This window comes from Micromonospora parva, from assembly GCF_000718515.1.
In the GTDB taxonomy this organism is placed as follows: domain Bacteria; phylum Actinomycetota; class Actinomycetes; order Mycobacteriales; family Micromonosporaceae; genus Micromonospora; species Micromonospora parva.
This window is the reverse complement of record NZ_JNZS01000011.1, coordinates 1-57,671: the sequence shown is the minus strand read 5'-3', so window position 1 is coordinate 57,671 and position 57,671 is coordinate 1. Positions and strand designations below refer to the sequence as shown.

At 71.8% G+C, this 57,671-nt stretch carries 50 protein-coding genes and 1 tRNA gene (1 of these 51 running past the window's edge); 22 read left to right on the top strand and 29 right to left on the bottom strand.

Annotated features, from left to right (window positions below):
• The 7 genes from IF22_RS0117135 to argS all read right to left on the bottom strand — a co-directional run.
• Positions 1-620, bottom strand: the 5' portion of a protein-coding gene (locus tag IF22_RS0117135) for an MFS transporter (RefSeq protein WP_030333141.1). Its footprint begins 625 nt before the window's first position; 620 of the gene's 1,245 nt are visible here — the first part of the coding sequence; the start codon lies at positions 618-620; its stop codon lies beyond the left edge, outside the window.
• Positions 621-631: 11 nt separating this feature from the next.
• Positions 632-1,480, bottom strand: coding sequence for a polysaccharide deacetylase family protein (locus IF22_RS0117130; protein WP_245233656.1), 849 nt, complete (start codon positions 1,478-1,480; stop codon positions 632-634).
• A 126-nt stretch (positions 1,481-1,606) separates the two neighbouring features.
• Positions 1,607-4,900: an efflux RND transporter permease subunit gene (locus IF22_RS0117125; protein WP_030333137.1), complete on the bottom strand. Its 3,294-nt coding sequence runs from the start codon at positions 4,898-4,900 to the stop codon at positions 1,607-1,609.
• A gap of 129 nt (positions 4,901-5,029) precedes the next feature.
• The gene (gene thrC / locus IF22_RS0117120; protein WP_030333136.1) at positions 5,030-6,079 is read right to left on the bottom strand and encodes a threonine synthase; all 1,050 of its coding nucleotides are present in this window, start codon (positions 6,077-6,079) and stop codon (positions 5,030-5,032) included.
• A gap of 140 nt (positions 6,080-6,219) precedes the next feature.
• Positions 6,220-7,530 (bottom strand): homoserine dehydrogenase, encoded by a 1,311-nt coding sequence (locus IF22_RS0117115; RefSeq protein ID WP_030333133.1) that lies wholly within the window; start codon positions 7,528-7,530, stop codon positions 6,220-6,222.
• An 8-nt stretch (positions 7,531-7,538) separates the two neighbouring features.
• The gene (gene lysA / locus IF22_RS0117110; protein WP_030333131.1) at positions 7,539-8,924 is read right to left on the bottom strand and encodes a diaminopimelate decarboxylase; all 1,386 of its coding nucleotides are present in this window, start codon (positions 8,922-8,924) and stop codon (positions 7,539-7,541) included.
• 1 nt (position 8,925) lies between these two features.
• The gene (gene argS, locus IF22_RS0117105) at positions 8,926-10,593 is read right to left on the bottom strand and encodes an arginine--tRNA ligase (protein WP_030333129.1); all 1,668 of its coding nucleotides are present in this window, start codon (positions 10,591-10,593) and stop codon (positions 8,926-8,928) included.
• A gap of 97 nt (positions 10,594-10,690) precedes the next feature.
• On the opposite strand from argS, the gene IF22_RS0117100 reads away from it, so the two are divergent.
• From IF22_RS0117100 to IF22_RS0117085, 4 genes are all read left to right on the top strand, one after another.
• Entirely contained in the window at positions 10,691-11,500 is an 810-nt protein-coding gene (locus IF22_RS0117100; protein ID WP_030333127.1) for a thioredoxin-like domain-containing protein, read from the top strand.
• Positions 11,501-11,508: 8 nt separating this feature from the next.
• Positions 11,509-12,183 (top strand): DUF305 domain-containing protein, encoded by a 675-nt coding sequence (locus IF22_RS0117095; protein ID WP_030333126.1) that lies wholly within the window; start codon positions 11,509-11,511, stop codon positions 12,181-12,183.
• Between the two features lie 363 nt (positions 12,184-12,546).
• On the top strand, positions 12,547-13,242 hold the full coding sequence (locus IF22_RS0117090; RefSeq protein ID WP_030333124.1) for a winged helix-turn-helix domain-containing protein: 696 nt from the start codon (positions 12,547-12,549) through the stop codon (positions 13,240-13,242).
• Between the two features lie 92 nt (positions 13,243-13,334).
• A tRNA-Arg gene (locus IF22_RS0117085) sits at positions 13,335-13,409 on the top strand.
• Between the two features lie 340 nt (positions 13,410-13,749).
• Here IF22_RS0117085 and IF22_RS0117080 read toward each other — a convergent pair.
• Complete coding sequence (locus IF22_RS0117080; protein WP_030333122.1) at positions 13,750-14,724, bottom strand: helix-turn-helix transcriptional regulator; 975 nt, start codon at positions 14,722-14,724, stop codon at positions 13,750-13,752.
• A gap of 107 nt (positions 14,725-14,831) precedes the next feature.
• Here IF22_RS0117080 and IF22_RS0117075 point away from each other — a divergent pair, with 107 nt between their 5' ends.
• Complete coding sequence (locus IF22_RS0117075; RefSeq protein ID WP_030333119.1) at positions 14,832-15,257, top strand: VOC family protein; 426 nt, start codon at positions 14,832-14,834, stop codon at positions 15,255-15,257.
• Positions 15,258-15,314: 57 nt separating this feature from the next.
• Here the strand turns inward: IF22_RS0117075 and IF22_RS0117070 are convergent, their stop codons facing one another.
• Complete coding sequence (locus IF22_RS0117070; protein WP_051708570.1) at positions 15,315-17,441, bottom strand: ABC transporter permease; 2,127 nt, start codon at positions 17,439-17,441, stop codon at positions 15,315-15,317.
• A 122-nt stretch (positions 17,442-17,563) separates the two neighbouring features.
• On the opposite strand from IF22_RS0117070, the gene IF22_RS0117065 reads away from it, so the two are divergent.
• Entirely contained in the window at positions 17,564-18,190 is a 627-nt protein-coding gene (locus IF22_RS0117065; protein ID WP_030333116.1) for a TetR/AcrR family transcriptional regulator, read from the top strand.
• A gap of 63 nt (positions 18,191-18,253) precedes the next feature.
• Here the strand turns inward: IF22_RS0117065 and IF22_RS0117060 are convergent, their stop codons facing one another.
• The 5 genes from IF22_RS0117060 to IF22_RS0117040 form a co-directional block, all read right to left on the bottom strand.
• Positions 18,254-20,635, bottom strand: a complete 2,382-nt coding sequence (locus IF22_RS0117060; protein ID WP_030333114.1) for an ATP-binding cassette domain-containing protein — start codon at positions 20,633-20,635, stop codon at positions 18,254-18,256.
• A 29-nt stretch (positions 20,636-20,664) separates the two neighbouring features.
• The gene (locus tag IF22_RS0117055; RefSeq protein ID WP_030333113.1) at positions 20,665-21,075 is read right to left on the bottom strand and encodes a VOC family protein; all 411 of its coding nucleotides are present in this window, start codon (positions 21,073-21,075) and stop codon (positions 20,665-20,667) included.
• 5 nt (positions 21,076-21,080) lie between these two features.
• The gene (locus IF22_RS0117050; RefSeq protein WP_030333111.1) at positions 21,081-21,530 is read right to left on the bottom strand and encodes a helix-turn-helix transcriptional regulator; all 450 of its coding nucleotides are present in this window, start codon (positions 21,528-21,530) and stop codon (positions 21,081-21,083) included.
• Between the two features lie 68 nt (positions 21,531-21,598).
• A complete protein-coding gene (ligD, locus tag IF22_RS0117045; protein WP_030333109.1) occupies positions 21,599-22,558 on the bottom strand; it encodes a non-homologous end-joining DNA ligase in 960 nt (319 codons plus the stop codon).
• Between the two features lie 31 nt (positions 22,559-22,589).
• Entirely contained in the window at positions 22,590-24,074 is a 1,485-nt protein-coding gene (locus tag IF22_RS0117040) for an MFS transporter (RefSeq protein WP_245233655.1), read from the bottom strand.
• A 122-nt stretch (positions 24,075-24,196) separates the two neighbouring features.
• Here IF22_RS0117040 and IF22_RS0117035 point away from each other — a divergent pair, with 122 nt between their 5' ends.
• The 3 genes from IF22_RS0117035 to IF22_RS0117025 all read left to right on the top strand — a co-directional run bounded on the left by IF22_RS0117035 (position 24,197) and on the right by IF22_RS0117025 (position 27,509).
• Entirely contained in the window at positions 24,197-24,583 is a 387-nt protein-coding gene (locus tag IF22_RS0117035) for a winged helix-turn-helix transcriptional regulator (RefSeq protein WP_051708596.1), read from the top strand.
• A gap of 101 nt (positions 24,584-24,684) precedes the next feature.
• Positions 24,685-25,272: a TetR/AcrR family transcriptional regulator gene (locus IF22_RS0117030; protein ID WP_051708568.1), complete on the top strand. Its 588-nt coding sequence runs from the start codon at positions 24,685-24,687 to the stop codon at positions 25,270-25,272.
• Positions 25,272-27,509, top strand: coding sequence for an MMPL family transporter (locus IF22_RS0117025; RefSeq protein WP_030333101.1), 2,238 nt, complete (start codon positions 25,272-25,274; stop codon positions 27,507-27,509). The genes IF22_RS0117030 and IF22_RS0117025 overlap by 1 nt, the downstream gene beginning before the upstream one ends.
• A 63-nt stretch (positions 27,510-27,572) precedes the next feature.
• Here IF22_RS0117025 and IF22_RS0117020 read toward each other — a convergent pair whose 3' ends face one another.
• The gene (locus tag IF22_RS0117020; protein ID WP_030333099.1) at positions 27,573-28,829 is read right to left on the bottom strand and encodes an erythromycin esterase family protein; all 1,257 of its coding nucleotides are present in this window, start codon (positions 28,827-28,829) and stop codon (positions 27,573-27,575) included.
• Between the two features lie 128 nt (positions 28,830-28,957).
• On the opposite strand from IF22_RS0117020, the gene IF22_RS0117015 reads away from it, so the two are divergent.
• The gene (locus IF22_RS0117015; RefSeq protein WP_030333097.1) at positions 28,958-29,149 is read left to right on the top strand and encodes a DUF2795 domain-containing protein; all 192 of its coding nucleotides are present in this window, start codon (positions 28,958-28,960) and stop codon (positions 29,147-29,149) included.
• Positions 29,150-29,226: 77 nt separating this feature from the next.
• On the opposite strand, the gene IF22_RS0117010 is transcribed toward IF22_RS0117015, so the two are convergent.
• Positions 29,227-30,126, bottom strand: a complete 900-nt coding sequence (locus IF22_RS0117010; protein ID WP_030333096.1) for a Gfo/Idh/MocA family protein — start codon at positions 30,124-30,126, stop codon at positions 29,227-29,229.
• A gap of 337 nt (positions 30,127-30,463) precedes the next feature.
• Here IF22_RS0117010 and IF22_RS0117005 point away from each other — a divergent pair, with 337 nt between their 5' ends.
• The 3 genes from IF22_RS0117005 (at position 30,464) to IF22_RS0116995 (ending at position 31,752) form a co-directional block, all read left to right on the top strand.
• Complete coding sequence (locus IF22_RS0117005) at positions 30,464-30,826, top strand: cupin domain-containing protein (RefSeq protein WP_081883871.1); 363 nt, start codon at positions 30,464-30,466, stop codon at positions 30,824-30,826.
• Between the two features lie 139 nt (positions 30,827-30,965).
• Positions 30,966-31,343 carry a hypothetical protein gene (locus IF22_RS0117000; protein WP_374224321.1) on the top strand — a complete coding sequence of 126 codons (378 nt, stop codon included), beginning with the start codon at positions 30,966-30,968 and terminating at the stop codon, positions 31,341-31,343.
• On the top strand, positions 31,336-31,752 hold the full coding sequence (locus tag IF22_RS0116995; protein WP_030333091.1) for a hypothetical protein: 417 nt from the start codon (positions 31,336-31,338) through the stop codon (positions 31,750-31,752). Before IF22_RS0117000 ends, IF22_RS0116995 begins: the two co-directional genes overlap by 8 nt.
• 52 nt (positions 31,753-31,804) lie before the next feature.
• On the opposite strand, the gene fabG is transcribed toward IF22_RS0116995, so the two are convergent.
• Entirely contained in the window at positions 31,805-32,563 is a 759-nt protein-coding gene (fabG, locus tag IF22_RS0116990) for a 3-oxoacyl-ACP reductase FabG (protein WP_030333089.1), read from the bottom strand.
• A gap of 105 nt (positions 32,564-32,668) precedes the next feature.
• Positions 32,669-34,321 carry an alpha-amylase family protein gene (locus IF22_RS0116985; RefSeq protein WP_030333087.1) on the bottom strand — a complete coding sequence of 551 codons (1,653 nt, stop codon included), beginning with the start codon at positions 34,319-34,321 and terminating at the stop codon, positions 32,669-32,671.
• Between the two features lie 57 nt (positions 34,322-34,378).
• On the opposite strand from IF22_RS0116985, the gene IF22_RS0116980 reads away from it, so the two are divergent.
• Entirely contained in the window at positions 34,379-34,993 is a 615-nt protein-coding gene (locus tag IF22_RS0116980; RefSeq protein WP_030333085.1) for a DUF1349 domain-containing protein, read from the top strand.
• A gap of 57 nt (positions 34,994-35,050) precedes the next feature.
• Positions 35,051-35,722, top strand: coding sequence for a DedA family protein (locus IF22_RS0116975; RefSeq protein WP_030333084.1), 672 nt, complete (start codon positions 35,051-35,053; stop codon positions 35,720-35,722).
• Between the two features lie 50 nt (positions 35,723-35,772).
• On the opposite strand, the gene IF22_RS0116970 is transcribed toward IF22_RS0116975, so the two are convergent.
• From IF22_RS0116970 to IF22_RS0116955, 4 genes are all read right to left on the bottom strand, one after another.
• Positions 35,773-37,158, bottom strand: a complete 1,386-nt coding sequence (locus IF22_RS0116970) for a chitinase (RefSeq protein ID WP_030333082.1) — start codon at positions 37,156-37,158, stop codon at positions 35,773-35,775.
• A 148-nt stretch (positions 37,159-37,306) separates the two neighbouring features.
• The gene (locus IF22_RS0116965; RefSeq protein WP_030333081.1) at positions 37,307-38,716 is read right to left on the bottom strand and encodes a carbohydrate-binding protein; all 1,410 of its coding nucleotides are present in this window, start codon (positions 38,714-38,716) and stop codon (positions 37,307-37,309) included.
• A gap of 71 nt (positions 38,717-38,787) precedes the next feature.
• A complete protein-coding gene (locus tag IF22_RS0116960; protein ID WP_030333079.1) occupies positions 38,788-39,540 on the bottom strand; it encodes a YidC/Oxa1 family membrane protein insertase in 753 nt (250 codons plus the stop codon).
• 100 nt (positions 39,541-39,640) lie between these two features.
• Positions 39,641-39,934 (bottom strand): DUF6412 domain-containing protein, encoded by a 294-nt coding sequence (locus tag IF22_RS0116955; protein ID WP_245233654.1) that lies wholly within the window; start codon positions 39,932-39,934, stop codon positions 39,641-39,643.
• 161 nt (positions 39,935-40,095) lie between these two features.
• On the opposite strand from IF22_RS0116955, the gene IF22_RS0116950 reads away from it, so the two are divergent.
• The 3 genes from IF22_RS0116950 to IF22_RS0116940 are packed head-to-tail and all read left to right on the top strand — an operon-like array spanning position 40,096 to position 43,676.
• Complete coding sequence (locus IF22_RS0116950) at positions 40,096-41,232, top strand: carboxylate-amine ligase (RefSeq protein ID WP_209444569.1); 1,137 nt, start codon at positions 40,096-40,098, stop codon at positions 41,230-41,232.
• A 23-nt stretch (positions 41,233-41,255) separates the two neighbouring features.
• Complete coding sequence (locus IF22_RS0116945) at positions 41,256-42,635, top strand: FAD-dependent oxidoreductase (protein ID WP_030333073.1); 1,380 nt, start codon at positions 41,256-41,258, stop codon at positions 42,633-42,635.
• A gap of 27 nt (positions 42,636-42,662) precedes the next feature.
• Positions 42,663-43,676, top strand: a complete 1,014-nt coding sequence (locus tag IF22_RS0116940; protein WP_030333071.1) for a LacI family DNA-binding transcriptional regulator — start codon at positions 42,663-42,665, stop codon at positions 43,674-43,676.
• A 150-nt stretch (positions 43,677-43,826) separates the two neighbouring features.
• Here the strand turns inward: IF22_RS0116940 and IF22_RS0116935 are convergent, their stop codons facing one another.
• The 3 genes from IF22_RS0116935 to IF22_RS0116925 form a co-directional block, all read right to left on the bottom strand.
• Positions 43,827-44,783 (bottom strand): carbohydrate kinase family protein, encoded by a 957-nt coding sequence (locus tag IF22_RS0116935; RefSeq protein ID WP_030333069.1) that lies wholly within the window; start codon positions 44,781-44,783, stop codon positions 43,827-43,829.
• Entirely contained in the window at positions 44,780-46,045 is a 1,266-nt protein-coding gene (locus tag IF22_RS0116930; RefSeq protein WP_030333068.1) for an AGE family epimerase/isomerase, read from the bottom strand. The genes IF22_RS0116935 and IF22_RS0116930 overlap by 4 nt, the downstream gene beginning before the upstream one ends.
• Positions 46,046-46,280: 235 nt before the next feature.
• A complete protein-coding gene (locus IF22_RS0116925) occupies positions 46,281-46,706 on the bottom strand; it encodes a nucleoside deaminase (protein WP_030333066.1) in 426 nt (141 codons plus the stop codon).
• Positions 46,707-46,789: 83 nt separating this feature from the next.
• On the opposite strand from IF22_RS0116925, the gene IF22_RS0116920 reads away from it, so the two are divergent.
• Positions 46,790-47,671: an aminoglycoside phosphotransferase family protein gene (locus IF22_RS0116920; RefSeq protein WP_030333064.1), complete on the top strand. Its 882-nt coding sequence runs from the start codon at positions 46,790-46,792 to the stop codon at positions 47,669-47,671.
• A gap of 26 nt (positions 47,672-47,697) precedes the next feature.
• Here the strand turns inward: IF22_RS0116920 and IF22_RS0116915 are convergent, their stop codons facing one another.
• Positions 47,698-48,507 (bottom strand): Fpg/Nei family DNA glycosylase, encoded by an 810-nt coding sequence (locus IF22_RS0116915; RefSeq protein ID WP_030333062.1) that lies wholly within the window; start codon positions 48,505-48,507, stop codon positions 47,698-47,700.
• A 184-nt stretch (positions 48,508-48,691) separates the two neighbouring features.
• Between IF22_RS0116915 and IF22_RS0116910 the strand changes: the two genes are divergently transcribed.
• From IF22_RS0116910 to rocD, 3 genes are all read left to right on the top strand, one after another.
• Positions 48,692-49,588 (top strand): DMT family transporter, encoded by an 897-nt coding sequence (locus IF22_RS0116910; RefSeq protein ID WP_245233653.1) that lies wholly within the window; start codon positions 48,692-48,694, stop codon positions 49,586-49,588.
• A 421-nt stretch (positions 49,589-50,009) separates the two neighbouring features.
• Positions 50,010-50,825, top strand: coding sequence for a dimethylargininase (gene ddaH / locus IF22_RS0116905; RefSeq protein ID WP_030333058.1), 816 nt, complete (start codon positions 50,010-50,012; stop codon positions 50,823-50,825).
• On the top strand, positions 50,825-52,039 hold the full coding sequence (gene rocD, locus IF22_RS0116900) for an ornithine--oxo-acid transaminase (RefSeq protein ID WP_030333056.1): 1,215 nt from the start codon (positions 50,825-50,827) through the stop codon (positions 52,037-52,039). Before ddaH ends, rocD begins: the two co-directional genes overlap by 1 nt.
• Positions 52,040-52,091: 52 nt before the next feature.
• Here the strand turns inward: rocD and IF22_RS0116895 are convergent, their stop codons facing one another.
• The 3 genes from IF22_RS0116895 to IF22_RS35425 form a co-directional block, all read right to left on the bottom strand.
• Positions 52,092-53,246 carry an FHA domain-containing protein gene (locus tag IF22_RS0116895; RefSeq protein WP_030333055.1) on the bottom strand — a complete coding sequence of 385 codons (1,155 nt, stop codon included), beginning with the start codon at positions 53,244-53,246 and terminating at the stop codon, positions 52,092-52,094.
• Between the two features lie 221 nt (positions 53,247-53,467).
• Positions 53,468-54,520 (bottom strand): fatty acid desaturase family protein, encoded by a 1,053-nt coding sequence (locus IF22_RS0116885; protein WP_030333053.1) that lies wholly within the window; start codon positions 54,518-54,520, stop codon positions 53,468-53,470.
• Between the two features lie 137 nt (positions 54,521-54,657).
• On the bottom strand, positions 54,658-57,671 hold a 3,014-nt coding region (locus IF22_RS35425), incomplete at its 5' end, for an SCO7613 C-terminal domain-containing membrane protein (protein ID WP_030333051.1).

The following is a 57,671-nucleotide window of genomic DNA, read 5'->3' as shown; positions in this document are numbered from 1 at the left end:
CAGGTCCGCTGGGGCGGTTGGTCGGCGTCCCGGGGCACCTGCAGCGGCCGGCGGATCCGGGTGGCGAGGGCCGCGGCGACCGCCAGGCCCGCCGCCGCCACCCAGAAGCAGACGTACGGGCCGGCAGCGGTGCTCAGCACGCCGCCGAGCGAGGCACCGACCACGGTCATGGTGCCCCAGGCCGAGCCGGCGACGGCGTTGCCGGCGGCGAGTTCGTGCGGCTCCAGCACGTTGGGCAGCGCGGCCTGGGCCGCCGGCGAGTAGAACGCCTTGGCCACCGCCACCGCGCCGATCGCCACCAGCGCCAGCCACGCCGTTGCCGCGGTGCGCACGCCGAGCAGCAGCAGCACGCCCGCCAGCGCCGCCACGTTCGCGGCGATCATGATCTTCCGGCGGTCGAAGCGGTCGGCGATCGTGCCGGTGTACGGCAGCAGCAGCGCCACGATGCCGGTGTCCACCGCCAACACCAGCGCGCCCCAGACACCGCTGCCGGTCAGATGCGGCAGCAGCACCAACAGCGGCACCATGACGAACCAGTCGGCGCCGAAGACCACCAACTCGGCGAGGAAGAGGTTGCGGAAGCTCCGATTGCCGGTCAGAACCGAGAGGGTGGACGCCACGGAGCGCGACCCTACCTGGTCTGTGGCGGCGCGACACCCGCTCCCAGCAGCGCCGAGACCGTGACGAAGGTGTAGCCGCGCGACCGTAACCCGTTGATCATGTCGGTCAGGCCCCGCAGTGCGACAAGCCGCCGCCGCGCCCCCACGTCGTGGCCGAGCACGATCGTTCCCGGCCGGACGCCCGCCACGATCCGCCGGGCGTGGCCGGCCGGATCGTCGGGGAACTCACGCTCCACCATCTGCAGCGACCAGAGCACCAGTCGGTAGTCCAGTCGGGCCGCCGCGTGCAGCACCGCACCGCCCAGGTGGCCGTACGGCGGACGGAGCAGCACCGGCGGCGACCCGGTCAGCTCGGCGATCACGTCGTGGCTGCGGCGCAGGTCGTCGTACGCCTCGTCGGCGTCCAGTTCGGCCAGGTCCCGGTGCTGCCAGCTGTGGTTGCCCACCTCGTGCCCGTCGAGCCGGTCGCGGACGACGTCGGCGTGCCGATGGACCTGCGCCCCGACCATGAAGAAGGTGGCCGGAACCCGGTGCTCGGCCAGGGTGTCGAGCACCATCGGAGTCCACTGTGGTGCGGGGCCGTCGTCGAAGGTGAGCGCCACCAGGCGCTGGTTGGTCGGTGCCGACCAGATGACCTCCAGCGCGCCGGAGCCGACATCCTGCTGACCGTTGCCGAGGGTGGCGCTGGCGGGGCCACCGGCGATCGGCAGTTTGCGATGGCCGCTCCACCACGCCTCGGACGTCCCCGCGCCGACGGCCACACCGCTCACCACCAGCAGGCCACGGCGCAGCAGGTCGCGTCGCCCCCACCCGCGCGCGTCCTCGGCCATCCGCCCGCCCCGCTCCACCCACACCCCCATCCATCTACGAGGAGTATGCAAGAAGTTACACAAAGTGCGGAGCGGTCGGGTCGGAGTGTTTCGGCTCATACAACTGGAACGCCCCCGGCAGAAATCCACCGGGGGCGTTCCGAACCTCGCTGCGACCTACTCGGTCGGCTCCGCCGGGGGCAGCGGCGAGGTGCGGCTACGGGGCAGCCGCAGCACCTCGAACTGGTCCGTGCCCTCCACCAGCGCGGCCGACGGCGCCGGTCGCCCGGCCAGCTGCGCACCTTCGGCGGTGGCCGTGGCCGTGGCCGGGGCCGGCGCGGGCGCGCCGCTCGGCACCGCGACCTGGTTCGGGGCTGGCGACTCGTCCGCCTCCACGGTGGTCACCGCCGACCCCCCGGAGCGCCGCCGTGCGCGCCGAGCGCGCAGCGACTCCTTGGTGTGCTCCACCATCGTGTACAGCGTCGGCACCAGGATCAGCGTGAGCAACGTCGAGCTGAGCAGACCACCGATCACCACGACCGCCAGCGGCTGGGAGATGAAGCCGCCCTCACCGGTCAACCCGAGCGCCATCGGCAGCAGCGCGAAGATGGTCGCCACCGCCGTCATCAGGATCGGGCGCAGCCGGCGACGGCCACCTTCGACCACCGCCTCCTGAACCCCCATGCCCTGCGCCCGGTACTGGTTGATCAGGTCGAGCAACACGATCGCGTTGGTCACCACGATGCCGACCAGCATCAGCACACCGATCAGCGCCGGCACGCCGAGCGGCGTTCCGGTGACCAACAGCAGGCCGATCGCACCGGTCGCCGCGAACGGGATGGAGATCAGCAGGATCAGCGACTGGGTCAGGCTGCGGAACGTCGCCACCATGATCAGGAAGACGATCGCGATCGCGGCCAGCACCGCCAGGCCCAGGTCCGCGAAGGCGTCCGCCTGATCCGCGCTGACACCACCGATGGTGAAGCTCGCACCCGGCACGTTGATGCCGTCCAACCGCTTCTGCAACTCAGTGCTGGTCGCGCCCAGGTTCGAGCCGGTCGCCGAGCCGGTCACCGACACGCTGCGCTCACCGTCGATCCGACTGACCTGCTGCGGCCCCTCGCCCTGGGTGACCTTCGCGATGTCGCCCAAGGTGACCGGACCCACCGGCAGCGCCCGCAGCGCCTCCACCGTCGTCGGCGGCTGCGTGCCCAGCCGCAGCACCACGTTCTGCTGCCGGCCGTCGAGCGTGACCTGCCCCAGCGGCGCTCCCCGGAACGCCTGCGACACCAACTGCCCCACGGCGGCCTCGGTGAGCCCGACCCGACCGGCGGCGACCCGGTCGACCGTCACGTCGACTCGCGGCACCTGCGCGGCCAGGCTGGTGGTGACGTCCTCGACGTCCGGCACCCCGGCCATCGCCGTGCGGGCCTCCTCGGCGGCCCGGGCCAGCACCTCCGGGTCGCTGGCCTGGACGATCACCTCCAGCTGGCTGGTCGACGCCTCCTGCCCGCCACCGAAGCTGATCTCGCCCAGCCCGCTGCCGAGCTTGTCGAACTCCTCGCGCAGCACCTCACGCATCTTCTTCGCGTCGGTGTCACCGTCGAGCGCCAACGACCAGTTGGCGACGTTGTTGCCGCCACCCCCGAACGGGTTGTCCCCGCCGCCGGCGGTCACCTGGTACGTCTTGACGCCCTTGGTGCGGGACAGCACCGACTCGATCTGCTTGGCCGCCGCGTCGGTGGCCGCCAGACCACTGCCGGCCGGCAGCTCCTGGCTCATGTTGAGGGTGTCCTGGCCGGAGTCGTCCAGGAAGTTGGTCTCCAACTTCTGCGACAGGCCGAAGGTGCCGAAGAGCACCAGCAGGCCGAGCCCGATGGTGATCCAGCGGGTGGACCGCTTGCGGGTGGCGAAGCCGATCACCGGCAGGTAGCCCCGCTGCAACGGGTTGCGCAGCTCCTTCTCCTCCGCGCCGCGCCGTACCGCCTCGTCGTCGGCGGTGCCGCTGGGCGGCTTGAGGAACCAGTACGCGAGGACCGGGATCACGGTCAGCGACACCAGCAGCGAGGCGAGCAGGGCCACCGTCACGGTGATCGCGAACGGCGCGAAGAGCTGGCCCACGAACCCGCCGACCAGCGCGATGGGCGCGAACACCGCCACCGTGGTGAGGGTGGACGCGGTCACCGCACCGGCCACCTCCCGGACCCCGGTGATGATGGCGTGCCGCTTCTCCTCGCCGTACTCCAGGTGTCGTTTGATGTTCTCCAACACCACGATCGAGTCGTCGACCACCCGACCGACAGCGATTGTCAACGCGCCGAGGGTGAGCAGGTTGAGCGAGTAGTCACCGATCCACAGGGCGATCAGCGCCACCAGCACGGAGAGCGGGATGGAGACCGCGGTGACCACCGTCGAGCGCACCGACAGCAGGAAGACCAGGATGACGATGACCGCCATCACCAGGCCCAGCAGGCCCTCGGTGGTCAGCGACTCGATCGACTTCTCGACGAACGGCGCCTGGTCGAAGACCACCGTCAGCTCCGCGCCGGAGGCGTCCTTCAGGTCGTCGAGCCGGTCACGGATCTCGTGCGAGATCTGCACGGCGTTGCCGTCCGGGGCCGCGGTGACCGCGACACCGAGGCTGTCCTTGCCGTTGGTACGGGTGATCGCGGTGGCCGGAGCGAGCTGCTGCTCGACGGTCGCGACGTCACCGAGTCGGACCGGTGCCGCAGCCGGGGCGACCACGATGCCGCGCAGCTCCTCCAGGGTGGCGATCGGCGTACCGACCTGCACCGGGAGGGCCAGCGTGCCGTCGGTCACCGCGCCGGCTGGCACCGCCACGCCGTTGGTCTTCAACGCCGCGCCGATCGCCGTCGGTTGGATCTTCGCGGCGGCCAGCTTCGCCGGGTCCGGGGTGACCACCACCACGTCGTCCCGGTCGCCGGTCACCTCGACGGTGCGTACCCCCTCGATGCCCTCCAGCTCCGGCACCACTGTGGCGCGCAGCTTCTCGGCGAGCGCCCGCTCGTCCCCGGTGCCGGCCGCGGCCAGCACCACCGCCGGGAGGTCGTCGGTGCTACCCGCGATGACCTGCGGGTCCACGCCCTCCGGCAGCTGGGCGTCGATACGGCTCAACGCGGTCTGCATCTTGTTGACCACGTCGTCCAGGTCGGTGCCGAACTCGTACATCACCTGGACGGTGGCCGCCCCCTCGCGGGACGTGGAAGTGATCTTGTCCAGCCCGGGGATGCCCTGCAGGGCGTTCTCGATCGGCTCGGTCACCTGGGACTCGACGATCTCGGGGCCGGCGCCGGGGTAGGGGGCCACGATGAACGCGGCCGGGAACTCGAGCGACGGCAGCAGTTGCTGCTTCAGCGACGGCACGGCGAACGCTCCGAACACCGTGGTCACCACCGCGATGAGGGCAATCAGCCCTCGGTTGGCGAGGCTGAATCTGGCGAGCAGCGACATCGGCCTGGCTCACTCCTGAACGAGAATGCGGGCGGGGATACCCGAAAGTGTGCCGGACTCGCCTACCTCGGCCCCCGCCGCCCCCGGGCCGCCCGCCCGCCGTCGATCACCACCAGGACGGTGGCGCGCTCAGGCGAGGTCGAGGGCGCGGGCCGCCGCCAGCGGGTCGTTCCCGATGGTCACCGGCGCCGGTGCGGTGGAAATCGCCCATTCCGGGTCCTTCAACCCGTGACCGGTCACCGTGCACACGACAGTGGAACCGGGCGGCACCGCGCCCGCCGCACCCTGCTGGAGCAGACCGGCCACGCTGGCCGCGCTGCCCAGCTCGACGAAGACCCCCACCTCGCGGGCGAGCAGGCGGTACGCGGACAGGATCTCGCGGTCGGTCACCGACGCGATCAGGCCACCGGAGGCGTCCCGGGCATCCAACGCCTTGGTCCAGCTCGCCGGGTTGCCGATCCGGATCGCGGTGGCGATCGTCGACGGCTCCGGCACCACCTGGCCGGTCACGATCGGGGCCGCCCCGGCGGCCTGGAAGCCGTACATCTTCGGCGTCCGGGTGGTGGCACCGGCCGCCGTCTCCTCCGAATATCCCATCCAGTACGCGGAGATGTTGCCGGCGTTGCCGACCGGCAGGCAGTGGATGTCGGGCGCGTCACCGAGCGCCTCGACGATCTCGAAGGCGGCGGTCTTCTGCCCGTGCAGACGGTCGATGTTGACCGAGTTGACCAACGCGACCGGATAGTCCTGGGCGAGCTTGGCGGCCGTCGCGAGGCAGTCGTCGAAGTTGCCGTTGACCTGCAACAGCTTCGCGCCGTGCACCAGCGCCTGGGCCAACTTGCCCAACGCGATCTTGCCCTGCGGCACCAGCACGGCACAGGTCAACCCGGCCCGAGCCGCGTACGCCGCGGCGGAGGCGCTGGTGTTGCCGGTGGAGGCGCAGATGATGGCCTTGTTGCCGGCCTCGACCGCCTTGGACACCGCGAGGGTCATCCCCCGGTCCTTGAAGGAGCCGGTCGGGTTGGCACCCTCCACCTTCAGGTACACGTCGCAACCGAGCCGGGCGGACAGCACCGGCGCCGGCAACAACGGGGTGTTCCCCTCGTGCAGCGTGACGACCGGCGTGGCCGCGGTGACCGGCAGCCGATCCCGGTACGCCTCGATCAGACCCCGCCACATGTCGTTTCTCCTCGCCTCTACCGCCGCGCCCACCCGAGCGTCACGGCCACCTTGGACCAGCCTGCCGGAGCGGTCGATGGCACACCCCGGCGTACCCACCTGACGGGACGCGCGAGCCGTGCCGTCGATGATGCAACGACTCAGGCGTCGCCCTCGACCCGCAGCACACTGGTCACCGACCGGACGATGTCCAGCCCGCGCAGCTCGCCGACGGTCGCCGCGAGCGCGGCGTCCGGGGCCACATGCGTGACGATGACCAGCTCGGCGTCGCCGTCGCGGCCCGCCGGTCCGCCGGCCGAGCCCTGCCGCACCGTCGCGATCGACACGTCGTGCCGGGCGAACACGCTCGCCACCGACGCCAGCACACCCGGGCGGTCGGCCACGTCGAGGCTCACGTGGTAGCGGGTCAACGCCTCACCCATCGGCCGGACCGCCAGGTCCGCGTACGCGCTCTCGCTGGCCGCGCGCACCCCGGCGAGCCGGTTACGGGACACCGCGACCACGTCGCCGAGCACCGCGCTGGCGGTGGGCGCCCCGCCGGCGCCCCGACCGTAGAACATCAGCTGCCCGGCGGCGTCCGCCTCCACGAAGACCGCGTTGAACGCGTCACCGACGCTGGCCAGCGGGTGGCTGCGGGGGATCATCGCCGGGTGCACCCGGACGCTGACCGTCTCCCGGCCGGTGGGGTCCACGCCCCGGGCCGCGATGCAGAGCAGCTTGATCGTGCAGCCCATCGCCTGGGCGCTGGCCATGTCCGCGGCGGTCACCTCGGTGATGCCCTCGCGATGCACGTCGGCGGCGCCGACCCGGGTGTGGAACGCCAACGAGGCGAGGATCGCTGCCTTCGCCGCCGCGTCGAAGCCCTCGACGTCGGCGGTCGGGTCGGCCTCCGCGTACCCCAGGGCGGTGGCCTCGTCGAGGGCCTCGGCGAAGCCGGCGCCGGTCGCGTCCATCGCGGAGAGGATGAAGTTGGTGGTGCCGTTGACGATGCCGGTGACCCGGTTGATCCGGTCGCCGTGCAGCGACTCGCGCAGCGGGCGCAGCAGCGGGATGGCCCCGGCCACCGACGCCTCGTAGTAGAGGTCGCCGCCGCCCTCGGCGGCCGCCTCGTGCAGGGCCACCCCGTCCTCGGCGAGCAGCGCCTTGTTGGCGGTGACCACGCTCTTGCCGGCGCGCAGCGCCTCGACCAGCCAGCTGCGGGCCGGCTCGATGCCACCGACCACCTCGACCACCACGTCGACGTCGTCGCGCTTGATCAGGCCGAGCGCGTCGGTGGTGAACAGGTCCTCGGCGACCGGCAGGTCACCCCGGTCGCGGCCGAGCCGGCGGACGGCGATGCCGGCGATCTCCAGCGGAGCGCCGATCCGCGCGGCCAGGTCGGCCGACTGCTCGTGCAGCAGCCGGACCACCTCCTGGCCGACAGTGCCACAGCCGAGCAGCGCCAAGCGCACAGGTGACGTCATCCAACATCCAATGCGAGCAGGTCCTCTTCGGTTTCCCGCCGGACGATCAGGCGCGCCTGGCCGTCGCACACCGCGACCACCGGTGGCCGGGGCACATGGTTGTAGTTGCTGGCCATGCTTCGGCAGTACGCACCGGTGCCGGGCACTGCGACAAGATCTCCGGGCTGCACGTCGGCGGGCAGGAATTCATCCTTCACCACGATGTCCCCGGACTCACAGTGCTTTCCCACCACGCGGGCGAGCAACGGCTGCGCGGTCGAGGCGCGCGAGGCCAGCGTCGCCGAGTAGGACGCGTCGTACAGGGCGGTGCGGATGTTGTCGCTCATCCCCCCGTCGACGCTGACGTACGTCCGGAGGCCGTCGAGATCCTTGACCGTGCCGACCTCGTAGAGGGTGAACACGGCCGGCCCGACGATGGCCCGGCCCGGCTCGATCGACAGGTGCGGCACTGCCAGGTTCTCCACCGCGCACTCCGAATCGACGATCTTGCGAAGTCGCTTGGCCAGATCCTGCGGTGTCGCCGGGTCGTCCTGGGTGGTGTACGCGATGCCGAACCCGCCGCCGAGGTCCAGCTCGGGAAGCTCCACCCCGCGCGCGTCGCGGATCTGGGCCTGCAGGGCGAGCACCCGACGGGCCGAGACCTCGAAGCCGCTGGCGTCGAAGATCTGCGAGCCGATGTGCGAGTGCAGACCGCGCAGCTCCAGCACACCCTCGTCGAGGATCTTGAACGCGGCGTTGGCGGCGGCCCCGCCAGCCAGCGAGAAGCCGAACTTCTGGTCCTCGTGGGCGGTGGCGATGAACTCGTGGGTGTGCGCCTCGACACCCACGGTGACACGGACCAGCACCCGGGGCCGGACCCCGCGCTCGCGGGCCAGCGCGGTGAGCCGGTCGATCTCGGTGAACGAGTCGACGATGATGCGGCCCACCCCGGCGTCCAGCGCCCGGCCCAGCTCGGCGACCGACTTGTTGTTGCCGTGGAAGCCGATCCGCTCCGGCGGCATCCCGGCCGACAGCGCGGTGGCCAGCTCGCCGCCGGTGCAGACGTCCAGGTGCAGACCCTCCTCGGCGATCATCCGGACCACCGCCCGGCAGAGGAACGCCTTGCCGGCGTAGTAGACGTCCTCGGTCGGGAAGGCCGCCCGGAAGTCGCGGCAGCGCGAGCGCAGGTCGGCCTCGTCCAGGACGTACACCGGGGTGCCGAACTCGGCAGCGATGTCGCGGACGCTCAGGCCCGCGACGGCGACAGCGCCGTCCGCGCCACGCGTCACCGACCTCGGCCACAGCGCCGGCACGAGGGCGTTGACGTCGGCAGGGGTACGCAGCCAGGCCGGCCCCTGGTTGCTGATGTCCGCGTGCAGCGCACCAGCCTCATGAGCGCGCATGTCACATCCTCTCGGGGGCGGAGACGCCGAGCAGGTGTAGACCGTTGGCGATCACCGTGCGGGTGGCGTTGTTGAGCCAGAGCCGGGCGCGGTGCAGGTCGGTGACCTCCTCGTCGCCCAGCGGCAGCACCCGGCAGTTGTCGTAGAACCGGTGGTAGGAGGCAGCGACGTTCTCCTCCAGGTAGCGGGCCACCCGGTGCGGCTCGCGCAGCTCGGCGGCGGTGGCCACCACCGCCGGGAACTCGGCGAGCGCCTTGAGCAGCTCGTTCTCCTTCTCGTGGTCGAGCAGCTCGGGGCGGAACGCCTCGGCGTCACCCGGAACCAGCCCCACCTCGGCGGCGTTGCGGGCCACGCCCGCCGTCCGGGCGGCCACGTACTGCACGTAGTAGACCGGGTTGTCGCGGGTCGCCCGGGTCCACAGCTCGATGTCGATGTCGATCGGCGAGTCGCTGGAGTAACGGGCCAACGCGTACCGGGCGGCGTCCACGCCGATCGCCTCGACCAGGTCCTCCAGGGTGATCACCGTGCCGGCCCGCTTGCTCATCCGCATCGGGGCGCCGTCGCGCAGCAGGTTGACCAGCTGCCCGATGAGGATCTCCAGGTTGCGCTCCGGGTCGTCGCCGAAGCAGGCGGACATCGCCTTCATCCGGCCGATGTAGCCGTGGTGGTCGGCACCCAGCATGATCACGACCCGCTCGAAGCCGCGCTCGCGCTTGTCCAGGTAGTAGGCGCAGTCCGCGGCGAAGTACGTCCACTCGCCGTTGGACTTGCGCAGTACCCGGTCCTTGTCGTCGCCGAATTCGGTGGTGCGGAGCCAGGTGGCGCCCTCGGACTCGTACAGGTGCCCCTGCTGGCGCAGCCGGGCCAGGGCGAGGTCCAACTCACCCCGGTCGTGCAGGTCCTTCTCGTTGAAGTAGGTGTCGAACTCCACCCCGAAGTCGCGCAGCGAGCTGCGGATCTCGTCGAACATCAGCGCGACGCCCTCGACCCGGAAGATCTCCTGGGCGGCGTCGTCGTCGAGCGAGCGCGCCTCCGGCCGGCGGGCCTGCACCTCGCTGGCGATCTCGGCGATGTACGCCCCGCCGTAACCGTCCTCCGGAGCAGGCTCGCCCTTGGCCGCGGCGAGCAGCGACCGGGCGAACCGGTCGATCTGCGAACCGGCGTCGTTGAAGTAGTACTCCGTGCCGACCTGCGCGCCGGTGGCCCGCAGCAGCCGGCTCAGCGCGTCACCGACGGCCGCCCAACGGACCCCGCCGATGTGCACCGGCCCGGTCGGGTTGGCCGAGACGAACTCCAGGTTGATCTTCTCGCCGGCGAGCCGGTCGCTGTGGCCGTACTCCGAGCCGGCCTCGACGATCATCCGCGCGAGTTGACCGGCGGCAGCGGCGTCGAGCCGGATGTTCAGGAAGCCCGGCCCGGCGATTTCCACCGATTTCACACCCGCCGCCCGACCCAGCTCGTCGGCCAGGGCCGTCGCCAACTCCCGGGGCGGGACGCCCACCTTCTTGCTCAACTGCAGCGCGAGCGTCGAGGCGTAGTCGCCGTGCTCGGGGTTGCGCGGTCGCTCCACCACCGTGCTCGCCGGCAACGCGGCGCGGTCGAGGCCACGCTGGTCGAAGACGGCGTGGGCGGCGGCAAGGACGACCGAGGCTAGTTCTGCAGGAGTCACCCATCCATGTTATCGGGGGTAGACTCGGGCACTCGGCGGCTCCCCTGCGCGTCATCCGGCCCGCCACTCCCCTGACCGACCGACTTGACGAGGCACGATGAGCATCAGCACCCCGGGTGGCCCTGAGCGCCGCCCGACCGTGGTCAGCACCGGCAAGAAGCCGGCCGCAGGCCGGCCGGCGTCCGGCGCCAAGGCCGGCTCCGGCAAGCCGACGGGCAAGCCGGCAGGCTCTCCCCGGGCCGGCGGCAAGGGCCCGCGCAAGCCGGTCACCCCGGTCAAGGTGAGCCAGGGCCGCGCCTGGGGTCCGATCGCGCTCTTCGTCGCCGTGGGTGTGCTCTTCGTGGCGATCGTCGGGTACGGCGCCTGGGCGACCTTCCAGGGCTCCAAGCCGTGGGACAAGCGGGCCAACGCCATCGACGGCATCGTCAACATCCGCAAGTCCGACCCGGACAGCCTGAAGTACGAGTCGCACAAGTCGGGTCCGCTGACCTGGAACTACTCGCCTCCGGTGGGTGGGGTGCACAACGCCGCCTGGCAGAACTGCATGGGCGACGTGTACGACGCCCCGATCGCCAACGAGCACGCGGTGCACAGCCTGGAGCACGGCGCGGTGTGGATCACCTACCGCCCCGACCTGCCGAAGGACCAGGTCGACAAGCTCGCCGGCAAGGTGCGCGGCGTCGAGAAGACCTTCATGAGCCCGTACGAGGGCCTGGACAAGCCGATCTCGCTGCAGGCCTGGGGCTACCAGCTCAAGGTCGACAACGCCGACGACTCGCGGATCGACGAGTTCATCAAGGACCTGCGGGTGAACGCCTCCGTCGAGGGCCCGACGGCGCTCTGCAACACCGGCATCACCGCCACCGGCACCACGCCGCGTGAGCTTCAGCAGCAGCCCACCCAGTAAGGACCGCAATGACCGCTCCGGCGACCACCGACAGCGAGCACGACGACGACATCCCGGCCACCCCGGACGAGGGTGGCCGGGCCCCGGCGTCGCGCTACGGCGTGCTGGCGCTCGCCGTCATGCTGGTGGTGGGGCTCCTCCTCGGGTACGCGGGCGGCCTGCTCACCCCGCGACTCACCCAACCCGGTGACGCCTCGGTCGAGGCGGGCTTCGCCCGGGACATGACCACCCACCACGCGCAGGCGGTGGAGATGAGCCTGATCGCGTACCGGTCGGCGACCCTCCCCGAGGTGCGGCAGATCGCTGTCGACATCGCCACCGGGCAGCAGGGCGAGATCGGCGCCATGCAGACCTGGCTGCGCGAGTGGGGTCTCAGCCCGACCGGGTCGAAGCCACCGATGTCGTGGATGTCCGACGGTGCCACCGTCACTGACGGTCTGATGCCCGGCATGGCCACGCCGCAACAGATGACCGCCCTGCGCGAGGCTCAGGGCATCGATGTCGACCGGCAGTTCCTGGCCCTGATGTACGACCACCACCTGGGCGGCATCCACATGATCGACGCGGCGCTCGACGCTACCGACAACGACGAGGTGCTGCGGGTGGCGAACACCATGAAGGCCACCCAGCAGACCGAACTGAACAACCTCCGGCAACTCCAGGCGCAGGCAGCCAAGGGCTGACCGACCCACGGGCACACACCGGGCCCGCGTCTCCGCCGCACGATGGCGGGACGCGGGCCCGACCCGTACCACCCATACCTGCCCATGCTCGGCCCACGCACCCGGCCCATTGCCCACGCCCAACCCATGCCCAGCCCCGCCCATGATCGACTCGGGTTTCAGGAAACTGGGGTGTCGTCGTGAGCGGGACACCACGACTTCTTGAAACCCGAGTCGATCAAGGCGCACACTCGGCGGCTTGCGCCCCGAAAGATACTCTTTGTCCCTTGTGGGGCTATCGCGAGGCACGGGCGATTACGTTGCTTAGAGAGTTTTCTCCCCACATATCGTGACCAGTTGCGATTCGGGCTCGTTGCCCAAGACGTGGGGGTTGCACTCAGAGACGCACGGCGTTCGGTCACCAGTTGGTGCCGACGCCACACCATCGGTGGTGACGGGGCGGTGGCAGCCGTCCGTCGCGGACAGCGGCAGGGCGAGCCGGGAATGCTCAGCCGCGAACAGGAACTCGAGTTGATCGACACGCTGCGGGGCGTCCACCCCGACGAGTTCGGCCTGGACGAGGAGCTGTGGACGCGGCAGAGCCTCACCACGCTCATCCAGCGGCGCTTCGACCTGCCGTTGGACCCTGGTGCGGTCGGGGCGTACCTGCGGGCCTGGGGGTTGGGTCCGCGCGAGCCGCGCGAGCGCGCCTGCGGGCTCTGCGTCAGCGCGGTCGAGCGGTGGGTCCGCAGTGACTACCCGGCGATCACCCGGGCCGCGCAGGAGCACCTCGCGGAGGTGTACTGGATCGGGCGGGTCCGACTGCGTGGCACCATGCCGGCAGCGGACGTGATCTCCGCGGTCTCGTCCCGTGGCCGGGTGCGCTTCATGATCACCACGCCGACGGTGGACCCGCCGCTTCCCCGCGACTTCGTGCTGCGGCTCAGCGGCGAGGAGCAGCGCACCGTGCACCTGATCGTGGACGGCTCCTGGCCGCGCAACGAGTGGCCACGTCGGCTTCCCCGGCGGATCGTCCTGCACCCGCTGCCCAGTTGCGGGCGGGCGATCGCGGCGGCCTGAGCACCGGGTGAGCCGGTTGCCGACACGATCGGCTCACCCGATACCGATTCGGCGTACGCGGAAGAGGTTTGCTAGTCTTCTCCAGTCGCTGAGCCCCCGTAGCTCAGGGGATAGAGCACCGCCCTCCGGAGGCGGGGGCGCAGGTTCGAATCCTGCCGGGGGCACCAGGAAACAGTTTTACCCGACACTGCCGGGCGCAGGGGCACACAGCCTCCACGCGCCCGGTTTTGCGTTTCCGCTCGCCGAAGCCCGGAACGGGTCGCCTGGGTGGACCTGAGCCCGTGCGTCGGTGCAGCTGCCACGCCTGACCAGGGGAAGCACCGCATCGGCCAGCTCCACGCTTCCGGTTCGCCGCTCCGCCCTCCCGTACCGCTCCGCTTCGAGTGTCACCTCAGCGGTGGCGGCGCGTCCGTCACCTCATCCGTGCCCGGGTACGTCAGGGCTGATCACCGCCAGCTGTGGGGTCGTCGCCGCCGCGACGACCCCACGCGCACGGCCGCCGAGCGTCTAGCTCGGACGGGCCGCGTCGGCGTAGCGGCGGGCGAGTCCCCCGAAGGCGGCCTTGAGCTCTGCGGGCCCGATCACCTCGATGTCCGCGTCGAACCTGCCGAGCGCGGCGGCGAGGCCGACCCAGGACCAGGAGCCCTGTACGAGCTTGCAGCGGTCGGGGCCGAGTTCTTCGACAAGCCCGTCGCGGGTGTACGCGGCGACGGCGGCGGCGGGAAGGCCGAGGATGACCTCCCCCACGCAGGGCCACGCCGAGGTGTCGGTGGAACCTCGGAAGCGGCCCGTGACGTACGTGGCCACGTCTCCCCTGGGCAGTCGTCGTGGGGTGAAGCGTGGCCCGGTCGGGGTACGCGGGCTGACCCGGTCACAGCGGAAGGTTCGCCAGTCGTCTCGGTCGAGGTCCCAGGCGACGAGATACCAGCGCCCCTTCCAGGTGACGAGGTGGTGGGGCTCCACGCGGCGGGGCGGCGCGTCGGTGGTGGCGCTCGTCGGGCCGTAGTCGAAGCGCAGAACCTCGTGGGCGTGGACGGCCGCGCCGAGGGCTGTCAGCACGGTGCGGTCGACCGGGGAGTCCGACCCGGTGGCGGGTTGTCCGACGGCGGTGACCTGGAGGGCGTCGATGCGGTGCCGCAGTCGGCTGGGCATGACCTGCCGCATGGTGTTCAGCGCTCGCGTCGCGCCCTCCTGGATGTCCGCGCCGGAGAGGGCTGCCACCTGGAGTGCGACAGCGATCGCGACGGCCTGCTCGTCGTCGAACAGCAGCGGTGGCAGTCGGGCGCCGGCGTCGAGCCGGTACCCGCCGTCCGGCCCCTTGAAGGCTCTGATCGGGTAGCCGAGCTCGCGCAGCCGGTCGACATCGCGTCGCACCGTTCGCGGGCTCACGTCCAGCCTCTCGGCCAGGAGGCCGCCCGGCCAGTCACGTCGGGCCTGGAGGAGCGAGAGCAGCGACAGCAGTCTCGCGGAGGTCGTGGCCATGCATCCGAGTCTGCTCCAGGTAGCGGCCACAACCTGACCGCTACCCCTGCCATCGTCGGCGTCACGCCCGGGCAACAGCCACGGGCGACGTCACACGAGGAGCAGCAATGAGCATCAACACCGTCGCGCACATCAACCTTCGGGGCAACGCGCGGGCCGCCCTCGGTTTCTACCGGTCCGTCTTCGGCGGGGACCTCGCAGCGGTGACCTACGCCGACGCCCACAACGTGCAGAACCCGGCCGAGGCCGACCAGATCATGTGGGGTCAGGTCACGTCCGCCGAGGGCTTCCAGATCATGGCGTACGACGTGCCGTCGGCGCGGCCGTGGAGCCAGGGCGAGAGCCCGTTCTTCGTCTCGGTCCGGGGCAGCGACGCCGACGAGATCACCGGCTACTGGAAGAAGCTGAGTGAGGGCTCGACTGTCCTGGTCGACCTCGCACCCGCTGGCTGGGCTCCCCTCTACGGCATGCTCACCGATCCGTTCGGCGTCACCTGGGTGCTCGATGTCGCCGTCGAGTACGACCCCGCCTGACCAGAAGGAGCAGCCCACCGCCGATCGCGAGGGATCGGCGGTGGGCCTCGGTGCCGCTCAGTGTGCCTCGGCCGGCACCAACCTCGGGTGCGCCTCGGGTGTCGTACCCGCGTCCGGGCCGCCGGAGTCCGAGCGGCGCTTGAGCCAGCGGTCGATCACGAGGTTCAGGACCAGCCCGACAGCGCCCCAGATGGCGATGACCAGCAGGTTCTGTCCGACGCCGACGCCGTCGAAGTACCGCAGCGAGCGGGCGATGTCGACCGCCGCGGGCAGCGGCAGCACGTCCTGGAGAGGGCGGAACACCTCGGGCACCAGGTACACCGACATGCCACCGCCGGAGGCGGGTACGCCGGCCATCATCAGCACCACCATCATCGGGATGATGCCCGCCAGGCCGACGGTGCGGGTGAGCACTCCGGTGGCCAGGGAGACCGAGAAGATGGTCAGGGCTCCGTAGGCGATCATCTCCAGGGCGTTGCCGGTGATCGCGCCGATGAGGACGTCGAAGAGGAACCACAGCCAGACGGACATGCCGATCGCCCAGCCGCCCAGCAGCGGCAGGAACTGGGGCAGGCGCCGCACGTGCGGGGCACCGCCGCGCAGGACGGCCAGGAACAGGAAGCCGGCCATGATCCAGGACATGCCGACGTACATGCTGTTGCTGCCGCCGGTGTCGGTCTCGCTCAGGGGTTGCACGTCGGTCAGCGTGAGCGAAAGGCCCTGGGCTGCGGTGATCGGCTGGAAGATCGCGCGGATCGCGGACTGCTGGCTGGCGTTGGCGGCGGACGCCGAGTACAGCGTCGCGGGAGTGTCGGGTGCCGACGGGAGGACGAAGGCGGCGACCACGTCGCGGGAGCGGATCTGCTCGGTGGCTTCGTCCACGGTGTCGGCGACTGTGACGTCGAGGATGCCGTCAAGCTGTGCGTTAAGACCGGCGGCGGTCTGCTGAGCCTGCCCGGGGGCGGCGGCGACCACGACGACCGGGATGTCGTGCGGTTGCGGTTTGTGCATGGAGAACCCCATGGCGCCCACGACGACCACGAGGATGGCAAGCGGGAAGCCGGCCGCGGCCACGTACCGGAATCGCTTGGAGCGCGCAGGCCCGCCGGCCAGAGCGGGGGCCTTCGAGTCGGGGTCGGTGATCGGGGGGACGCCGGGGATCATGTTGCCGCTCGCGCTGCGCTCCTTGAGCAGGCAGAGCGCGAGGGCGGCCACGATCCACACGGCCAGGACGATCAGGTGGGTGCCCAGGCCGTTGCCGTCGAAGTACAGGACCGAGCGCAGCGCCTCACCGGCCGCCGGGAGCGGCAGCACGCCATGCAGGAACTGGAAGAACCCGGGCATGTTGTGAACGGAGAGGGCCAGGTTCGACGCGGGCATGCCGAACACGACCCAGAGCAGCATGCCGGGCAGCACCGCGAGGGGCCCGATCAGTTTGGAGAGCAGCAGCTGGGCCAGGCCGACGGCTGCGGTGGCGAGCGTGCCGACGCCGAGGAAGGTGAGGTAGTGGCCCTCGACGGCACCCACGACCGGCCCGAGGATGAGCCAGATGATCGAGCTGGTGAGCGCGGACCAGCCGGCCAGCACGGGCAGGAACCGTCGCAGCCGCAGCAGGTGGGGGACGCCCATCACCATGATGCTCAGTGGCACGTAACCGGCCAGCATCATGCCCATCGCGGCGAACAGGACCGCGATGCCGGCCGAGTCACCGGAGGGTAGCGGCGCGACGTCCTCGGTGGCGGTCTGCCAGCTGTTCTGGACGGCCACGGGCGCGAGCAACTGCTGGACGGTGGCGTTCTGTGAGGCCCCGGCCGCCGAGGCGGTGAGGATGGTCGCGCTGGCACCGCCGTCGGTGGGCAGGACGAGCGCTCCGGCGGCGTCCTGGTCGTGCAGCAGGTCGACGGCGTCGTCGCGGGTGGCCACCAGGGTGGCTTCGGTGCTGTCACCGGCGTTGAGCCCGTCGACGACTGCCTGCGCCGTGGCGCCGCTGCCGACGATCGCGACCGGCATGTCCCGGGGGTGCGGTGAGTGCATGGTCGACATGTAGGTCGCGAACATCATCGTGACCATGAGGAACGGCATCACGAACAGGGCGACCATACGGATGATCTGTTCCTTGCGGTCCGCGCCGGGCGGGCGGCCGTCCACCACGTCGGCAGCCTCGATCACGGCTTCGGTATCCATGCACGCTCCAGATCAGTTTGTACGCCAGTTGACTTACAAACTGTAGGCGGCGGATGTCGGGACCGGGAATCCGGCTAGGTTGACCTGAGTCACATCCGGGCGAGGACACGAGGGGGCCGGTCATGAGGCGGTCCGACGCGGCACGCACCGCGCTGCTGGACGCGGCGGAGCGGCTGTTCGCCGAGTCGGGTGTCGCCGAGGTCTCCGACCGCAGGGTGGCCGAGGCGGCTGGCAACACCAATCACTCGGCGGTGCGCTACTACTTCGGCGGGCGCGAGGGCCTGCTGAAGGCGCTCATGGCCCGCCACGTGCACGACGTGGCGGAACAACGCGAGGGGATGCCCCCACCCGAGGACTCCGTCCTCGGCGACATCCGCGGCCTCGTGGAGCCGAGCATGCGGGTTCTCGACCGGCTGCCGCGCCCGAGCTGGCGGGCCCGGTTCCTGGAACACATGCTGCACAACCCCACCACTTTGCCGATCATGCAGGAAGTCCAGGACACCACGCCACAGGCACTGGAGCTGCGCGAGTCACTGGCCGCGCGGCTACGGCACCTCGACCCGGAGGTGGTCGCCGGCCGGGCGCTCCTGATCACCCGCATCGTCAGCACCACGACGGCCGAGGTCGAGGCACGCGCCGAACGCAACGGCGAAGACCCGCGATGGCCCGAGGTCGGCGACTTCCTCGTCGACGCCATCACCGGAATGCTCAGCGCCCCGATCAGCCGGCCACGCCGAGCGGAGCGCTGATCACCGGTCCCGGTCGCCGGTAGCCCGGAGAGGCCGACCGTTGCCGCGTCGCCCCCCGCAGGCTCACCTGCCGACGTACGCCGCCAGGTGCTCGCCGGTGAGGGTGGAGCGGGCGGCGACCAGGTCGGCCGGTGTGCCCTCGAAGACGACCCGGCCGCCGTCGTGGCCGGCGCCGGGGCCGAGATCGATGATCCAGTCGGCGTGCGCCATGACCGCCTGGTGATGCTCGATGACGATCACCGACTTGCCGGCGTCGACGAGGCGGTCGAGCAGGCCGAGCAGGTGCTCGACGTCGGCCAGGTGCAGGCCGGTGGTCGGTTCGTCGAGGACGTAGACGCCGCCCTTCTCGGCCATGTGGGTGGCCAGCTTGAGCCGTTGCCGCTCGCCGCCGGAGAGGGTGGTGAGCGGCTGGCCCAGGCTCAGGTAGCCGAGCCCGACGTCGGCGAGCCGGTCGAGGATGGCGTGCGCGGCCGGCGTACGGGCGTCGCCGGCGCCGAAGAACTTCTCGGCTTCCGTCACCGACATCGCGAGCACCTCGCTGATGTCGCGCCCGCCGAGCCGGTATTCCAGCACCGACGCCTGGAACCGCTTGCCCTCGCAGTCCTCGCAGGGCGCGGCGACGCCGGCCATCATCCCCAGGTCGGTGTAGATGACGCCGGCGCCGTTGCAGCTCGGGCAGGCGCCCTCGGAGTTGGCGCTGAACAGCGCCGGCTTCACCCCGTTGGCCTTCGCGAACGCCTTGCGGATCGGGTCGAGCAACCCGGTGTACGTGGCCGGGTTGCTGCGCCGTGAGCCGCGGATGGCCCCCTGGTCGATCGACACCACGCCGGCGCCGGCCGGGATCGACCCGTGCACGAGCGAACTCTTGCCGGAGCCGGCGACGCCGGTCACGACGACGAGCACCCCGAGGGGCACGTCGACGCTGACGTCCTGGAGGTTGTTGGCGGTGGCGCCCCGGATCTCCAGCTTGCCGGTGGGCGTGCGCACCGTCTCCTTGAGCGTCGCCCGGTCGTCGAAGTGGCGGCCGGTGATGGTGCCGCTGGTCCGCAGGCCCGCCACGGTGCCCTCGTAGCAGACCGTGCCGCCGTCGGTGCCGGCTCCGGGCCCGAGATCGACGACGTGGTCGGCGATGGCGATGGCCTCCGGCTTGTGCTCCACGACCAGCACGGTGTTGCCCTTGTCGCGCAGTTGGAGCAGCAGCTCGTTCATCCGTTGGATGTCGTGCGGGTGCAGCCCGATGGTCGGCTCGTCGAAGACGTAGGTGACGTCGGTGAGGGAGGAGCCGAGGTGGCGGATCATCTTGGTGCGTTGCGCCTCGCCGCCGGAGAGGGTGCCCGACGGCCGGTCGAGCGACAGGTAGCCCAGCCCGATCTCCTCGAACGAGTCGAGGAGATGTTGCAGGCCCGCCAGCAGCGGGGCCACCGACGGTTCCTCGATCTCGCGTACCCAGGCGGCCAGGTCGCTGATCTGCATGGCGCACGCGTCGGCGATGTTCCTACCGTTGATCTTCGACGACCGGGCCTCCGCGCTGAGCCGGGTGCCGGCGCACTCGGGACAGGTCGTGAAGGTCACCGCGCGTTCCACGAAGGCGCGGATGTGCGGCTGCAACGCGTCGATGTCCTTGGCGAGGAAGGACTTCTGGATCGACGGGATCAGGCCCGCGTACGTCAGGTTGATCCCGTCGATTTTGATCTTGGTTGGCTCCCGGTGGAGCAGGTCGTGCAGCTCCCGCTTGCTGAACTTGGCGATCGGCTTGTCCGGGTCGAAGTAGCCGCAGCCCCGGAAGATCCGGCCGTACCAGCCCTCCATGCTGTAGCCCGGGATGGTGATCGCGCCCTCGTTGAGCGACAGGTTGTCGTCGTAGAGCGCCGACAGGTCGATGTCGGTCACCGCGCCCATGCCCTCGCACCGCGGGCACATGCCGCCGAGACGGTTGAAGGTCGCCTTCTCGGTCTTCGTCTTGCCGGCACCGCGTTCGACGGTGATCGCACCGGTCGCCTTCACCGACGGGACGTTGAAGGAGTATGCGTTGGGCGGGCCGATGTGCGGCTGCCCGAGCCGGCTGAACAGGATGCGCAGCATCGCGTTGGCATCGGTGGCCGTGCCGACGGTGGAGCGGGAGTTGGCGCCCATCCGCTCCTGGTCCACGATGATCGCGGTGGTCAGGCCGTCCAGCAGGTCGACCTCGGGCCGGGCCAGCGTCGGCATGAAGCCCTGCACGAAGGCGCTGTAGGTCTCGTTGATCATCCGCTGCGACTCGGCCGCGATGGTGCCGAACACCAGCGAGCTCTTGCCGGAGCCGGAGACCCCGGTGAACACGGTCAGCCGGCGCTTCGGGATCTCGACGCTGACGTCCTTGAGGTTGTTCACCCGCGCGCCCTGCACGCGAATCAGGTCGTGACTGTCGGCGACGTGCGGCGCGGACGGCTGGCTGGCCGTGCTCATCGTGTCTCCATCTGTCGAGGGCGCGGGACTCAGCGCGCTTCCTGGATGCGGATCATATTGCCCGCCGGGTCGCGGAAGGCACAGTCGCGCACGCCGTACGGCTGCTCGGTCGGCTCCTGGACCACTTCGGCGTCGCTGGCCTCCAGCTTGGCGAAGGTGGCGTCGAGGTCGGTGGTGGCCAGGTTGACGCCGAAGTAGCTGCCCTTGGCCATCAGTTCGAGGATGGTCTGCCGCTCGTCGTCGGTGATGCCCGGGTTGGCGGTGGGCGGGTGCAGGACGATGGCGGTGCTGGGCTGACCGACCGGCCCGACCGTGATCCACCGCATCCCCTCGTACCCGACGTCGAGGCGGACCTCGAAGCCGAGGACGTCGCGGTAGAAGGCCAGGGAGGCCTCCGGGTCGGTGTGCGGAAGGAAGCTGGAGTGAATGGTGATGTCCATGCTGGTCACGCTAGTTGCGGCTCGGTGGCGCGCGCTTCTCGATTCCTGACCGGTCGGGTCACCTGCTTGGCCACGCACGACGGCATCCCGGCCGTCGCCTGTGCCGCCCGCCGCCGGTAGACGCTCGGCGGCACGCCGACCAGCTCGGTGAAACGGGTGCTGAAGGTGCCCAGCGAGGAGCAACCGACAGCGAAACAGACGTCGGTGACGCTCAGGTCGCCACGGCGCAACAGGGCCATCGCCCGCTCGATGCGTCGGGTCATGAGGTAGCTGTACGGGGATTCGCCATAGGCGAGGCGGAACTCGCGGCTCAGGTGGCCGGCCGACATGTGCGCGCCACGAGCGAGCGCCTCCACGTTCAGCGGCTGCGCGTACTCCCGGTCGATCCGGTCGCGGACCTTGCGCAGCCGCGCGAGGTCGTCGAGTCGCTGCGTCGCGTCGGATTTGCTGCTCACCAGGAAAATCGTGCCACAGCCCACCGACAAGCGGCCGCCGCCGCCACGCGGCCGGGCCGACCAGCCGGTCAGCCGGCCTCGCGGCGGGCGCGCGCCCGGCGCTTCCCCTCGTGCATGGCCTGCACCCGGGCCACCGGGATGGTCCGACCCTCGGTGACCAGGTCGGCGGGGAGCGCTTGCGGGGCGGGCATCAGCGCGGCCCACGGGTCGCCGTCGGCGAGCAGTGCGGGCGCGCTGCGGATGGTGAAGTCGGCGGGCGTCACGTCGGGCAGGTCGGCCCAGTCGACCGGGAACGAGACCGGCATCCCGGGGCGCAGCCGGGGGCTGTACGCGGCGGCCACTGTCGCCCCGCCCGCCCGGGTGGCGTCCACGAAGACCCGGCCACCCCGGTCCTCCCTGATGTACGCCGTGGTGGCCAGCGCCGGATCGAGCCGTTCGGCGCGGACGGCGAGCGCCCTGGTGGCGGCTGCCAACTCCTCGGCCGTTGGCTCGTCGGTCACCGGCACGAAGACGTGCACCCCCTTGGCGCCGCTGGTCTTGACGGCACCGGTCAGACCGGCGTCGGCGAGCGCCTGGCGCACCAGCAGGGCCGCGTCGACAGCCGCGCGGAACCCGTCGCCGTCCGGCGGGTCGAGGTCGAGGACCAGGTGGGTCGGGCGGTGCAGATCCGCCGTGGTGGCCAGCGTCGGGTGGAACTCCACCGCCCGCTGGTTGGCGAACCAGAGCAGGGTGCGGCGGTCGTCGCAGAGGGCGTACGAGATCTCCCGGTGCGACGCCTCCGCCCAGACCGCTGCCCGGCGGACCCAGTCCGGGGTGTACCGGGGCAGGTTCTTCTGCATGAACGGCGGCTGGCCGGGGCGGACCCTGATCACCGACAGCGGCCGGCCCCGCAGGTGCGGGAGGATCCGGTCCGCGACCGCGTCGAGGTAGTCGACAAGGTCACGCTTTGTCGCGTCGTCGCGGTCGGACAGCGGCTGGTCCAGGTTGGTCAGGGCCACGCCGTCCCGGGTCTCGTCAGCCTCGCTCACCCGACCACCCTCCCGGCCGGACCGCCGCCGGTCAACCGGACGCGGCGCTTCGGTACGGATCGGTTCCGGTACCCGCCGCGGCCCGGTCGGCCGGATCGGCGGCCGACGACGGTCCGGCCGACGGTCGGGGCACCGCGGTCAGCGCCACCAGCCACGCGGCGAGAACCAGACCGGCGGCCACGGTGAACGCGGTCCGGTAGCCGCCGGCGAGCGCGGCGGCCTCGGCCCAGCCGGCCGCCCGCAGCCCGTCGCTGCGGGCGGCGGCCAGTGTGGCCAGCGCGGCCAGGCCGACCGCGCCGCCGACCTGTTGGGTGGTGTTGGCCAGGCCGGAGGCGAGCCCGGCGTCCGTGTCGGTGGCGCCGGCCATGGCCAGTGTGGTGACCGCCGGCAGGGTCAGGCCGCCGGCCACGCCGAAGAACAGCATCGCGGGGAGTACGTCGGCGACGTAGCCGCCGTCGGCGGGCAGCCGGGCGAGCAGGAGGAAGCCGACGGTCGCCAGGACGAGCCCGACCAGCAGGACCCTGCGGGCACCCCAGTGCGCGATCAGCCGACCGGCCAGACCGAGCGAGACCACGGCGATCACGACCGGGGTGGGCAGGAAGGCCCAGCCGGTCGCGGCGGCGTCCAGCCCCAGCACCAGTTGCAGTTCCACGGCGAGCAGGAACTGGAATCCGAAGTACGCGCAGACCATCAGGAACTGCACGGCGTTCGCCGCCACCAGACCCCTGACGCGCAGCACCCGGGGCGGCACCAGCGGGGTCGGCGCCACCCGTTGGCGCAGCGTGAAGCCGCCGAGCAGCAGCGCCGCGAGGGCCACCGCACCGAGCGTCCGAGGGCTGGTCCAGCCGTGCTCGCCCGTCCCCACGATGCCCAGCACGGCGGCCATCAGACCGGCGGTGGCGAGCAGCGCGCCGGGCACGTCCAGGCCGGCCCGCAGGCCGATCCCCCGCTCGGCCGGGAGCCGGCGGAGGGCAGCGATGAGGATGACCGCCCCGATCGGCACGTTGACCAGGAAGATCGTCCGCCACCCGGCGGCCTGGGTGAGCACCCCTCCAGCGACGGTGCCGACCGACGCGCCGGCAGCGCCGGTGAAGCTGAAGATGGCGATGGCCCGGGCCCGTTCGGCCGGTTCGGGGTAGAGCCGGACGATCATGCCGAGGCTGACCGCCATGGCCAGGGCGCCGCCGACGCCCTGCCCGAACCGCGCACCGACCAGCAGGGCCGGCCCGGTGGCGACGGCGCAGGCCAGCGAGGCCGCTGTGAACAGCGCGACGCCGGCCAGGAAGACCCGCCGTCGGCCCAGCAGGTCGCCGAGCCGACCGGCGAGCAGCAGCAGTCCGCCGAACGCGACCAGGTAGGCGTTGACCACCCAGGCCAGGCCGGCGGCGGTGAAGCCGAGGTCGCGTTGCACGGCGGGCAGCGCCACCGCGACGACTGTGCCATCCAGGATGATCATCAGGCTGCCGGCGCAGAGCACCAGCAGCGCCGGCCAACGGGGTGGGACGACACGTTCCACGAGAACCTCCTTGGTGCACGGTTTGTTACCGAGGCCATCGTCTGTGACCATGAACCGGAGCGGAAGGAGGCACTGTTGTGTCCCAGAGGAACAGCGATGTGTCCGCGCAGGTCGAGGCCGAGTTGACCTGCGCACCCCAGAACGTGCCGTTCACCGAGGGGCAGGCCCGCGCCTGCACCGTCCGCGAGGTGCTCGACCGGGTCGGCGGCAAATGGAGCATCAGCATCCTGGTGTCCGCCTCGCACGGCCCGGTGCGTTTCACCGAACTGGAGCGGCACATCGAGGGCATCAGCCGCCGGATGCTCACGCTCACACTGCGTAACCTCGAACGAGACGGCCTGCTGCACCGCACCGTCCACCCGACCGTCCCGCCCAAGGTCGAATACGTCGCCACCCCGATGGCGCTGGAGCTCTACGAGTCACTGGTCGCGCTGACCAACTGGGCCGAGCGGCACCGCCGGGCCATCGCCGAGGCGCGGACCAGGTACGACGCCCAGCACACCGGATAAACCCGCAGGGGGTGTGGTGAACGCCACCGCCTCAGTCTGACCGATCGGTCAGGGTCTGACCGATCGGTCAGGCATGCTGGGTTGCGGGAGGTGGACCGGGCATGGCCAGAGCGGTACCCGACACGCACGGTGAGATTCTCGCCGCGGCGGCGCGGCAGTTCACGGTGACCGGCTACCGGGGCACCTCCCTGCAGGACATCGCCCGTGAGGTCGGCTGCTCCAAGGCCACCGTGCTCTACCACTTCGCCAACAAGGAAGCCCTTCTCGCCGAGCTGATGGCTCCGGCGATCGGCGTGCTGCGGGACCTCGACGACCGGCTCACCGGCCTGACCGGAACGGCCGCCCAGGAGGTCGCCGCAGAGGGCTTCGTCGACCTCGCGGTCCGGTTCCGGCGGGAGATCGCGGTACTCCGCGGCGAGTTCCCGGAGTTGCTGTGCCAGCCGGCCTTCGCGCACATCCAGCAGATCTCCGACCGGTTGCGCGACGCGTTGGCCGGTCACTCCGACCGGCCGGGCGCGCGGATCGCCGCGCTGGTGCTGCTCGCCGGGATCTCCGAGGCGTGCGGCGAGTTCGCCGACATCACCGACGACGACCTGCGCTCCGCCCTGCTCACCCTCGTCCGACGGGCCGTCGAACCCGTCGACGCGGCCCTGCCCCAACAACCCACGACCGAGGACAAGGACTCCTGATGGCCACCCTGCTCTACCGGCTCGGCCGGGGCGCGTTGCGCCGGCGACGGCTCGTCGTCGCGCTCTGGCTCGTCGTACTCGTCGTCGCCGGCCTGGCCGCGGCGACCCTGCGCGGCCCGACGGCGAGCAACTTCACCATGCCCGGCACCGAGAGCCAGCGCGCGCTCGACCTGCTCAGCGAGCAGTTCCCCGCGGCCAGCGGCGCCACCGGCACCATCGCGGTCAAGGCCCCGGCCGACGGTCAACTGGGCACCCCCGAGGGCCAGGCCGTGGTGCAGGAACTGGTCCAGGAGGCCTCGGCGCTGCCCGGCGTGGTCGGCGCGGTCAACCCGCTCCAGGTCGGCGCGGTCTCACCCAACGGCCGGTACGCGCTGGTCCAGGTCCAGTTCGCCACCGGCGGCGACGAGGTGACCGACGAGCAGCGCACCGCGTACGAGGAGGTCGGTGCCGCCGTCGAGGCGAAGGGTTGGCAGGTCGCCCCGGGTGGCGAGGTGCTCGGCGGCGAGCCGGAGATCGGCTCCACCGAGGCGATCGGCGTACTGGTCGCCGCGATCGTCCTGATCATCACGTTCGGCTCCCTGGTGGCCGCCGGGATGACCATGCTCAACGCGCTGATCGGCGTGGGCGTCGGCATGGCCGGGCTGTTCGCGCTGAGCGGTGTCATCGAGTTGACCAGCACCGCGCCGATCCTGGCGCTGATGCTCGGCCTCGCCGTCGGCATCGACTACTCGTTGTTCATCACCTCCCGGCACCGACAGAACCTGCTCGAAGGGATGTCCCCCGAGGAGGCGGTCGGCCGGGCCGTGGGCACCGCCGGCTCCGCGGTGGTCTTCGCCGGCGCCACTGTTGTCATCGCCCTCGCCGGCCTGGCCGTGGTGAACATTCCGTTCCTGACCGTGATGGGTCTCGCCGCCGCCGCGACGGTCACCATCGCCGTGCTCGTGGCGATCACCCTCCAGCCCGCGCTGCTCGGCTTCGCCGGCCACCGGGTGCTCCCGCGCCGGCTGCGTGCCGTGCCCACCGCAAGCGTGTCCGACGGCGTCGGCACCGACGAGGACGACACGGACGTCACCGACCGGCCGGCCGCGACCACGACCCCGATCGAGGACCGCAACGGGTTCGGCTTCCGCTGGGCGCGACTGGTCACCCGGTTCCGGGTGCCGGTCATCCTGGTCTCGCTGCTCGGCCTGGGCCTGCTCGCACTGCCCACGCCGGACATGCGGCTGGCCCTGCCCGACGCCAGTACGGCGACGGAGGGCTCACCGGCCCGGGTGGCGAGTGACCTGACCACCGAGGGCTTCGGTCCGGGCTTCACCGGCCGGCTCGCGGTGGTCGTGGCGGGCGACGACGCGCAGGCGACCGCCGCCGCCGTGCCGCAGGTGACCGCGATGATCCAGCGCACCGAGAACGTCCTCGCGGTGGCGCCGCCGCAGCTGAGCCCGGACGGTCGGACCGCCCTGCTCGGCGTGGTACCGAAGACCGGCCCGACCGACGAGGCCACCGAGACCCTGGTGCACGACGTCCGCGACGCGGTCGGCGGGGTGCAGGGCGCCGACGTGCTGCTCACCGGCGCGACCGCCATCGGTATCGACGTCTCGGAGAAGCTCTCCGACGCGCTGCCGATCTACCTGCTGCTGGTCGTCGGGCTCTCGGTGCTGCTGCTGATGCTGGTGTTCCGCTCGCTGCTGGTGCCACTGAAGGCGGCGCTGGGCTTCCTGCTCACCGTGGCCGCCACGTTCGGCATCACGGTGGCGATCTTCCAGCAGGGTCACCTAGCGAGCCTGGTTGGCCTGGACACCCCGGCCCCGCTGGTCAGCTTCCTGCCCATCCTGCTGATCGGCATCCTGTTCGGGCTGGCGATGGACTACGAGGTGTTCCTGGTCTCCCGGATGCGGGAGGACTTCGTGCACGGCGACACCGCGCGTGAGGCCACGATCAGCGGCATGGGCCACGGCGCCCGGGTGGTCACCGCCGCCGCGCTGATCATGATCTCCGTCTTCGGCGGTTTCGTGTTCCTCGACGACCCGATCATCAAGTCGATGGGCTTCGCGCTCGCCATCGGTGTCGCCATCGACGCGTTCGTGGTCCGGATGACCATCGTCCCGGCGGTGATGTCGCTCCTCGGCGACCGCGCCTGGTGGCTGCCCCGCTGGCTCAACCGCGCCCTGCCGAACGTGGACATCGAGGGCGAAGGCCTGCGCACCCACCTCGGGGACCGCACGCCGACGCACGTCTGACCCACCGATGGTGGAGGTGTGGTGCCCGTCGGGCACCACACCTCCACTGCGTTGACCGCCTGCTCACACGCCCGCCGGATAGGTCTCCATCTCACCGGGGACCGCCGGCACCGGTAGCGGGTGCAGGGCGCTGGTGTCGTCGCACCAGATGAACGCGTCGTAGCGTTCGCCGATCCGGGTCGGCACGTAGTTGCCCCAGGACTCGAACGACGGGTCGTAGACGACACCGATCGCCCGGTGGTCCACGGTGTCGGTGACCCAGCCCGGCTGGTCGTCGCCGCCGAAGATCAACACGGCCCGCTCCGGCATCAGCTCGTGCAGCCGCCGCTCGATCGACCCCTCCCGGGCCGGCGGCACCACCATCGCCTCGGCCGGCGAACCCCAGCGGGGTGCGGCGATCGCCGTGCCCCGGTACGTGCCGAAGCCGATCAGGACGACCGCGTCCTCGCCGTGCCGCTCCCGAGCCAACTGACCGATGTTGACCATCCCGTCGGCGGTCATGTCGGTGGCCCGCGCGTCCCCGACGTGCGTGTTGTGCGCCCAGACGATGCCCCGGGAGTCCGGACCGTACCGGTCCAGCAGCCGGTCCAGGGTGCCCTGCATGTGGGTGTCGCGGATGTTCCACGAGTCCGGCCCGCCGGCCACCATTGCCCGGTAGTAGCGCTCCGCGCCGGCCACCACCTCCGCGTTCTGCCAGGCCGAGAAGCGGTCCGGGCCGTCGGAGAGGGCGTGTTCGCGGGTCCGGGCGAGCAACCGGACGACCTCCTCCTCGCAGCGGGCCGAGACGAACCGGCTGGCCGCGCCGTACTCCTCGACCCTCTTGCCGTACGGCTCGAAGCACCGGTACGCGTCCTGCGCCGCCTCCAGCGACTTCGGGTCCTCCTCCCCCAGGTAGTCAAAGATTGCCTGCATCGACTCCCAGAGGCTGTACACGTCGAGCCCGTGGAACCCGGCCCGTTGCTCCTCCGGCCGCTCCACGTTCCAGGCCCGCAGCCAGCTGGCGAACCGGGCCACCTCGGCATTGGCCCACATCCAGGTCGGCCATCGCTCGAACTCGGCGAGCGCGAGCTGCGGTTCGAGCGCGCCGCCCGGCGCGGCAGTCACCGACCGGTGCACCCGATCACAGTCGGGCCAGTCACCCTCCACGGCGACGAAGGAGAACCCGCACTCCGCGATCAGTCGGCGGGTGAGCTGCTCACGCAACCGGTAGTAGTCGTAACTGCCGTGGGTGGACTCACCGATCATCACCACCCGGGCGTTGCGAACGCGCTCCAGCAACGGGTCGAAATCGCTCGGCGCGCCGAGCCGCTGAACCAGCATGCCAGCGGCTACCCGGCCGCCGCTGCGGCAAACCGTGGGCGCGTCGCGGGCCGACACGCCGGCCGCCGGGCCGTGGTGGGTGCCAACCACACCGGTGTACGACCACCGCGATCGGGTAGCCGGCCGACATGACCGTCACCGGCGTGCAGTTGCAGGAGTACCTGGCCGGGCTCGACTACCCGGTCTCGCGGGAGGACCTGATCCGCTGGGGTCAGGAGAACGGCGCCAGCACGGCCCTGCTGCAGATGCTGCAGGCGCTGCCCCCAGAGCAGTTCAACTCCCCCGACGAACTGAACGCCGCCCTACCCACCCCCACCTAACCCGCCCCACCCACCGACCTCCCACCCCACCGACCTCGGTGGGGCAAGGGCAGGGCAAGGGCGGGGTTCGGGTTCGGTTAGGGGAGGGGGATGGTGCGGGATTCGGTGCGGGCGGTTTCGGCGGCGGCGAGGATGGTCACGACCTCGCGGCCGAAGCGGACGTCGCAGCGGTGGTCCCGGGTGCCGGCGCGCACCTGTTCAATCAGTTGGTCGATGGCGACGCCGAACGCGGTGGCGGGGTCGTTCTCCCCGGACGGGACATTCTCGATGCCGTTCTCGCCGTAGAACACGAACTCCCGGGCCATCGACTCGGTCGGGGCATCCAGCGAGAGCGAGGCGCTGCTGGTGGCACCGCCCTCGTGGGTGAGCAGCAGGTGCACCATCCCGCTCGGTCCGTTCATCGCCGCCACCTGCGTCACCCGACCCAGCACCGGCAGGAGGATCGACAGGGCGTGCGGGGCGATGTCCCAGAGCGCTCCGTGCTCCCGACGCCACAACGAGCCGCCGTACGGGCTGCCGTCCTGGAAGATCGAGGCGAATGCGGTGGTCCGACCGTGCTGCCAGCCCCCGGCGGCGGCGGTGGCGGCGAGGAACGCTGTCACGTTCGGCTGGAACCGCTGGGTGAAGAAGACGACCGAGGCGACCCCGGACTCCTCGGCGGCGGCCACGACACGGTCGGCGTCGGCCACGCTGAGCGCCAGCGGCTTGTCCAGCAGCAGGTGCCGGCCGGCGCGGGCCGCCCGGACCGCGATGTCGGCCTGGATGTCGGGCGGCAGGGCGACGGCGATCGCCTCGCACTGCTCGATCAGCGCGTCGACGTCGGCGTAGGCGGGCACCCCGTACCGTTCGGCCAGCGCGGAGGCCCGCTCCGGGTTGCGACCCCACACCCCGACCAACTCCGCGTCGGGATGGGCGTGCAGTGCCTTCCCGTGCGTCTCGATCGCCCAGTGACCGGTGCCGAACAAACCGAACCGCACGTGTACCTCCGCTGTTTCCCCGCACCGCGGCAACGCCACGGACGTGATCCACGCTAGTCGCCCCGGCGCCCATGCTGGCGGCGGGTTCGACCAATCGAAGCAGCCCACCTTCGTTTCGGGGACGCCGTCGCGCCAACCGCCGGCTGACGGCAGACGCCGGTGCACCGACAACGCCGGTGGCCTGACGGCACCGTCCGCGCGATCCCGGACGCCCCCCGCCCGCGCTCCCGGACGCCCCCGCCCGCGCGCTCCCGGACGACACCGTCCGCGCGCTCTCGCCGACGTCAGGTCCGATTGCCGCCAGACACCCCGGGGGTGGCGCGGCAGTGTCGACGACATGCCAACGACGAATCCAGCGACGGCCAGCGGCGCCGTGACGTTTGACCACTGGTACGACTTCGCCGAGGGCGGCCCCGTGCACCGCGCGCTGCTGCCGTTCCCGTCGACGGCGCCCGCGCCGTTCGAGGTCGCGCGCTGGTCGGTGGCCCCGAACACGTCCAACGACCTCGATGTCCATCGGTCCCGCGAGGTGTGGATCATCGTGTCCGGAACCGGGACGTTGACGTTCGCCGACCGGACGGCGGTGCTGCGGGCCGGGGACGTCACGGCGTTCGAGAGCAGGGTGCCGCACCAGATTCGCAACGACGGACCGGACCCGCTCGTCGCCATCTCCGTCTACTGGCTGCCGGCCGCCGACTGACGCCCACCGGAAGGCGTGGGAACAGGAACCGGGGAGACGCCTCGACGGGCCCTCGTCACACGCGGAGAGGCAGAGCACCCGCTTACTACGACGGTTAGTAGGCTGTCCCGGTGACCGAGGCAACGACCGGGTGGATCCGGTGAATTCGCCGGTGGACGGGCTCGTCGCGACCGTACCGATCGTGCTGTCGCTGCTCGTCGCGGTGTGGGCGCTGGTGGCGGCGGTACGCCACCGGCCGCCGGACCGGGTGCAGTTCGTCGGTCTGGCCGTACTCGAAGTGGCGTTGCTCGTGTTGACAGTGCTGGCGCTCGTCGCGGTCGGTGGCGGGGAGCGGCCCGGCGAGCCCGGCGCCTTCTTCGGCTACCTGGTCACGCTGGTGTGCCTGCCGCCACTGGCCTGGGTGCTGGCCCGGATGGAACCAACCCGCTGGGGCTCGGCGATCGTGTGTGCGGTCTGCCTGGTGGCCCCGGTGGTGGTGGTCCGATTGCAGCAGACCTGGGAGGTGCTCGGTGGTTGAGACGGAGCAGGCCCCCCGGCGTACGAACTCCGGCCCGGGTCGGCTGTTGATCGCGGTCTACCTGCTCTTCGCGATCGCGGCGACGAGTCGGGCCGGCCTGCAGATCGCCACCAAGTTCGACGAGGCCCCGGTGGCGTACCTGCTCTCCGGGGTGGCCGCGCTCATCTACATCGTGGCGGCGGTGGGATTGGCCCGCGCCGGGCACGCCGGCCGGCGGGTCGCGCTGGCATGCTGCTCCGTGGAACTGGTCGGGGTGGTCGCGGTCGGCATTCTGAGCCTGGTCGACAGGGAGCTGTTCCCGGACGAGACGGTCTGGTCGGGGTTCGGCAGCGGGTACGGCTACATCCCGCTGGTGCTGCCGGTGCTCGGCCTGCTCTGGCTCTGGCGCACCCGCCGCGCGCCGGCCTGACCCGGCGACGAGGGCGTCCCGCCGAGCGGAGCGCCCTCGTCGGCAGCGCGGGTCAGTCCCGGGGGCCGCCCGCGACGTAGATGACCTGACCGGAGACGAAGCCGGCACCCTCGCTCGCCAGGAACGAGATGGTGTGGGCGACGTCCTCCGGCCGACCCGGGCGACGGACCGGGATCTCGGCGGCGGCGTGCTTCTGGAAGTCGTCGAAGTCGACCTTCATCCGGGCGGCGGTGGCGGCGGTCATGTCGGTGACGATGAAACCGGGTGCTACCGCGTTCACTGTCACCCCGAACGGACCCAGTTCGATGGCGAGCGTCTTGGTGAAGCCCTGCAGACCGGCCTTGGCGGCGGCGTAGTTCGCCTGGCCCCGGTTGCCCAGCGCGGAGGTGCTGGAGAGGTTGACGATCCGCCCCCACCTGCGGTCCACCATGTGCTTCTGGGCGGCCTGGCTGAACAGGAACGCGCCGCGCAGGTGCACTCCCATCACCGTGTCCCAGTCGGCGTTGGTCATCTTGAACAGCAGGTTGTCGCGCAGCACTCCGGCGTTGTTGACCAGCACGGTGGGCGCGCCCAGATCGGCGGCGATCCGGGCCACCGCCGCCTCGACCTGGTCGCGGTCGGAGACGTCGGCGCCCACCCCGAGCGCCCGGCCGCCGGCGGCGGCGATGGCGTCCACCGTCTCCTTGGTGGCGGCCTCCTCGATGTCGACCACGGCGACGGCCATTCCGTCGGCGGCCAGCCGCCGGGCGGTGGCCGCGCCGATGCCGCGTGCGGCTCCGGTGACGATGGCGACGCGGGGCTCCTCCGACATGATTACCTCCCGGTAACGTGGGGTCGATCGAAGGAGCTTAACCTTCCACTGCTAGTTATCGGTGACGACCATGGCCGGATCCACGACACACCGGATCGCCGTGCCTCAGAAGCCCCGGCCCCGGCAGAGCCGGATCCACCGGTATCCGTGGCCGGAGACCTTCACCGCGCCGAGCTTGCCCAGCTCGCCGTAGCCACGGTCGGCGAGCACGTCGGTCGGCTGGTCCGCCTCCGGCTCGAGACTGCTGAGGTCGACCTCCACGTCGTCGGTGCCCAGGTTGTGCACGAAGACCATCGTGCCCGTCGACCCGTCGGCCCGGTGCGCGAGCACTCCGGGCGGCATCGCCACGTCGATGTGGGTCGTCGAGCCGGAGCCGATCTCCGGAGCCTCCCGCAGCGTACGGATCATGCGCTCGAACCAGCCGAGCAGCGACTTCGGGTCGCCCCGCTGGGCGGTGACGTTGACGTTCTGGTAGCCGAACTCACCCTTGTCGATCACCGGACGGACCAGCTTCTCCGGGTCCGCCGTGGAGAAGCCGGCATTCGGCTGGAACGACCACTGCATCGGGGTACGGATCGCCTCCCGACCGGGCAGCGACAGGTCCTCGCCCATCCCGATCTCCTCGCCGTAGCGCAGCACCGGCGTGCCGCGCATCGAGAACTGCAGGGCGTACGCCAGCTCGATGCGCCGCCGGTCGTTACCGAGCATCGGGGCGAACCGGCGACGGATGCCCCGGTCGTAGATGCGCATGTTCTCGTCCGGGCCGAACTGCGCGTACACCTGGTTGCGTTGTTCGGTGGTGAGCCGGGACAGGTCGATCTCGTCGTGGTTACGCAGGAAGGTGGCCCACTGCCCGCCGACCGGCAGCTTCGGGGTGTCGCGCAACGCCTCGATCAGAGACTCCGGGTCCTGCCGGGCGAGGGCGAGCATGAGTCGGCCGTTGAGCATGAAGTCGAAGAGCATGTGGATCCGGTTGCCGGAGCCGCTGGCGTCGCCGAAGAACGTCGGTAGCTGGTCCGGCTCGACGTTCGCCTCGGCCAGCAGGACGGCGTCACCGCGACGCCACTGGACGTGCTGGCGCAGCTCGGTGAGGAACTCGAAGTCCTTCGGAGAGTTCGGGTTGCCGGGCTCGGTCAGCTCGATGATGAACGGCACCGCGTCCATTCGGAAGCCGGAGACACCGAGCTGGAGCCAGAACGACATGATCTTCTTGACCTCGGCCCGGACCTGCGGGTTGGCGAAGTTGAGGTCGGGCTGGAACTTGTAGAACCGGTGGTAGAACCACGCCTTGGCGGTGCGGTCGTAGCTCCAGGTCTCCTTCTGCTCGCCGGGGAAGACCATGCCCTGGTGCCGGTCGTCCGGTTCGGTGTCGGACCAGACGAACCAGTCCCGGTACGGCGAGTCCGGCGACGAGCGGGCGGACTGGAACCACGGGTGCTCGTCGGAGGTGTGGTTGACCACCAGATCGATGATCACCCGGATGCCCCGGTTCTGCGCCTGGTGCAGCAGCTCGGCGAAGTCGCCGAGGGTGCCGAAGCGCGGGTCCACGTTGTAGAAGTCGGTGACGTCGTAGCCGTCGTCGCGGTTCGGTGACGGGTGGATCGGGTGCAACCACAGGCAGGTGACCCCGAGCCGGGCCAGGTAATCCAGCCTCCCGATCAACCCACGGATGTCACCGACCCCGTCGCCGTCCGAGTCGGCGTACGTGTCGATGTCGAGGCAGTAGACGACGGCTTCGGAATACCAACGGTCACCCATGCCGGAGAAACATCTCCGATCGATCACCGCGGCAAACCCTTGGTTATCGTGCCTGCCATGGGAAACGACCTGGTACCGCCGAGCGAACCGTTGGACTGGTCCCGGGGTGCCTGGCTGCACCCGCCGGTACGCGTCGAGGAGGGCCCGGCCGGTGAGCTGGTCGTCGAGCCGGCGGCGGACAGCGACTTCTGGCGCAGGACCAGCTACGGCTTCGTCCACGACAACGGACCGGCCCTGCTGGCACCACTGCCGGTGGACACCGCCATGGAGGTGAGCTTCCGGCTCGACTTCTCGGCGCAGTTCGACCAGGCCGGTGCGTTCGTCCGCGTTGACGAGCGCACCTGGACCAAGGCCGGCGTCGAGATCAGCGACGGGGAGGTGCAGCTCGGCGCGGTGGTGACCAGGGAGTTCTCCGACTGGTCGGTGGGGCCGGTGCCGGAGTGGGCGGGTCGGGAGGTGACCGTCCGGGTCAGCCGGGCCGGCGACGCGCTGACCGTCCGCGCCCGGGTCGACGACGAGCCGTGGCGACTGGTCCGGCTCGTCCCGCTGGATCCGGCGGCGGACGCGGTGGCCGGGCCCTTCTGCTGCGCCCCGTCGCGCGCCGGGCTGACAGTGGTGTTCACCGGCTGGCGGCAGGGGCCGGCGGACACCGCCCTGCACCCCGAGGTGTAACGACCGCTCCGGTGGGTATGACCGTACGATCCCGAGCACCGACGCGGAAGGACGACAATGGCGTACGCCCAGGCTGGCGACCCGTCCGAGTTCACCGGGTTGACCGGCTGGGTGGCTTCGGTGATCGAGGCGATGGGCCCGGTCGGCGTGGCGCTGCTGGTGGCGTTGGAGAGCATCGTCCCGCCGATCCCCAGCGAGGTCGTGCTGGCGCTCGCCGGTTTCCTGGCGCACGAGGGTCAGTTCAACGTCGTGGTGGTGGTGCTGGCCGCGACGGTCGGCTCGCTGGTCGGCGCGTTGGTGCTCTACTGGCTGGGCGCGGCGCTCGGCGAGGATCGACTCAAGCGCTGGTTGGACCGCATCCCGTTGGTGGACAGCGACGACCTGGAGCGGGCCGACAGGTGGTTCGAGCGGCACGGTCGGTGGGCGGTGCTGATCGGCCGGGTGGTGCCGGTGGTCCGCAGCCTGGTCTCCGTGCCGGCCGGGGCCAACCGGATGCCGCTGGGCGAATTCATCCTGCTCACCACCATCGGCAGCGGGGTGTGGAACGGCCTCATCGTGGGCGCCGGTTACGCGCTCGGGAGCCGTTGGCAGGACGTCGCGCGCTACAGCGACTGGTTCAACTACGCGATCGGCGCCGTCTTCGTCGTCATGGTGGTCAGTTGGGTGATCCGTAAGGTCCGCAAGCGTCGGGAGCGCGGCGACCGGCGGTCGGTGACCGCCGGCCGCTGATCCGAGCTACCGGTTACCGCTGACTTGTGAACAAGCGTCAGCCTGGGCTGTCAGGGCAGAGTGTCCAGGTGTGGGCCCACCGTGTTGGCGAAGCCGTTGCCGTTGCTGACGTCCCAGTTCACCGACCAGGTCATCGCGCCCCGGATGCCGGGGTACGTGCGCGGCGGGCGGAAGCTGCCGCAGTTGGTGCCCCGGGCCAGGCAGTCCAGGGCGGCGTTGACGACGCTGGGCGCGACGATGCCGCCACCGGCCGCACCCGCTCCGGCGGGCAGGCCGAGGCCGACCTGGTCGGGGCGGAGCCCGGCCTCCAACTGGATGCAGGCCAACGCGACGATGAAGTTCACGGTGCCCTGGCCGTACGCGGCGTTCTGGTCGCAGCCGAGCATCGCCCCGGAGTTGTAGAACTGGGTGTTGACGACGGTGAGGATGTCCTTGATGTCGAGCGCCAGCTTGAAGTAGCCGCCGGCCGGGTTCTGCATGTCGATGGTCTGCGGGGCCATCGCGATGATCAAACTCGACCCGACCTTGGCTCGCAGCGCGCGCAGCGCCTGCGCCATGTACGTCGGGTTGAGGCCGTTCTCCAGGTCGATGTCGATCCCGTCGAAGCCGTACCGGGCGATCAGCGCGGCGGCCGTGTCGGCGAACACGGTGGCTGACGCGGCGTCGTTCACGGTGACCCGGCCGGTCTCACCGCCGACCGAGAGGATCACCCGCTTGCCCCGGCTGTGCAGGGTGCGGACGTCGTTGGTGAAGTCCGCGTCGGTGTAGCCGCCGAGCGACGCGGCGAGCCCGGGGTCGATGCCGAAGGTGAGCGCGCCGGGTGTCGACGTGGCCTCGGCGAAGGCGACGGCCACCAGGTCGTACTCGGCGGGCACGTCGCGCAGCCGCAGCTCGACGGCCGGGTTGTCGAAGTTGTGCCAGTAGCCGGTCAGCAGGTGCTTGGGCAGGTCACCGGTGGGCGGGTCGGTCGGCGGCGGGGTCGTCGGAGGCGGCGTGGTGGGCGGTGGGGTGGTGGGCGGCGGCGTGGTGGGCGGGGTGCCGCCGCCGCAGGCCGCGCCGTTGAGCTGGCAGCCGCTCGGTGAGCCGGAGCCGCCGGCCAGGAAACCGAAGGAGACCGAGGCACCCGGGGCGATGACGCCGTTCCAGGACCGGTTGGTGAAGGTGTGCCGCTGGCCCGCGGAGGTGAGCAACGCGTCCCAGTAGCTGCCGAGTGTGGTGCCGGACGGCAGGTCGAAGGTGAGGCTCCAGCCGTTGATGGTCGAGCCGCCGCCGTTGGTGATGGTGTACTTCCCCTCCCAACCGGAGCCCCAGTCGGCGGTCTTGACGAAGCTGGCGGTGACTCCGGCGGCGTACGCGGGCAGCGCCACCCAGGCCGCGCCGAGTGCCGCCACCAGGGTGGCGACGAGGGACAGGACAAGGGTTCTGGAGCGTTTCATGCGACCCTCCGGGCCCGGGCGGGCATTTATGGACGTCAACGTTGGCGCTAATTATTAAGACAGTTAACTGTTTCTGTCCAGGGGTCGACACGGATGCGCGGGCCGCCCGTCGCGTGACCATCGCGACGGGCGGCCCGGGACACCCCGGTCAGCGGCGGAAGGTGAACCAGTTGACGTTGACGAAGTCGTTCGGCTGGCCACTGGTGAAGGTCAGGTACACGGAGTGCCGACCGGTCACTGCTCCCACGTTGCCGGGCACCGAGCGCCAGCTCTGCCAGCCGCCGGTGTTGCCGATCGCGAAGCTGCCGATCGGCGTGGCAGTCGGGCTGTCCAGCCGTACCTCCACCAGGCCACTCACCCCGCTGCCCGCGCCGGAGGCCACCCGCGCCACGAAGTCCCGCGCCGAGGTGGAGCCGAACTCGACGTTGTCGTAGCGAACCCAGTCCCCGTTACGCAGCGCCCCGATGTTCTGCCCGCCTTCGGAGCACGCCTCCACGATCACGCCGTTCTGCGCGTTGAACGACTCGGCCTGGATCTGCGCGTACGCGTCCCTCGTGCCGCCGGGTGGCGGCGTGGTGGGCGGCGGGGTGCTGCCGCCGCCGCGCTGGTACACCGCCACGTAGTCGACGAGCATCGGCCGCCCCGGGACGGTGGCAGGGGTCGGCGTGCCGCTGCCGGCCACGCCGTTCGGGAAGGCCCCACCCATCGCGACGTTGAGCAGCAGGAAGTAGCCCGCGTGCGAGGTCATCTGCGACCAGGCGGACGCACCGACCTGGCTGGACGTGACGGTGTGGTAGAGCTGCCCGTCGACGTACCAGCGCAGTTGTTGGGGGCTGATCGAGGCGTCCCACTCGAACCGATAGGTGTGGAACGCGGACTGGCAGCTCGCGCCCGGGCAGGCCCGGGACGCGCCGAGGCCGTTGGACTCGTTGCACGGCCCGCCCGGTGCGACGCCGCAGTGCAGCACGCCCCAGACCGAGTTGATGCCGTTGACGTTCTCCATCACGTCGAACTCACCGATGCCCGGCCAGTTCTGGTAGTTGCCCCGGTAGGGCGCGCCGAGCGCCCAGAACGCCGGCCAGTAGCCCGCAGCTGCGGCACCGGTGACGTTCGGCATCTGGATCCGGCCCTCGATGGCCAGCACGCCGCCGGCCGGGGCCTTGAAGTCGCTGCGCACGGTCTCGATCCGGGCGGAGGTCCAGCCGCCACCGCTGTCGCGCAGCGGCGTGATCCGCAGGTTGCCGCCACCGTCGTGGCTGACGTTGGCGGTGCTGGCGGTGTAGTTCTGGATCTCGCCGGTGCCCCAGTTGCCCGGGCCACCGGGATAGCTGTGACCGGTGTCGATGATCCAGTTGGCGGACGACGGCAGGCTGCCGGCCGCGCCGGTGAAGTCGTCGCTCCAGACCGTGCTCCAGCCGGCCGGGGGTGGCGGCACGGCCGCCTGCGCGGTGACGGTGGCGGCGGCCAGGACGGTGGTGGTGGCGACGAGCAGGACGGAGGCCAGCCGCAGCCGACGTCGGACGAGCGGGGCGGCGGGGGCCGCTGAGGGAGGTGGCATGGACGTGCCTCTCTGCGGGGACGGATCGAGAGAGCGCTCTCTCAGAGTTGTACTTCCCGTCCACACAGTTGTCAACGTCGATCTACGTCGGCAGTCGGAGTTGCCTGCGGGCGGCGGAGCACCGCCTGCTCGATGGCCGACCAGACGCTGGTGGTCACCAGGTAGATCACCGCGGCGAGCGGCAGCACCAGCGCCACCAGCACCGTCGTGAACGGCAGCAGGGGCAGCAACCGGCCGAGCGTGGCCGCACCCGGCCCCTCGGTCGGCGTACCGGCCACCGTGCCCACCGCCGCCGACGCCCGGCGGGCCCGCCGCGACGACCACCAGGCCACCGCCAGCAACACCACGAGCAGTACGCCGAACAGCGGCCCGGCCGCCCCGGTCAGCCCGTCGCTGAGATGGTGACCCAGCCGCACCCCGGTCAACCGCTCGTCCAGCAACCCGGTGCCACCCTCGCTGGTGCTGAACAACCGGTACAACACCAGCAGGAACGGCGCCTGGAGGAGCAACGGCAGGCAGCCGGCGATCGGGTTCGCGCCGGCCTCGCGGTACAACGTGAACACCTCGCGCTGAAGCGTCGCCGGGTCGTCGGCGTACCGCTGCTGAAGGTCACGCACCTGTGGGGCGAGCGCCGCGCGGCGCCGCTCGCCGCGGACCTGCGCGACGGTCAGCGGCGAGATCAGCAGGCGGACGGCGATGGTGAAGAGCACGATGGCGGCGGCGGTCGCCGCGCCGCCGGCCAGTGGTTCGAGCAGCTCGGTGAGCCAGGACAGCGCGCTGCCGGCAGCGGCGACAGTGTCGTGCAGTGGTGCGAAGGCAAGCATGGGAAACCCCTCGGTCCGATTCCGGTGAGGCCCTCCCCCGGGCGGCGTCCGCTCAGCGAGGGGGCCGGTGACGGCGGGATCGGCCGCGCGGCGGCGGGCGCTACGCGGCCGAGGGGTGCCCCGGAGCACGGGGACGAGGGCGACCGGCGGCATCCGGGTCGATCTGGCGGGGCATTCGGCGACTTCGGGAGCGGGCCCGCAGACCAGCCCACCGTGGCCCGGCACCGGACGCGCCCGCCCGGTCCCGCACCCGGGCCGCCAGCACCACCGCGAGCAGCACCAGGGCGGTCAATGCGGCACCCGCGAGCAGGTCGGCCGGGCGGCCCGCGAGCAGGGTGAGCTGGGCGAACGCGGACATCCACGCGACCCCGACAAAGCCCAGCAGCACCGGCACGGGCTCAGCATAGGACCCGCTGTCACGTCGCCCAGCCGAATCCGGCGGCCCGACCCAGTACGACGTGTCGCCGCCACGTTTCCCGGCATCGCCACGTTGGGTAACCAACGGCGGACCGACGCGGACGGACCGCGAACGGTGGAAACGGACGGGTGATGTCGATGACCGGTCAGGTGGCCGAGGTGCCCAGCGACATGGCTGCGGCGACCGGATTGCTCACCGTGGGTGTCGAGGAGGAGTTCCTGCTCGTCGACCCGCACACCGGGGCTGCGGTTCCGGCCGTGGACCTGGTCATGGAGCAGGTTCCGGCCGAACTCCGCGGGCAGGTGGAGCGGGAGTTCCAGACCAGTCAGATCGAGATCGGCAGCCCGCCCGGTCTGGAGCTCTCGTCGATCCGGCACTCCCTCGGCGTCCTGCGTCGGGCGCTCTCCGACGCCGCCGAACGGGCCGGCGTACGGCTGCTCGCCATCGGCACCGGCCCGGTGGACGGCCCGGTGCCACCGGTGGTGGACAAGCCCCGCTTCGACCGGATGATCGAGCGGTTCCGGCTGCTCGTTCCCGGCCCCGGCAACAACGGGATGCACGTGCACGTGGGGGTGCCCGACCCGGACACCGGCGTGCAGGTGCTCAACCACGTCCGGCCGTGGCTGCCGATGCTGCAGGCGGTGACCACCAACTCGCCGTTCGCCCGGGGCGAGGACACCGGCTACGCCAGTTGGCGCTCGGTGGAGTGGGAGCGCTGGCCGTCGGTGGCGCCGACGCCGTTCCTGGAGTCGCATGAGCACTACCAGCGGCTGATCCGCCAGTTGATCTCCACCGGGGTGATGCTGGACGAGGGGATGCTCTACTGGTACGCCCGGCTGTCGGCGAAGTACCCGACGGTGGAGCTGCGCATCGGCGACGTCTGCCCGTCGGTGGACGACGCGGTGCTGGTCGCCGCCCTGGTCCGGGCGCTGGTGGCCACCGCGATGGCGGATGTCGAGGCCGGCCGCCCGGCGTTGCGGACCGACCACCACCTGCTGGTCGGCGCGCACTGGCGGGCCGCCCACGACGGCCTCGAGGGTGAGGGCGTCGACGTCACCACGGGCGAGCTGGCCCCGGCCTGGGAGCTGCTGGACCGGTTCGTCGAGCGGATGCGGCCGGCGCTGGAGGAGCACGGCGACTGGGCCGAGGTGACCGACCTGCTGGCTGGGCTGCGCCGGCACGGCAGCGGCGCGGCACGGCAGCGCGCCGTGTTCGAGCGCACCGGCCAACTCACCGACGTGGTGCAGGACGTCGCGCGGCAGACCCGCGGCTGATCGTCGCGTGACAGGATGAACTCGTGGCCCAACGGCTGATCGTCATCGGCGGGGACGCCGCCGGAATGTCGGCGGCGTCCCAGGCCCGACGCCGCCGTGGTCGCGACGACCTGGAGATCGTGGTCTTCGAGCGCGGCCACTTCACCTCCTACTCGGCGTGCGGCATCCCGTACTGGATCAGCGGGCTGGTGCCCGACCCCGAGGCGCTGATCGCCCGCGATCCGGAGGTCTTCCGCCGGGAGCACGCGATGGACGTCCGCATGCGCCACGAGGTCACGACCATCGACCTGGAGCGCCGCGAGGTGGTGGCCCAGAACCTGGAGGACGGCGGCGAGGTCCGTGAACGCTTCGACGACCTGATGTACGCCACCGGCGCGGTGCCGGTGAAGCCACCGTGGGCGGTCACCGACGCGCACGGGGTGTTCGGCATGCAGACCCTCGACGACGGGGCGGCGCTGCGCGACTGGCTCGACGCCGACCCTCAGCCGCGCCGGGCGGTGGTGATCGGCGGCGGATACATCGGCGTCGAGATCGCCGAGGCCATGATCCAACGCGGCCTCTCGGTGACCCTGGTGGAGGCGGGCGAGCAGCCCATGTCGACGGTGGACAGCGACATGGGCGAGCTGGTCGCCGACGCGATGCGCGGCCTCGGCATCACGATCCGGGGCAGCCTGCCGGTGACCGGCCTGGAGGAGCACAACGGCCGGGTGTCCGCCGTGGTCACCGAAGAGGGGTCGATCCCGGCCGACGTCGTCGTCCTGGGTCTCGGCGTACGCCCCAACACCGCGCTCGCCGAGGCGGCCGGGCTGCCTCTCGGGCCGACCGGAGCGATCCGGGTCGACCGCCGGATGCGGGTGCCCGGGCTCCCCGGGATCTGGGCGGCCGGCGACTGCGTGGAGACCCTGCACCGGGTCAGCGGGCTGCCGGTGCACGTGCCGCTCGGCACGCACGCCAACAAGCAGGGCCGGGTCGCCGGGATCAACATCGGCGGCGAGTACGCCACCTTCACGGGCGTGATCGGCACGGCGGTGACCAAGGTCTGCGACCTGGAGGTCGGTCGGACGGGTCTGCGCGAACGCGACGCCAAGGCTGCCGGCTTCGAGTTCGTCTCGGTGATCGCCGAGTCGACCAATCGGGCCGGCTACTACCCCGGTTCCCGGCCGATGACGGTCAAGCTGATCGCCGAGCGTCCCAGCGGCCGGTTGCTCGGCGCGCAGATCGTCGGTTGGTCCGAGGCGGCCAAACGGATCGACACGCTGGCCGTGGCGCTGTGGAACGGCATGACGGTGGACGATATGACGCAGCTGGACCTGGGCTACGCTCCGCCGTACGCGCCGGTGTGGGATCCGGTGCTCATCGCCGCCCGAAAAGCGGTCGACGCGCTCGCCGCGCTCGACCGTTGACCCGCGCCCGCCGTGGAGGACCACCCCGTGACCCAGACCCCGACCCGGCCGACGACGCGTCGGCGCCCCACCATGGTCGACGTGGCCCGGCGGGCCGACGTCAGCCTGAAGACGGTCTCCCGGGTCGTCAACGACGAGCCGGTGGGGCAGGAGTTGGTCGGCCGGGTGCTGGCCGCCATCGCCGAGCTGGGCTTCCGGCGCAACGACATCGCTCGTAACCTGCGCTCCCGGCAGCTCAACGCCACCGTCGGGCTGCTGATCGAGGAAATCGCCAACCCGTTCTACGCGACCATCGCCAGCGTCGCCGCCGAGATCGCCGCCGCCCACGGCACCATGCTGATCACCGCGTCCTCCGAGGAGGACCCGGAGCGGGAACGCGCCCTGCTCCAGGACTTCACCCAACGCCGGGTCGACGGTCTGCTGGTGGTGCCGGCGGGCCTCGACCACTCGTTCCTGCGGCGTGAGGTCGAGCTGGGCATGCCGGTGGTGTTCCTGGACCGGCCGCCGCAGGGGCTGCAAGCCGACGCCGTGCTGTTGGACAACCGGGGCGGCAGTCAGGCCGGGGTCAACGCGCTGCTCGACGAGGGGCACCGGCGGGTCGGGCTGCTGCTCGGCGCGCCGAGTGTGCCCACCATGCGTGAGCGGCTGACCGGGGCCCGGGCGGCGCTGGACGCCGCCGGAGTCGAGCCGGACGATTCGCTGGTCCGCGAACGGCTCATCGCTCCCGAGGAGGCCGGGCGGGCGGTCGCCGCGCTCCTCGACCTCCCGGAGCCGCCCACCGCGTTCTTCTGCGCCAACAACCGGCTCACCGTCGGTGCGCTCCAGGAGTTGCACCGGCGGGGCAGTGACGCCGCGCTGGTCGGCTTCGACGACTTCGAACTGGCCCACCTGATGCCCCGGCCGCTGACCGTCGTCGCGTACGACACCCGGGAGCTGGCGAGGGTCGCCACCGAGCGACTGTTCCAACGGATAGCCGGCGACGACACCCCGCCCTCCACAACGGTCCTCCCCACCACCCTGCTGAAGCGCGGCCTCCCCTAACCCCCTCCCTCCCCCGGCCCCGCGCCCACACCCCACCCCACCGCACGCGCGATCTTGCGGTTTCTGTTGTCGCTTTGTCGGCATATCGCCCGCTCTGCCGGGACAGAAAGCGCAAGATCGCGGAGGTGGGGAGGGGCGGCGCGGGCAGGGTCAGGCGGGGTTGGTGGTGAGGAGGGCTTCGACCTCGGCGCGGGTGGGCGGGTTGGCGCCGCGGCGGGCGCAGGTCAACGCGGCCACCGTGGCGGCCCGCCGGAGGACCACACCCCACTGCGGCCCGGTCACCGCGGCGAGCCGGTCGGCTGGCCGGTCACCGAGCGCGTCGAGGTCGGCCAGCGCGGCCAGCAGGCCACCGGTGAACGAGTCGCCGGCACCGACGGTGTCGACAACAGTGGTCCGCACCGCCGGCTCCTCGTGCAGCGAGCCGTCGGGCGCGAGCAGCCAGGCACCCTCGCCGCCCCGGGTCACCACGGCGCAGGACACCCCGGCCGCCCGCCACTCGGTCATCACGTCGGCCAGCGACCGGTCCGGGTAGAGCCAGGCCAGATCCTCGTCGCTGGCCTTGACCAGGTGCGCGAGGCGGATCTGCCGGCGTACCCGCTCCTGCTCCGCCGCCCGGTCCGTGACGATGCTCGGCCGCAGGTTGAGGTCGATGGAGACGGTGAGCCCGTCCCGCTGGCGTTCCCGGGCGAGCAGGCCCTCCAGCACTTCCGCACCGGGGGCCAGCGCGAGCGCGAGGGATCCGGTGTGCAACGCGACCGCCGGTGTTCCGGCCAGTTCGGGCAGCTCGCGCGGCGTCCACTGCCAGTCCGCCGCACCGGCCAGCCGGAATTCGTAGCTGGCCTGCCCGGCGGCGTTCAGCGTGGCCACCGCCACCGACGTGGGCTCCTCGGCGTGCACCGCCCACCCCAGGTCCACCCGGTTGGCGCTCAGGTGCTCGACGAGCTGCCGACCGTACTCGTCGTCGGCGAGCCGGGCCAGCAGTCGTACCGGCTGGTCGAGCCGGGCCAGTGTGACAGCGACGTTCGCCGGGGAGCCACCCGGCACCGCCCGCTGACCCTCGGCGGTGACGACCAGGTCGATCAGTGCCTCACCCGCGACGACGATCACGCGGTCACCTCCCCCGGTGCGAGCGGGCCGGGGCCACCGAGCCCGTCGGCCGCGCGGGACAGCAGTACCGCCTGGTAGGCGTGGTAGACGTCCGGTCGGCCGTGCCAGACCGTGCCGGCGGGCCGGTTCTGCGCGTCCAACTCGTGCCGCCATCCGGTCTGGTCGATGAGACTGCGGCGGGCGTACGCCCAGAAGGCCCGGTACCAGTCGAGGTAGACCGCGTCCCCGGTGCGCCGGTGCAGGGTGATCGCCGCACCGACGGCCTCGGCGAGCACCCAGTGCATCCGGGAGCGCACCACCGGCCGGTCGTCCCAGTCGATCGTGTAGACGAAGCCGTCCGCGCCGTCGGCGGCCCAGCCGCGACGCACGGCGGCGGCGAACAGGGCGCGGGCGTCGGCGAGCAGCCAGCGGGGTGGCTGCGGCAGCACCGCCTCCAGCTCCAGCAGCAGCCGGGCCCACTCCAGCCAGTGCCCGATGGTGGAGCCGTACGGCCGGAACGGGTCGGCGGGCTGGTCCCGGTTGTAGTCGGGCAGCGGCGACCAGTCGGTGGTGAAGTGTTCGGGCAGCCGCCAGTCGTGCCGGGCCGCCTCACCGTGCACGAGGTGGGTGGCGATCCGCAGGGCCCGGTCGGCCCAGCTCGCGTCGCCGGTGGCGGCGGTAGCGCCGAGGAACGCCTCGACCATGTGCATGCTGCTGTTGGCGCCCCGGTAGTCCTCGGTGACCGTCCAGTCGCGGTTCCACGACTCGCGGACCGCCCCGGCGTCCTCGTCCCAGAACCGGTCCCGCACGACGGCCAGCACGTCCGCGAGCAAGCGGTCCGCGCCGGGCCGTCCGGCGCGCGCCGCGCTGGAGGCGGCGAGCAGCACGAACGCGTGGTCGTAGCCGGCCTTGCGGTCGTTGACGGGTGCGCCCTGCTGGTCCACCGCGCTGAACCAGCCGCCGTACCGGTCGTCGCGCAGCAGCGTGCTGAGCGCGGCGACCCCGTGGTCGACCAGGGCGGCGGCGTCCGGGTCGCCGTTGCGATGGGCGAGGGCTGCCACGTGGGTCATCCGGCAGGTGATCCAGGTGTGGATCGGTTCGCCCCGATCCGGGGTGCGGTCGTCGGTCAACCACCAGAAGCCGCCCTCGGCCCGTACCGAGCGGCGGGCGGTGTCGAGCAAGGTCCGGGTCTGGTCGGCGAGGAAGTCGTCCAGATCGGGCAGGTCTGTCGACCCCGCCGGAGCGGGGGTCGTTGCGGCGTCGGATCGGGGCACGTCGGTCATCTCAGCTGGTCACCGTTGGGTAGGAAAGGGACATACGGCCAGGATCGGCGGACAGACCGGGTCCGCGCCGGGAAACCGTCAAGGGGACACCGCGAACCGGGTGCGGTAGGGAGAGGATCATGCACACAATCCCTTCCCTTTTGTCCGTTGACATCGTTGTCACCGGTCAACCCTGCTCCGGCAGCCGGCCGACTGTCAATTCCGGCTGCGTCACACCACAGCGGGACAGCTTCGGTCAGTAGTAGTCGTCGATCGGCCGACGTGCCTCCTCGAACAGCGCCGGCCCCTCGTACCGGACCGGGGGCAGCGCCGGGGTGGGCGGCTTGACCTCCTCGAACTGCTCGCTGGACAGCGCGTACACCACCCGGCCGAGGCCAGACCGCTCGATCGCTGTCGCACACATCCCGCAGGGCTGGCAACTGGTGAACATGGTGGTGCCGGCAGCCACCTCGGGCGGAAGCTCCCGGGCCGCCCAGACGGCCAGCTTCAACTCCGGATGCGCGCTGATGTCCGCGTCGGAGACCACCGTGTTGTGGTCCTCGACCAGGACCACGCCGGCCGCGTCGACAAGCAGCGAGCCGAACGGCCGTTCGCCGGACGCCCCAGCCCGCCTGGCGATCTCCACGGCCTGGCGGAGAAACTTCTCGTCGTCGGGGGTCATCGATCCTCCTCGCCAATCTGCACCCGTCCACGCTAGCCACTGTGGACCGGCACAGGAACGCCGTGACAGCCCAGGAGGACCAGATGGATCTGCCCGAGGGACTTGACTGGGTACGCGGATCACCCGCCGGTCGCGCCTGGCTGGCCACCCTCCCGACGTGGCTGGCGGAGTGCGCGCAGCAGTGGTCGCTGCGACTCGACCCACCCTTCCGGTACGCGTACGCCTCGCTGGCGCTCCCCGCTCAGCTGCCCGACGGCACGGCGGCGGTGCTGAAGCTCCAGTACCCCGACGAGGAGAGCCGGCACGAGGCCGACGCGTTGGCCCACTGGGACGGTGACGCGGCGATCCGCCTGCTCGCCCACGACCCCGGGCGGCGCGCCCTGCTGCTGGAACGCTGCCAGCCCGGCACTCCCCTGCACGACCTTCCGCCGGACCGGGCGCTCGACGCGGTGATCGGGCTGCTCCCCCGGCTCTGGCGACCGGCCGGCGCGCCGTTCACCCCGCTGGCGCAGGAGGCCGCCGGCTGGATCGACCGGATGCCCCGGGCCTGGGAACGGACCGGCCGGCCGTACCAGCGGCGGCTGCTCGACGCGGCGCTCGACCTGCTCGGCGACCTGGCGTCGAGCCAGGGTGAGCAGGTGCTGGTCAATCAGGACCTGCACGCCGGCAACGTGCTCGCCGCCGACGCGCTCCCCGGCGACCGGGGGCCGTGGCTGGCGATCGACCCGAAACCGCTGACCGGGGAACGGGAGTTCTCGGTGGTGCCGATGGTGCGCGGCCAGGAGTTGGGGCACTCACCGGCCGCCGTCCGGCACCGGCTGGACCGGCTCTGTGCCGAGCTGGGGCTGGACCGGGAGCGGGCTCGGGGTTGGACGATCGGGCACACGCTGGCCTGGAGCGTCGCCGACGACGTTGTCTTTGCGCAGAATATCGAGGTGGTCCGCTGGCTGCTCGACGCCGACTGAAGCCGCTCAGCGTCAGGACGACCGGCTCAATCCACCTGACAGGTACGACACCAGTAGAGGTTGCGCCCGGCAAGCTCACCACGGCTGATCTCGGTGCCGCAGACGTGGCAGGGCGCCCCGGGGCGGCGGTAGACGTACACCTCGCCACCGTGCCGGTCCACCCGGGCCGGGCGGCCCATCGCCTCGGGCAGGTGCGCATCGCGGACCGTGTCGATGCGGCCGTGCTCCACGGCGAGCCGCATCAGCCCGACCAGGTCCGCCCAGAGCGCGTCCCAACCGGCTCCGGTCAGCTGCCGGCCGGGCATCGTAGGCGACAGCCCGGCCCGGAACAGCGCCTCGGTCACGAAGATCAAGCCGGTGCCGGCCACCACCGACTGGTCCAGCAGCAGCGCGGCGAGAGGTGTGGCACTGCGCGAGATCCGGGCGTACGCCCGCTCCGGGTCGGCGTCGCCGCGTAACGGATCCGGCCCGAGGCGGTCCCGCAGTGCCGCCACCTCGGGCGGGGTGAGCAGCTCGCAGGCCGTGGGGCCACGCAGGTCGAGCCAGTGCCGGTCGCTGGCCAGCCGCAGCCGCACCTGGCCGACCGGCTCCGGCGGCTCCCCCGGCCCGTCGGCGAACTTGCCGTACAGCCCGAGGTGTACGTGCACGGTCAGCTCACCGGCGTAGTGGTGCAGCAGGTGCTTGCCGTACGCCTCGGTGCCGTCCAGCACGGTCCCGGAGAGCCGGGCCGCACCCTCGGCGAAACGACCCTGCGGGCTCGCGGCGTGCAGCTTGTCCCCGGCGAACAGCTCGGCGTGCCGGGCCGCCAAGCGGTGGATCGTGTGTCCCTCTGGCACGGGTGCCAAGGATAGCCAGTCCCGCCCGGCCCGGGCCGCGCGCCGATCAGGGCCCGCATCAGCCGGGCTCGGCGCTCGTACCCAGGATTGGTGTCAGGAAACGCCCAGGTGGGTATTTGAGGTACGACACCGCGTGGGTGCCACCCTTTCCGTCGGCCACCACGCATTCATCAGGAGGTGTGTAGTGGTCAGGATTCCTTCGCTGTCCCGCCGGTCCGAGCCGGCACCGACGCGGGACGAGAACCTCGACGGCCGCGTGGACGGCCGCGACACCGCGGTCACCGAGACCGGCCCGACCGGTGACAACGCCGGCCGGCCGGTGGTCACCGACCGCGACGCCGACCAGACGACGTACCGCAGCGCGGGCGCCACCGACGGCCAGACCAGTGAGGCCGAGCGGCGGGCCAACGAGCGGGCGGCGGTTGCCCGCGCCGCCACCGCGCGGCCGGTGGAGCCCGAGCCCCGGGCCGGCACCGCTCGCCCGGTCGCGCCCGAACCGTCCAACGGCGCCACCCGTCCCGTCGCACCCGAGCCCGTGTCCGGCACGACCCACCCGGGCGCCTCCGAGGCCCGCACCGGCACCGCAGAGACTGCGGAGACCGACGCCCGGCCCACCGTCACCCCGAGCACGGCACGCACCGCCGAGCGCGACAGCGTCACCCGGCGGTCCGACACCACCGACCGGGCCACCACGGACCGCCCCGTCGACCCGACTCCGGGCGTCACCACGCCCGAGCCGCCGGTGACGCGGGGCCCGAAGCCACGCGCCAGCCTGCTCGCCACGCTCGGCCTGATCGTCTCGGTCGCCGGCGCGATGTTCGTGCTGACCGGCACCCTGGCCGGGTACGGCATCGGCCTCGGCGCGTTCGGTGCGGTGCTCGCGGTGCTCGGCCTGATGGCCACCCGCCGTCGGCACGTCGCCGGCACTACCGACGCGCTCTTCGGCGTGCTGATCGGGTTGGCCGCGGTCGTGATCGGGGTGCTCGCGATGACCGGCCAGTTCGACTGGCCGACCACCGACGGCGACTGGGTGCAGCGCTTCCGCGAGTGGCTTGACTCACAGTTTGTCGATCGTTTCTAGCGGGCACTGTTCCGCTCGCCGGTGATGCACCGGCGAACAGCCGGCGGTTCGCCGGCAGCCCGACCAGTCCGGTGGTTCACCGGCCGGGCGACACCCTTTCAGGGGCGGCGGTTCGCCGCCCCTGAAGTGTGTCCGGGGGTTGACAGTCCCTCGACAGGGACGACGACGACTTCCCCGGCGTAGCGACGCCGCCGGATGGGTGAGCGGCCCGGCGTTGGGTGGCCCGAAGCGCGATTTCCGACGGACGCCGCCGTGACGCAACGAATCACATCCGGGAACCGCCCAGACGCAACGAATCTTCGGTCTGCGCAACTCTCGGTGGTGGATCCTGCCGCTGACGCCGCATAACGTTGAGTCACGGCGCCAGCCCGTGGGCCACGGTGGCCGGGCGCGCCCGACCCCTGGGAGCAGGACAATGACGATGGACGCCACCAGCCAGCGCCTGTTGATGTGCCGGCCGACGTACTTCGCCGTCGACTACGCCATCAACCCCTGGATGGACCCGAGCGCGCCGGTCGACGCGGCGCTGGCCGTCCGGCAGTGGGAGCAGCTGCGCCAGACGTACCGTGACCTGGGCCACACCGTCGAGGAGATCACTCCGGTGCCCGGCCTGCCCGACATGGTCTTCGCCGCCAACGGCGGCACCGTGATCGACGGCAAGGCGATGGCGGTGCAGTTCCGTGACCCGCAGCGCGCCGACGAGGCGCCGGCGTACCGGGCCTGGTTCGAGGCCGCCGGCTTCGAGATGTACGACCCGAAGCACGTCAACGAGGGCGAGGGCGACGTCCTGCTGGCCGGTGACCACCTACTCGCCGGCACCGGCTTCCGCACGGCACACGCCGCACACGCCCAGTTGCAGGAGGTCTTCGGCTACCCGGTGATCACCATGCAACTGGTCGACCCGCGCTTCTACCACCTGGACACCGCGCTGACAGTGCTCGACGAGCGGACCGTGGCGTACCTGCCCGAGGCGTTCTCCCCGGGCAGCCGGGCGGTGCTGCGCCGGCTCTTCCCCGACGCGGTGCACGCCACCATGGCCGACGCCGAGGTGCTGGGGCTGAACGCGGTCAGCGACGGGCGGCACGTGGTGCTGCCCGCGCAGGCCACCGACCTGGCCGCCAAGCTGCGCGACCGGGGCTACGAAACCATCGGTGTCGACCTGTCCGAGCTGCGTAAGGCCGGCGGCGGACCGAAGTGCTGCACACTGCGACTCCGTCAGGGAAAGGCAAGCAAGTGATAGTGGATGACATCCTGCGGACGCCGGGAGCGGTCCGGGACGCCGAGCGCTGGACGGCGCACAACTACCACCCGCTGCCGGTGGTGATCTCGTCCGCCGAGGGCGCCTGGCTCACCGACGTGGACGGCAAGCGCTACCTGGACTGCCTGGCCGGCTACTCCGCACTGAACTTCGGTCACCGGCATCCGCAGCTGATCGCCGCCGCGCACGCCCAGCTGGACCGGCTCACGCTGACCAGCCGGGCGTTCATCCACGACCAGTTCGCCGACTTCTGCCGGGAGCTGGCCGAGCTGTGCGGCAAGGACCTCGTGCTGCCGATGAACACCGGTGCCGAGGCGGTGGAGACCGGCATCAAGGTGGCCCGCAAGTGGGGCTACCAGGTCAAGGGCGTGGCCCCCGGGCAGGCCAACATCGTGGTCGCCGAGGGCAACTTCCATGGGCGGACCACCACCATCGTCAGCTTCTCCACCGACGAGGACGCCCGCGCCGACTTCGGGCCGTACACCCCGGGCTTCACTGTCGTGCCGTACGGCGACCTGGACGCGCTGACCGCCGCGATCGACGAGAACACGGTGGCCGTGCTGCTGGAGCCGATCCAGGGTGAGCAGGGTGTGGTGGTGCCGCCGGAGGGCTACCTGCCCGGCGTACGGCAGGTCTGCACCGAGCGCGACGTGCTGTTCATCGCCGACGAGATCCAGTCCGGTCTGGGGCGTACCGGCGCGACCTTCGCCTGTGACCACGAGGGCGTCGTGCCCGACATGTACCTGCTGGGCAAGGCGCTGGGCGGCGGCATCGTGCCGGTGTCCGCAGTGGCCGCGAACGCGGACGTGCTCGGCGTGCTCAAGCCGGGCCAGCACGGCTCCACCTTCGGCGGCAACCCGCTCGCCTGCGCGGTGGCGGTCGAGGTGGTCCGGCTGCTGGCCACCGGCGAGTTCCAGCGCCGCTCGGCCGAGCTGGGTGAGCGGTTGCGGGCCGGCCTGGAAGGGCTGGTCGGCAAGGGCCTGGTCGGGGTACGCGTCCGTGGCCTGTGGGCCGGTCTGGACATCGACCCGGCGCTGATGAGCGGCCGGGAGGCGTGCGAGCGGCTCGCCGCGCGCGGGGTGCTGGCCAAGGACACCCACGGCTCCACCATCCGGCTCGCTCCACCGCTGGTGATCACCGAAGAGGAGATCGACCTGGCGGTGAACGCTCTGGCCGAGGTGCTGGCTGGCTGACCCAGAACGTGGTGGAAGGCGGGCGTCGGGCCTCCGACGCCCGCCTTCCGCGTCAGGGTCGGGGGAGGCGCATAGCCATCGTCGGGGCCTCGGCCATCACCGAGGTGGGGGTGAACGGGGCGCCGGTGGGCAACTCCTCGGCGCGGCCGATCTGCACGCCCGGGTACAGCTCCACCATGTCGTTCTCGCCGAGCACCCGGGACTGCTGCGGGGCCAGCGGGATCCGGTCCGACTCGGCCATCGAACCGGCCGGGCGGATGCCGGAACCGTTGGTGCTGACGTCGGTCACGATGACCTCGCCAACCCGCAGCTCGAAGCGGACGTGACCACGGCTGATCCAGCGTCGGGCCTCGTCGTTGAGCCACTGCCCGAGCATGATCCCGCCGTCCTGCTCGGGGGCCCGGCCAGCCACCACCGGCTGCTCCTCGCTGAGCACGAACCGCCGCCGGACGAGGCCGCCGACGCGCACCGCGAGCACCTCCGTACGCGGGCGCGGCCCGGCGTCGCCGAGCCGTGCGCCGTGCCGGGGGCAGGTCGGCACGCCGTTGCGCAGCGCGGGCGGCGGCTGCGCCGCGGGGCTGCGGTCGGCACCGCCGGCCAGGTCGGCGAACGCGCCGCCCCCACCACCGCCGCCGAACAACGCGCAGCCCGACTCCGGGCAGCGCCACTGGCGGGCCAGCAGCTTCACGCCGGTCGGCGAACGCTTGCCGGCCACCGGCGCGTGACCCCCGCCGACGTGCGCGATGAACACCGGCCCACCGGCGCCGGGGACCGGAGCGACCACCCGACCGGGCTGCTCGACCAGCCACGGGAACCGACCGCGCAACCCGTCGAAGCGGACCCGGCTGAGCACCGGCAGACCGAGCAGGTCGGCGACCTCCAACATCCGGTCACCCGGGTTGTCGAGCACCTCGACGAGCCCGTCGTCGGCCCAGCGGCGGACCACCATCCGTTCGTTGGAGGTGAGGTCAGCGTCGGAGAGTAATGCCCGGTGCACCACCGCGTAGACCTGGACGCTGTCCTCCTCCAACTCGCGGGAGAGCGCGTCGATGACCATGCCGAGGCGCAGCAGGCTGGCCGGCCGACCACCATCAATGTCCTGGTAGCGGATCACCTCGGCCAGGTCGACCACGGCCCGGGCCAGCGACGGGTCGGTGCAGACCCGCCCCTCGATGGCGTCCAGCACCTTGCTGATCTCGAATCTCATGCCACGCTCCCGACGATGTCGTCGATCCGCCGGGTCGGGGACCAGCCCGTCAGCCCGCCCAGCTCATCTCGCACCGCTCCCGCGGTGAGCAGGTCTGCCATGCGCCGACCCTACCGGGGACGACGGACGGCATCGACCAGCGGTAGCAGGGTGTCGATCGACCCGGTACGCAGGCGGGGGCGGTGCCGCCCGGCACCGCCCCCGCCTTCCCCCTGGTGTGTTCAGCCGCGCAGCGGCCGCCCCACCTCGTGCAGATGACCGAGTGCCTGCCGGTACGACTCGACCAACCCGGTCTCGGCGTACGGGATGCCCTGCTCGACGCAGTAGGCCCGGACGATCGGCTGGGCCCGGCGCAGGTTGGCGCGCGGCATGTTCGGGAACAGGTGGTGCTCGATCTGGTAGTTGAGACCGCCGAGCGCGGTGTCCACCAGCCGGCTGCCCCGCACGTTGCGGGAGGTCAGCACCTGCTTACGCAGGAAGTCCAGCTCGTCCTCGGCGGTCGGCATCGGCATGCCCTTGTGGTTCGGCGCGAACGCGCAGCCCATGTAGAGGCCCCACAACGCCTGGTGCACGACGGCGAAGAGCAGCGCCTTGACCGGGGACATGACAGCCAACAGCAGTGCCACGTACGCGGCGGTGTGCACGACGAGCAGTGCCGCCTCGACCGCCCGGTGCCGCATCGGGACGGTGTACCCGCCGTTCGGCTCCCGGCCGATGATCGCCCGGATGCTCGCCACGTGCAGGTTCAGGCCCTCCAGCAGGAGCATCGGGAAGAAGAGGTACGCCTGCCGCTTGGCCATCCAGCGACCGATCCCACGGGTCTCCAACGCCTGCTCGGGGGTCCACACCAGGGCACCCGCGCCGACGTCCGGGTCCTCGTCCTCGTGGTTCGGGTTGGCGTGGTGCCGGTTGTGCTTGTCGACCCACCAGCCGTAGCTGATCCCCACCGCCACGTTGCCGGCGAACAACCCCACCAACTCGCTGGGGCCCCGCCGACGGAACATCTGGCGGTGCCCGGCATCGTGACCGAGGAACGCGACCTGGGTGGTGGCCACCGCCATCAGTGCCGCGAGCGGAAGCTGCCACCAGGAGTCGCCGAGCAGGAACACGGCCACCCAGCCGGCCACGAAGGCACCGAGGGTGAGCACGATGCGGGTGACATACCAGCCGGGACGCCGCTCCAGCAGGCCCGCCTGGCTGATCCGTCGGGACAACTGTGCGTAGTCACTGCCTCGCCGTCGTACCGGCGGTTCCGCCACCGCTCCGAGCGCCATCGCTGCTCCCGTTCCGCTTGCGCCCGTACCAGGGTGGTTCGGGCTTAATGTCAAGTCTCCCGATCGCGGTAGCGCTGAGTAACCCCGACAACCCCCGAATAGTGGGTAGGGCAGGCCCTACCTTCCTGACTTCAAACTCAACTCAGCCGCCCAACTGCCGCGCGCAGTCGAGCCAGGTCACGTCGACGTCGCTCGTAGGTGGCGGCGAGCCCGACCAGCGCCAGCCCGCCGACCCCCAGATAGATCCACCGGGGCAGCAGATCCCACCCCCGGGCCACCTCGCGCAGTGCCAACAGCGTCAGCACCCCGCCGCCGAGCAGCACCGGCGCCTGCCACCGGCGGGTCGCGCCAGCCAGCACCACGCCGACCGCCGCCGCGCCGAGGAGCAGTCGCCGCCACGGCTGCGGGTCTGGCCCGGCCAGCACCGACACGAGACTGGGCAGCAACGCCGCCACCAGCCCCGGGCCGAGAGCCGGCCAGCTGGTCAGCCCCGGCCGGGTGCGCAGCGCCAGCAGACCCGCGCCGACGGCGAGCGCCGCAGCCGGCAGTGTGTACGCCTCCAGCACCGTCACCCCACCGCCGGCCAGCAGCACCCAGGCCCCGAGCAACTCGCTGCCGGCGGCGATCCCGGCGAACACCCACCGTCGACCGGCCGGTTCACCCCGGCGCAGCAGTCGCAGCGCGACGGCGACACCCCAGAGCACGCAGACGGTGGCGAGATGCCGTGCCACCTCGACGGCGAACACCGCCGCCACCAGCGCGACAGCCTGCGCGGCGGCATCCAGCACCCGTCCCAGCCGGGCCCGCGCCGGGGTGAGCGCCGCAGCGGCCAACGTCACCGCGGCCACCCCCAGCAGTGGGTACGCGGCCGCCCGCAACGGCAGCCCGCCGGCGAGCGGGGCGGTCACCGCCAACGCGGACGCCACACCCACGGCGGCGAGACAACCGACGACCCGTACCGCGGACCTGCGCGCCCCGACGGCGACCGCGACCGCCGCCACCAGCAGCACCGCCTCGGCCGCGAGCGTCGCCGTCCGGGTGGCCAGCAGACCCGCCACACCGGATGCCACCAGCACCACGCCCACCGGTACGGCGACCGGGGCGAGCACCGGGCGGGGCGGGGCCAGCGCGGTGAACAGCAGCGCGGCCAGCCCGGCGAGCAGAACGGCGGCCGGCAGCACCGGCCAGGGCGCCCCGATCGCGATGAGCAGCACCGGCAGCGCCGCCGCGACGAACGGCAGGGCGGCCGGCACCGGCAGCCCCACCCGCCGACCGGCCAACGCCCCGGCCACCGCCAGCACGACCAGCGCGAACCCCACCGGGAGCACCGTCGGGTCGGCGACGACAGTCGGAACCCCCGACCACACCCGGCCCCGCCCGCCGTGCGGCGACCCGAGCGCGGTCAGCACCGTCGGCAGGGCCACCAGCACGGCCACCGCCGCCAGCGTCCCGCCCGCAGCCAGCAACAGCGCCGACCGGGCCGGCTCGCGCTCGGCTGCCGAAGGCCGGTCCCCGAGGGCCGCCGGACCGGAGGCGCTCACCGACGGCGCCCAGCAGGCGACGACCGCGACGCCCAGCGCCGCCAGCGCGGCGTACAACGCGAGCGGCTCGTCACCCGCCCCGACCAGCGGCGCGAGGGCGGGCACTGCCACCGCGACGACGGCGCCGGTCTGCGCGTACCCGATCAGCTCCACCCGACGACGACGCGCCGCGAGCGCCGCGACCAGCGACAGCCCGGCCCCCGCCAGCGCGAGCCGGGCCTGCCACCACGGCGGGGCGCCCGCGGCGAACAGCGCCACCGCCGCGATCGCGGGCAGCGTGAGCTGCCCGACCAGCAGACCCGCACCGGCCACCTCCCGGTACGCCCCGACCCCCCGTCGTACGCCCAGTGCCAGCCCGAGCGCGGCGAGAACGCCGAGCGCCACCAGGGCGCCGGTCGGGGCGGCCAGTGCGACAAGCAGCCCGTGCCCGAGCAGGACGGCACCGCCGAGCGCACGGGTGAGCAGGGCGACCGGCGGGGTGGCCGGGCGGGCCAGCACGGCGAGCAGCAGCGCGACCCCGCCGACCAGGTCGACGGCGACCACCTGAGCCCAGGAGGCCGTCCAGCCGGCGGGCACGGCCAACAGCACCGCCACCGCACCGGCCGTGCCGAGCACCGCCCGCGCGTTGCGGGGCAGCAGGAGCACCGCCGCGCCGACCGCCAGCGCCACGGCGGGCGCCAACTGCCAACCCCAGCGCAGGTCCGATCCCAGCCCAGCCCCACCCCACGGCGGCAGTGACCGGCCGACGGCGGCGGCCGCAAGCCCGATGGTGATCAGCACCGTCACCTGTGCCGTGCCCGCCGCGACGAACAGCGCACCGGCCCGCGCACCGGCCCGCCAACCGTCGCCACCGCGCGCCGCCGGCAGTAGCCGCACGGCAGCGGCCAACCCGAGCGCCACCGCCGCCGTGGCGAGCAGCAGCACCGACGGCCGCAGCTCGGCCACCGGACGCAGCACTGCGCCGGCGAGGACCGGCACCAGCAGGCCCGCCGCCACCGCCCGCAGCGCCCGCCCCCCGACGAGCCAGGCCGCACCAAGCCCGACCAGCGCGACCAGCAACAGCGGCACACCGGCCAGCAGTGCGGAGCCCCCCGCCCGCCCGCTGACCAGCGGCACCAGCGCGCACGCCGCAGCATTCAGCAGCGCGGCGACATGGGCGATGCCGGCCAGCACCCGACCGACGAGCTGCGCCGCCCCTTCCCGGCCGCGCAGCGCGGCAAGCACGGCCAGGTTCAGCAACGCCACCCCGAGCAGAATCAGCGCCCACCCGGCCGCCCCCGCCCCGGTCTCGGCGGCGAGCAGCGGCAACGCCGGCTGAGCGGCCACCAGGGCGGCGAACCACGGCCCCGTCAACCCGCTCCACCTGCCGTACGCCACGGCAACCGCCGCGCTGGCCCCCCCGACCAGCGCGGCGTACCGGCTGCCCGGCCAGCCGGCCACGCCGGCCAGGTTCACCGACCAGGCCGCGTAACCGTCCAGCACCACCAGCAGCAACCCCACCGCGGCGAACGTCTCCGCCGTACCGCGCAGCCCCCGGCGGACCGCCAGCAGCGGCACACCCAGGGCGAGCGCGGTGAACGCGGTCAGGATCAACGCCCGCCCGCCAACCC

Coding starts and splice junctions, on each gene's coding strand:
- IF22_RS0117130 (WP_245233656.1), bottom strand. CDS start 1,480: ATGGGGGTGTGGGTGGAGCGGGGCGGGCGGATGGCCGAGGACGCGCGC.
- IF22_RS0117125 (WP_030333137.1), bottom strand. CDS start 4,900: ATGTCGCTGCTCGCCAGATTCAGCCTCGCCAACCGAGGGCTGATTGCC.
- thrC (WP_030333136.1), bottom strand. CDS start 6,079: ATGTGGCGGGGTCTGATCGAGGCGTACCGGGATCGGCTGCCGGTCACC.
- lysA (WP_030333131.1), bottom strand. CDS start 8,924: ATGCGCGCTCATGAGGCTGGTGCGCTGCACGCGGACATCAGCAACCAG.
- IF22_RS0117100 (WP_030333127.1), top strand. CDS start 10,691: ATGAGCATCAGCACCCCGGGTGGCCCTGAGCGCCGCCCGACCGTGGTC.
- IF22_RS0117095 (WP_030333126.1), top strand. CDS start 11,509: ATGACCGCTCCGGCGACCACCGACAGCGAGCACGACGACGACATCCCG.
- IF22_RS0117080 (WP_030333122.1), bottom strand. CDS start 14,724: ATGGCCACGACCTCCGCGAGACTGCTGTCGCTGCTCTCGCTCCTCCAG.
- IF22_RS0117075 (WP_030333119.1), top strand. CDS start 14,832: ATGAGCATCAACACCGTCGCGCACATCAACCTTCGGGGCAACGCGCGG.
- IF22_RS0117070 (WP_051708570.1), bottom strand. CDS start 17,441: ATGGATACCGAAGCCGTGATCGAGGCTGCCGACGTGGTGGACGGCCGC.
- IF22_RS0117065 (WP_030333116.1), top strand. CDS start 17,564: ATGAGGCGGTCCGACGCGGCACGCACCGCGCTGCTGGACGCGGCGGAG.
- IF22_RS0117060 (WP_030333114.1), bottom strand. CDS start 20,635: ATGAGCACGGCCAGCCAGCCGTCCGCGCCGCACGTCGCCGACAGTCAC.
- IF22_RS0117055 (WP_030333113.1), bottom strand. CDS start 21,075: ATGGACATCACCATTCACTCCAGCTTCCTTCCGCACACCGACCCGGAG.
- IF22_RS0117030 (WP_051708568.1), top strand. CDS start 24,685: ATGGCCAGAGCGGTACCCGACACGCACGGTGAGATTCTCGCCGCGGCG.
- IF22_RS0117025 (WP_030333101.1), top strand. CDS start 25,272: ATGGCCACCCTGCTCTACCGGCTCGGCCGGGGCGCGTTGCGCCGGCGA.
- IF22_RS0117020 (WP_030333099.1), bottom strand. CDS start 28,829: ATGCTGGTTCAGCGGCTCGGCGCGCCGAGCGATTTCGACCCGTTGCTG.
- IF22_RS0117015 (WP_030333097.1), top strand. CDS start 28,958: ATGACCGTCACCGGCGTGCAGTTGCAGGAGTACCTGGCCGGGCTCGAC.
- IF22_RS0117005 (WP_081883871.1), top strand. CDS start 30,464: ATGCCAACGACGAATCCAGCGACGGCCAGCGGCGCCGTGACGTTTGAC.
- fabG (WP_030333089.1), bottom strand. CDS start 32,563: ATGTCGGAGGAGCCCCGCGTCGCCATCGTCACCGGAGCCGCACGCGGC.
- IF22_RS0116985 (WP_030333087.1), bottom strand. CDS start 34,321: ATGGGTGACCGTTGGTATTCCGAAGCCGTCGTCTACTGCCTCGACATC.
- IF22_RS0116980 (WP_030333085.1), top strand. CDS start 34,379: ATGGGAAACGACCTGGTACCGCCGAGCGAACCGTTGGACTGGTCCCGG.
- IF22_RS0116975 (WP_030333084.1), top strand. CDS start 35,051: ATGGCGTACGCCCAGGCTGGCGACCCGTCCGAGTTCACCGGGTTGACC.
- IF22_RS0116970 (WP_030333082.1), bottom strand. CDS start 37,158: ATGAAACGCTCCAGAACCCTTGTCCTGTCCCTCGTCGCCACCCTGGTG.
- IF22_RS0116965 (WP_030333081.1), bottom strand. CDS start 38,716: ATGCCACCTCCCTCAGCGGCCCCCGCCGCCCCGCTCGTCCGACGTCGG.
- IF22_RS0116960 (WP_030333079.1), bottom strand. CDS start 39,540: ATGCTTGCCTTCGCACCACTGCACGACACTGTCGCCGCTGCCGGCAGC.
- IF22_RS0116950 (WP_209444569.1), top strand. CDS start 40,096: ATGACCGGTCAGGTGGCCGAGGTGCCCAGCGACATGGCTGCGGCGACC.
- IF22_RS0116930 (WP_030333068.1), bottom strand. CDS start 46,045: ATGACCGACGTGCCCCGATCCGACGCCGCAACGACCCCCGCTCCGGCG.
- IF22_RS0116925 (WP_030333066.1), bottom strand. CDS start 46,706: ATGACCCCCGACGACGAGAAGTTTCTCCGCCAGGCCGTGGAGATCGCC.
- IF22_RS0116920 (WP_030333064.1), top strand. CDS start 46,790: ATGGATCTGCCCGAGGGACTTGACTGGGTACGCGGATCACCCGCCGGT.
- ddaH (WP_030333058.1), top strand. CDS start 50,010: ATGGACGCCACCAGCCAGCGCCTGTTGATGTGCCGGCCGACGTACTTC.
- IF22_RS0116895 (WP_030333055.1), bottom strand. CDS start 53,246: ATGAGATTCGAGATCAGCAAGGTGCTGGACGCCATCGAGGGGCGGGTC.
- IF22_RS0116885 (WP_030333053.1), bottom strand. CDS start 54,520: ATGGCGCTCGGAGCGGTGGCGGAACCGCCGGTACGACGGCGAGGCAGT.